Below are 55,863 nucleotides of genomic sequence, written 5' to 3' on the forward strand. Positions count from 1 at the left end.
GACCGGCCAAGGAGCCGGCGCCGGCCTGAGCCTCCTCAGCAGGACGGGCCGGCCGCCCGGCGGATGCCCGCGAGCAGGTCGGCCTGGGCCAGGCAGTCGTCCGGTGACAGGCCTCCCCCGCGCACCGCCGCGACGAACGCGTCGAGCGTGTTGGCGACCTGGTCGTCCGGCGGCAGCGTGTGCGTCCGGATGCCGTCCCGGGACTCGACGACGATCTGCGGGGCGTGGTCCGCGGGCGGGGTGAAGGCGCGGTCGACGAGGATGCGGCCGGTGCTGCCCGACAGCTCGTACCGGGACCGGTAGGCGTCCTCCATGCCGAAGGTCAGGTGCGCCCCGACCCCGTCGCGCGACCGCAGCAGCGCGGCACCGGCGGTGTCGACCCGGCGGCCGGGACGGCGTTCGAGGACGGCGCCCCGGACCTCCAGCGGCCCCGCCAGCAGGTGCACGGCCGCGCGGACCGGATAGACCCCGACGTCGAAGAGGCTGCCGCCGCCGAGTCCGGGCTGGTGGCGGATGTCGTCGTCGGGCAGCCGCGGAATCGTGAACGTCGCGTGCAGGGAGCGCAGTTCGCCGATCGCGCCGTCCGCCACCAGCCGGCGGACCACCTCGTGCCGGCCGTGGTGGACGAACATGACGTTCTCCATGAGCACCAGTGCCCGGGTGCGGGCCTGGTCGAGCAGCTCGCGGGTGCGGGCCGGATCCGTGGTGAGCGGCTTCTCGGCGAGCACGTGCTTGCCCGCCGCCAGCGCCGCCTCGACCCAGGGGGCGTGCAGCGCCGCGGGCAGCGGGACGTACACGGCCTGGACGGTGTCGTCCGCCAGCAACGTGTCGTACCCGACGACCGGCCGGCAGCCGAAGAGGCGGGCCGTCCCGGCCGCCTTGGCGGCGTCCCGGCTGGCGACCGCGGCGACCTCGATGAGCGGATGCGCCTGCATGGCGGGCAGCATGCGGCGCCGCGCGATCTCGGCGCAGCCCATGACTCCGACTCTCAGCACCTGGCGTTCTCCGTGGTTGGGGGCTGGTGTGACCAGGCCACCTTCGCGGCATGGCCTCGACGCCCGCTCGAAGGACGGCGGAAGCCGGTCCCGCCCGAGCGCCGCGTTGCCGAGAGTCGAGCGAACCACGAGCGCGGGCAGCGACTGTCGTAGGCGATCAGGCGTGGATACGGAGGTGGGACACGATGAGCGGGTCTCCGCGAGGTGGCTGGGCGGCGGACGGCTTCGCCGGGGTCGCCGAGGCGTTCGAGGCGAACTTCGCCGCGGGTGCGGAGGTGGGCGCCGGGGTGTGCGTCTATCACCGGGGCGAACCGGTGGTCGATCTGTGGGGCGGGTTCGCGGACGAGGACCGGGTGGATCCCTGGCGTCCCGACACGCTGGGAGTGCTCGCCTCGCCGACCAAGGCGCTGGTCGCCGTGTCGGCGTTGCGGCTGGTGGACCAGGGGCTGCTCGACCTCGACGCCCCGGTCGCCCGCTACTGGCCGGAGTTCGCGGCACACGGCAAGGCGGGGATCACCCTGCGGATGGTGCTCGCCCACCGCTCCGGTGTGGTGTGTCTGGACCACGCGCCGATCACCAACGAGGCCATGCGCACCCATCTGCCGATCGCCGAGGCGCTCGCCGACGCGCGGCCGGAGTGGGAGCCGGACACCGCGCACGGGTACCACGGGATCACCTTCGGCTACCTGGTCAGCGAGCTGCTGCGGCGGCAAACGGGGCGCACGGTCGGCCGGTACTTCGCCGAGGAGATCGCCGGTCCGCTGGGGCTCGACTGTCACATAGGGGTCCCGGACGACGGGGCCGTCCACCTGGCAACCATGTTCACGTCCAAGGCCGAGGCGCTCTTCGCCGGCGAGGACCGCGAGCTGGCCGCCTTCCTCGACCCGAGCACGCTGACCTACCGGGCGATGATGGGCAGCCTGGCCCTGGACGTGACGGCGCTCGACCCGGCCTGGGAGGACCCCTCCTACGGCGGCCGGGCGAGCGCGCGGTCGCTGGCCCGTTTCATGGCCGCGCTGATCGGCGAGGTCGACGGATCGCGCCTGCTGAGCCCGGGCCTGCTCGCCGAGATGACGCGCATGCACTCCAAGGGCCACTGCCTGGTGACGCAGACCGACTGCAACTGGGGCCTGGGCGTGCAGCTGCCCGACCACGCGGTCTTCCCGGCCTCGGCCGGGCTGACCACCGCCTTCGGCCTGAGCGCCGCCAACGGCTCGTACCTGTTCGCCGACCCCGAGCACGACCTGGCCTTCGGCTACATGCAGAACGCGGGCTCGCCGGTGATGGGCACGCTGGACGACCGGCCCCGCCGGCTCATCGAGGCCGTCTACCGGAGCATCGGGACGATGCGGTAGCCGCGGGGCCGGCGCCGCCCGCCGCCGGCAGCGGCCCGTCAGCCGTCGAGCCCCAGGGCGCTGACGGCGTACGAGGCCGCGGCCGGCCCCGGTTGCAGCACCACGTGGCCCGCGGCGGAGTTGGCGTCCCGCCAGAGCCGCTGCAAGGGGTGGTGCACGCTGTGTCCCGCGGTGCCCGAGGCCCGGAACAGCTGGTTGACCGCGCTGACCAGGAGATCTGCCGCGAGGGCGGAGTCCCGCTGGTTGCGGGCCCGCTCCAGGGGTGTGGTGCGCGCGCCCAGGTCGGCGACGCGGGCGGCCCGTTCCAGCAGCGAGCGGGCCGCGTCGATCGTGCCGGAGGTGCGGGCGAGGGTCTCCTCGTAGAACCCGCGGGACGGCCCGGGCTGCCTCGGGGACCAGGAGCGGATCTTCTGCGCGGCGTACGACGACCACAGGTCGAGCGCGCCCTCGGCGGCACCGAGGATGGGCAGGGCGAAGAAGAGCCCGTTCACCGCGGTCAGGGGGACGTGGTGGCAGCCGGGTGCGGAGGGGGCGGCGGCGCCTTCCAGGAGGGTGGTGAGCGGGAAGCTCAGGGCGGCGGGCACGAAGACGTCCTCGGCGATGAGCGTGTCGCTTCCGGTGGCCCGCATCCCGACGTCCGACCAGGTCCGCTCCAGCCGGTAGTCGGCGCGCGGCAGGGCGAACAGCCGCGGCTCGCACTGCGCACCGGACTTGGCGACGCCGCACACCAGCGCCCAGTCCGAGTGGGCGGCGGCGCTGATGTACTGCCACGTACCGGACAGCAGCCAGCCGTCCTGGTGCGCGTGGGCCCGGCCGACCGGGGAGACGCCGCCGACGATCAGGACGTCGGGGCCGTCCTGCCACACCCGCTTGCGGCCGTCCTCCGGCAGGTAGCCGGCCATCCTGGCCATGCTCGCCGCCAGGGACGCGCACCACGCCGTCGCCGGGCACTTCGCACCGATGACGGCGACGGCGGCGCCGAACTCCGCGAAGGTGCCCGCGGTACCGCCGTACTCCGGTGCCACGAAGTGGCGTCCGAATCCGGCCGATGTGATCGCACGCACCACGTCGGGACTCAGTTGCCATTCCTCTTCGGCTCGTCCGGCGTGACGGGCCGCGAGCGCCGCGATGTCATGCGCGGCCCGTTCCATCCCTGCTTTGGGTGAAATAAGTTCGGGCATCTTTGGCCTCCTGGGCTCGGCTTGAGCGCCGATGCTGCACCCGGCTGTTCGCAGCGAGCTAGAACTCCGCTTGAGCTGGCGGTGCCCGGCGGCTCCGGCACGCCGTTCAAGTGAGCCTCAAGGTGCCTTTCAGAGGCTGAACAACGGTGACGTCGAGGAGACGACTAAGCGGTCCGGCCGGGAACGGGGTGCGCCAAGACCTGCGCAGCTCGGCCGGTGCTCGAAGGCTCCTGCGAAACAGCCATGGAAATCTGTCCGCTGCCCCCACGCAGCGGCCGTCCCAGGGGGATCGAAATCATTCAGGACGTAGTGGCGCCGAGGCCGGTAGAGGCGCTCGATGAGCAGACGATGGAAATCAGCGTGCTGGGCCCGGTCGGCGTCCGGATCGGCGGCCGGTCCGTGGTTCCGACGGCCGGCAAGCCCAAGCAGGTGCTCACCTTGCTCGCGCTGCGGTGCGGGCGTGTGGTGCCGGTGTCGACGCTGATGCAGGAGATCTGGGGCGACAAGGTGCCGCGCAGCGGGACCACGACGCTCCAGACGTACATCCTGCAGCTGCGCAAGCTCATCGCCAGATCGCTCCCGGCCTCTTCCCCGCTCAGCGCGAAGGATCTGCTGGTCACCCACTTCAACGGCTACCAACTCGCGATCGCGCCCGGTGCCTTCGACCTGCGCGAGTTCGAACAGCTCACCGCCGAGGGCGACGCCATGCTCGCGGCCGGCGACGCGGAGACCTCCTCGCGCCTGCTCGGGCGCGCGCTCCAGCTGTGGAGCGGGCCGGCCCTGATGGACGTACCGGCCGGGCAGGTGCTGGAGATGGAGGCGATGGGGATGGAGGAGGCCCGGATGCGGGCCCAGGAGCTGCGCATCCTCGCCGACCTGCACCTGGGCAGGCACGCCATGCTCATTCCCGAGCTGCGGATGCTCGTCGCCCAGTCGCCGATGCACGAGAACTTCTGCGCCATGCTGATGATCGCGCTGCAGCGCTCGGGCGCGCCGTGGCGGGCCCTGCAGGTCTTCCGCACCCTCCGGCAGACCCTGATCGGCGAGCTGGGCGTCGAACCCTCCAACCGGCTGCAACGACTGCACCAGGCGGTGCTGTCGAACGTCCCGGAACTGCCGCTCGCCGCATACGACCTGGTCTGACCGTCCGGTCGCCACGGCCGGGAACCCTGTTACGTCTAGGAGGCTTTCGTGTCCCCAGCAGCCAATGAGCCCGTCCTGCAGGAAGTGGCCGACGGTGTCTTCGCCTACGTCCAGCCGGAGGGCGGCTGGTGTGTCAACAACGCGGGTGTCATCGCGTCCGGCGGTTCCGTCGCGCTGATCGACACCGCCGCGACCCGGGCGCGTGCCGAGCGCCTGCGCCGGGCGGTGCTCTCGGACGGCCGCCCGGCACCGTTCGCCCTGGTGAACACGCACTCACACGGTGACCACACCTTCGGGAACTCCCTTTTCCCGGAGGCCACCGTCATCGCCCACGTCAACGCCCGCGACGAGATGGACCGGGCCGGTCTGCACCTGACCGAGCTGTGGCCGGACGTGGCCTGGGGCGGGGTCGAGGTGCGGCTGCCCTCGGTCACCTACCGGGACCGGCTGACCCTGCACGTCGGCGGACTGACCGCGGAACTGATGCACTTCGGGCTCGCGCACACCGCCAACGACACCGTTGTCTGGATACCCGAGCGCAAGGTGCTCTTCACGGGCGACATCGTCATGTCCGGCTTCACTCCGTTCGTGCCGCTCGGCTCGGTCTCCGGCTCGCTGAAGGTGATCGAGCAGCTGCGCGGTCTGGGCGCCACGACCGTGGTGACGGGGCACGGCCCGGTGGGCGGGCCCGAACTCCTCGACGTCACCGAGGACTACCTGCGCTGGGTGCGGCAGCTGGCCGTGGACGGCATCGCCGCGGGCCGGGCACCGCTCACCGTGGCGCGCGAGGCCGACCTCGGCCGGTTCGCCGCCCTCGGTGAGCCGGAGCGGCTGGTGGCCAACCTGCACCGCGCCTACGCCGAGCAGCTCACCCCGGAGGCGGATCTCGACTTCGACGTCCTGCTCAAGGAGATGGGCGTGATCTTCGGCGAGATGGTGGACTACCACGGCGGGCCGCTGACCTGCTGCGCCTGAGCCGTACGCCCCAGGGGGCAGGCCCTCGCCCACCCGGCGAGGGCCTGCCCCCTGCCGGCCCGGCCGTCAGGTGCCGAGGCTGTCCCACAGCGCCGCCATGGACTCGCCCACGGTGAACCGGGGCCGCCAGTCCAGCGCGGAGCCGGCCAGGGCGATGTCGGCCCGGGTCCAGTCGCCGCCGTGGCTGTGCACCGCGCCACCGGTCTCCCGGACGGTGTCGGCGGGCAGGCCGGCGGCCCGCAGCAGCTCCCGCACCAGGGAGCGGACCGAGACGGCGGTTCCGCTGCCGATGTTCAGCAGGGGCGGCACCTCGGGCAGGACCGCGGCGCGCACGATCGCCTCCGCCGCGTCCCGTACGTCGACGTAGTCCCGGCGTGCGTCGGAGATCGTCAGCTCGATCCCGTCGGACGGGTCGGTCCCGCGCAGCCGGCGGGCGAGCGACCCCAGGAAGGTCTCGGCCGCGGGATGCGGTCCGAGGGTGTTGGCCAGCCGGACGACCACACCGTCGATGCCGTCGGGCCCCGTCGCGTCGAGCACCGTGCGGGAGGCGGCGAGCTTCACGCGCGCGTAGCGGCTCTCCGGCGCCGGGGGCAGCTTCTCGTGGATCGGGCTGCCCTCGGGCACCGGACCGTACTCGTGCAGCGTGCCGATGTGGACCAGGCGCGGACGGCCGGGCAGCCGGCGCAGCGCGCCGACGACGTGCTCGACGGGCCGGACGTTGAGCAGGTGCATCTCCTCGTCCGTGGCACCCCACCCGGTGACCGCGTTGACCACGGTACCGACGCCCTCGCGGGCGAGGACCGCGGCCAGCGCGGCACCGTCGGCGGCCGCCAGGTCGAGCGGCACGAACCGGTACGGCGCCACGTGCGGCGCCGGCCTGCGGGCGACCGCGACCACCTCGTGGCCCTGCTCCGCGAAGGCGGCGCAGACCTGCCGGCCCACCGAACCGGTGCCGCCGAGCACCGCGACCCGCCCGCGCACGGGCGTGCCGGTCACGCCCGCACCTGCCCCTCGACGCAGTCCTCGTACTTGGGCAGCAGCCCCCGCTCCAGCGCCTCCTGCAGGCTCATCGCGGCGCGGTCCCGGTCGGAGACGACGAACTCGACGTCCTCGGGCCAGGGAAGCGCGAGCGTGGGGTCGAACGGGTCTATCGCCTGCTCCAGCTCCGGCACGTAGCTGGTCGACATCAGGTACGACATCATCGTGTCGTCCTCCAGCGCCAGGAAGGTGTGGCCGACCCCGACGGGCAGGTACACCGCGCGGAAGGACTCGGCGTCCAGCTCGACGCAGTCCCACGCGCCGAACGTGGGCGAGCCGACGCGGATGTCCACGACGAAGTCGAGGGCCCGTCCGTGGGCGCAGTGGACGTATTTCGCCTGCCCGGGCGGGGCCGTGGTGAAGTGGATGCCGCGCAGCACGCCGCGGGACGAGCGGCTGATGTTGCTCTGGGCCACCTGGAATTCATGACCGACGTGGGACTGGAAGAGGGGCCCCTGCATCGGCGATACGAACACCCCACGCCGGTCGGGAAAGAGCTTCGGCGTGAATTCGTAACTTCCCGGAACGGCGAGTTCGCGCACATGCATGACGCAATCCTTGGCTGTTGGCCGAATGATGGTGGGAGACTGCGTGACGATGCTGCCAGAGAATCGTCGGCGCGCGGTAGCCGGAAAGACGGGCCGGTGACGGGGCTCAAGTCATCCGCAATTGGTTTTCGAGTGGCACCTCTCCGGTGTTCCACTCCAATTCCAGAAGGGATGGGCAGGTTAATTCTCCCGAACTGTGTCGGGCGAGAGGAAATTGATTCCATGCGTGTTCTGTTCTGCGCTTTCCCTGCGACGGCGCATGTGCACCCCCTAGTCCCGTTGGCCTGGGCGTTGCAGAACGCCGGGCACGAGGTGCGCGTCGCGATCCATCCCGGTGCGGCCCATCTGGTGACCGAGGCCGGTCTCGCCCCGGTACCGGTCGGGGCGGCGCTGACCGAGGTCATGGAGTGGAACGACAACTTCGAGAAGCTCGACTCGCTCACCGACTTCCTGTCGGTGGACGCCGCCCACGACGACGGCTGGGAGCGCAAGTGGGCCGGCATGACCAGGATGCTGGCCGGGTTCACGCCGATGCTCGACGACCTCGTGGACTTCTGCCGGAACTGGCAGCCCGACCTGGTGCTCTGGGACCCGTTCTGCGTGCCGGCCGCCGTCGCCGCCACGCTGACCGGCGCCGCGCAGGCGCGGTTCCTGTGGGGCCAGGACAACATCGGCTGGCTGAACGCCCGGTCGCGCGAGCGGCTGGCCCAGCGCAACGCCGGCCCGGAGGAGGACCCTGTCACCGCGCTGATGCGCCCCATGCTGGAGCGGTACGGCCTCGCCTACCGCGAGGAACTGCTGCTCGGCCAGTGGTCCGTCGACCCGGTGCCCGCGCCGCTCCGGCTGCCGGTCGATCTCTCGTACGAGCCGGTCCGGCGGGTCCCCTACAACGGCAACCGGACCCCTCCCGCCTGGGTGCACGAGCGGCCCGAGCGGCCCCGGGTGTGCCTGTCGCTCGGCATGGGAGGCCGTGGCCGGCAGCTGTTCCGGGAGTCCGGGCTCTCCTTCGCCGACATGGTCGCCGCCCTGTCCGAGCTGGACATCGAGCTGGTCGCCACGCTGCACGCCGAGCAATTGGCGACCGTGCAGGAGGTGCCGGAGAACGTCCGGCTGGTGGAGTACGTGCCGCTGAACTACCTGCTGCCCAGCTGCTCGGTGCTGATCCACCACGGCGGCGGCGGAACCTTCGCGGCGGCCGGGGCGCACCGGGTGCCGCAGCTGGTCACCCCGTTGTCGATGTGGGGCGAGGCCCGCACCGCGCGGTACGTCGCCGACAGCGGCGCCGGGCTCATGCTGGAGCCGGGCGAGCTGACCGCCGAGTCGCTGTGCGCGCAGGTGCAGCGGCTCGTCTCGGAGCCGTCGTTCCGTGCCGGTGCCGAGCAGCTGCACTCGCTGATCCGGTCCATGCCCGGCCCGGACGAGGTGGTGCGCAGGCTGGAGGCGCTGACGGCCCAGCACCGCCCTCAGCGTCGTGCGGTGACGTTGTAGATGCCGAGTTCGGGCCACATGTAGGGCGCGGGTGTGCTGCGCACGTCCAGCCCGCGCTCCCGCAGGATCCGTTCCACGGCCTCCCGCTCGTCGCCCACCTCGACCACCAGGGCGCCGATCCTGGGCCAGTCCTCCTCGGCGATGCCGTGGAGGACGTCCGGCTCCGCTCCCTCGACGTCGATCTTGACCAGGTCGACCGGGCCGGCCGGGACGGTCCGGCGGAGGACCCCGGACAGGGTCTCCACCTCGACGGCGAGGCGCGCGGTCGCGAAGAGCTCCGCCGCCTTGTCCGGTCCCACATGTCGCGCCATCAACTCGCGCTGGGGGCCGAGCTGCTCCGGACGGAGGGTGGAGTTCCCCGCGAGCCGCGGGAGGTGGGTGAATTCCGCGGCGGCGGCCGGCCGCGCGCCCAGGCAGGACTGCCGTACCACGACGTCCTCCGTGACACCGTGCAGCGCCAGGTTGCGCCGCAGCAGCCGGACGTTGCCGGGCACCGGCTCGAAGGCGATCACCCGGGCCCGCGGACGGCTGCGCTTGACCAGCAGGGTGAACAGCCCGATGCCCGCGCCGACGTCGACGACGACGGGCGTCCGCGGCAGGTGATCGAGGCGGTACGTGTCGTCCTCGAAGAGCTCCTGGTAGCCGAAGCGGGCGGTGGCCTCGTCCTCGGCGTGGCAGGAGAACCCCTCGGCCAGCTCGATCAGTCGGGTGCCGTCGTCGGGCATGCGGTCCCCTTTCCCGGGAGAGAGAGTTGCGGTGCGGCCAAGAGGAGGAGCCCGGCCGAGGCCGGGCTCCGTCCTGGACTACGTGTGCCGTGGCAGGGCCACCGCGGTGTACGCCGTGGTCGGCGTCGGCGGCAGCGGGAAGCGCGAGTTCGTCAGATACAGCCGGTCGCCGTAGGGCGCGACGGCGCTCGGCGAGTCGAAGCGCGGGTCGGTGATCCGGCGGACCAGGGAGCCCCTGGTGCCGTCCGGAGTCAGCCGGATCACCGCGAGGTCGGTCTGCGACGGCGCGTACAGCGTGCGGCCGTCGACGCAGATGCCGTTGGTGGTCGGGAACTTCGTGCCGTCCACGGCGACCCGGCGGGCGTCGCCGGTCCGCGGGTCGACCCGGAACAGGGTGCCGCCGTCGACGTACTGGTTGACGACCAGCAAAGCCCGCCCGTCCGGGGAGCCGGCGATGCCCGCCCCGGTGATCTGCCACTGGGCGTCGCTCTGCCGCCACTCCCCCGTCAGCGGCAGGGTGACGATCCCGTCCCGTCCGGGCAGCGTGCCGCCCGGCCCGAAGGGCACCCCGAACAGGGCGCCGTTGAGTCCGTCGGTGAACCAGGCGGCTTCCCGCGTGACCGTCGCTAGGTTCACGCAGGCGTTCGCGGCCCCCAGCCCCTCGTACGTCGTGAGCACCTCGCCGGTCCGGCCGTCCATGACGGTGATGGTCCGGCCCCAGCCGCCCCCGATGAACAGCCGTCCGCAGTGGTCCAGGGCGAGACCGATGGCGTTGTGCCCCGAACCGAGCCCCTCGTTGATGAACTCGCCCTCACCGGTGGACAGGTCGACCCGGTAGATCGCGGCGGTGAGCAGCGAACCGAAGTAGGCGAAGGGCAGCCTGCCGATCGCCAGGCCGTCCGGATGGAGCCCGTCGGGCAGCCGCAGGGTGGTCGGCCAGGGCTTCCGGCCCGATGGTTCGCCTGCCCAGGTCGGGGTCGCCGCGGCGCCGACCACCGCCGCGCCGCCCACCGCCGCCCCCAGGCCGAGGAATCCCCGACGGGTCAGCACCTTGTTCCGCATGCCGCTTCTCCTCCTCAGAATGGACCGCCGCAGGGCGGTGGCCGCACGATCGCAGGCCGGGCCGGAGAACCGCTTGAGCGGCCCTTTCGCGAGCTGAAGCGGTGCTCAAGCGGTGGTGTAGGCCGGATCTGGAGACTGCGGGTTCCTGCCACCAGCCGAGAGTGAGTGTCTGCATTGGACAGGACCGCCTTCCTCTTCCCCGGCCAGGGCGCACAGCGCGTGGGCATGGGGCTCGACCTGCTGCGGCGTTGGCCCGGGCTGACCGAGAGCTACTACCGCCGCGCCGACGAACTGCTCGGATTCGAACTGTCCCGGTTGTGCTGGGAGGGTCCGGCCGCACAGCTGCGGCAGATGCCCGTCACCCAGCCGGCCGTGGTGCTGACCAGTGTGGTGGCGCTCGAAGTGCTGCGCGCGCACGGTGTCGTACCGGACCTCGCGGCCGGGCACAGCCTGGGCGAGTTCAGCGCGCTGGTCTGCGCCGGCGTCCTCGACTGGACCGACGCGCTGCGGCTGGTCCGGCTGCGCGGCGAGCTGATGATGGCGGCGAACGCCCGGGTGCCGGGCAAGATGGCGGCGGTCGTCGGCCTGGACCTGGCGACGGTGGAGGAGCTGTGCCTCAAGGCCGCCGCCGTCTCCGGCGAGATCGTGGAGGTCGCCAACCACAACGACTTCACCCAGGTGGTCGTCTCCGGGCAGACGGCCGCGGTCGACGCGCTCACCGAACTGGTCGGGCAGGCCGGCGCCGACCGCGTCGTGGTGCTGCAGATCGGTGGCGCCGCGCACTGCACGCTCCTCGGCGGCGTCGAGGACGAGTTCGCCGCTGCCCTGGCGGACGTGGAGTTCCGTGATCCGGTGATCCCGGTCGTCTCCAGCTTCACCGCGGCACCGGTCAGGGACGGCGCCGAGGCGCGCACCTGCCTGCTCCGCCAGTTCACCGGCCGGGTCGACTGGACCGGTACGGCGCAGCGGCTGGCGGCCGAGGGTGCGGGGAACCTGGTCGAGGTGGGCCCCGGCAAGGTCCTGGGCGGCCTGTGCCGGCGCATCACACCGGGTGTGGTCACCCACCGGACCGACGACGAGCACCAGCTCACCCGGACCCTGGCCGCCCTCGCGGACCGGGCCCGCTGAAGCCGCCACCCCGTATCTGCCGAAGGGGCGTTTCCCGGCCGACGGCCGGGAAACGCCCCTTGTGCGCTCGGCACGTCCCGCGGTGGCGGATCAGTAGTTGCCGAGGCCGCCGCACACGTTCAGGGCCTGCGCGGTCACCGCGTCGCTGCCCGGGCCGACCAGGTAGGCCACCATCGCGGCCACCTCCTCCGGTACGACGTACCGGCCGATCGGCACCCGGGCGCTCACCCGCTCGTGGACCTCCTCGGCCGGGACGTTCCACAGCCCGGAGTAGACCTCGCGCACGCGCTCGGCCATCGGCGTCTCGACGAACCCGGGGCAGACCGCGTTCACGGTCACACCGGTCTTGGCCAGCTCCAGGCCGAGCGCCTTGCTGAACCCGACGACGCCGTGCTTGGCGGCCGAGTACGGGGCGCCGTTGACGACGCCCTGCTTGCCGCCGGTGGAGGCGATGTTGACGATGCGTCCCCAGCCCCGGTCCAGGATGCCGCCGTGGTTGAGGACCTCCTTGGTCATCATGAAGACGCTGTTGAGGTTGGTGTTGATCACGTCGAGCCAGAGCTCGTCGGGGACGTCCTTGGTGACGCCGCCGCCGGACCGGCCGGCGTTGTTCACCAGGATGTCCACCGGGCCGAACCGTTCGGTGGCGGCCCGGACGTAGGCGCGGACGTCCTCGCGGGAGGTGACGTCGCAGGCCCGGCCGTCGACGTCGAGCCCCTCGTCCTGGAGCGACTTCACGGTCTCGGCCACGACGTCCTCGCGCCGCGCGCACAGGTACACCCGGGCGCCGTCACGGGCCAGCCGGCGGGTGATCTCCAGGCCGATGCCGCTGGTGGCGCCGGTCACCAGGGCGACCAGAGGGGTGCGGGTCATGATTCCTCCTTGGTCGAGCGCTGTCCGACGCTCGAATAGACGGCTCGGACGAGCCGGTGGGCGCGGTCGTCGATGCTGCCCAGCTCGCGGGAGCCGGAGTTCTGCACGTAGGCGAAGGCGAGGTCGTGGCGCGGATCGGCGAAGGTGAACGTGCCGTTCGCGCCGTCGAAGCCGAACGCGGTGGTCAGGCCGGCCGAGGCCGGGAAGGTGGGGCTGTCGGGCAGCATGAACCCCAGTCCCCAGGCGGTGGACATCATGGTGATGCGGCAGGCGCCCTGCGCGTGCACCCGGCCGATCTCGGCCGACATCCGGGGACTGAGCAGCCGGAACCCGTCGACCTCGCCGAGGAGCGCGGCATACAGCCGGGCCAGGGACTGGGCGCTCGCCCAGCCGCCGTAGGACGGGTCCTCGGCCGTCAGGTCCGGTTCCGGTTCCAGGGCCATGCTGGCGACCGTCGACCGGTGGGTGAGCGAGTCGGGCTTGCCCAGTTCGGTCAGCATGGCGATGGCGTCGCCGGGATCACCGCCCGACATCACGTCCTCGGCCTTGGACTGGAGCATGGTGGCCAGGTGGACCGAGTCCGGGTCGGGCAGGCCGATGTGGCAGTCGAGGCCCAGCGGCGCGGCGATCTCCTCGGCGAAGAACGCGCCGACCGTGCGGCCGGTGCGCCTGCGGACCAGTTCGCTGACCAGGTAGCCGAAGGTCACGGCGTGGTACCCGTGCGCGGTGTCCGGCTCCCACTCCGGGCGGGCCTCGGCGAGCGCCTCGGCGATCGGGGTGTGCCGGCGCATGTGCTCGGCGGTGATCGGGGCGTGGTCCAGGCAGACCACGCCGGAGCGGTGGCTCAGCACCATCCGCAGCGTGATCCTCTCCTTGCCGTGCGCGGCGAACTCCGGCCAGTGGTCGGCGATCGGCCGGTCCAGCTCCAGCACCCCGCGGTCCACCAGGAGCAGCGCGGCGCTGGACACGAGTGCCTTGGTGGGTGAGGCGAGGACTCCCAGGGTCGAGGGCCGCCACGGGTCGGTCCGGCCGGGGTCGGCGAAGCCGCCCCACAGGTCCACCACCGGCCGGCCGCGGTGGTAGACGCACACCGCGGCGCCGATCTCCTCGCCGTCGGCGAAGTGCCGCCGGAAGACCCGGCCCACCTCGGCGAAGGCGCCGTCGCAGGAGCCGTCGTGGGGGATGCCGCCGGTCTCACTCATGACGCCACGACCCGGCGTGGTCGAGCGTGCTGCGGCTGTTGCGTCCCAGCGCGCTGCGGACGTACTCGCGCGCGTCGGCCAGTGTCTTGCCGGCGCCCAGCACCTCCGCGATGGCGGCCGGGTTGATCGCGACGGTGTGTTCGGCCGTCACCAGCACCTCGTCGCCCTCGCCGGCCAGCTCCCAGCGTCCGCTGTGGCCGAAGAGCAGCCGCGGCGGCACCAACTGCTTGTAGACGATGAGCTGGCCGGGCACGCACACCCGGATCGAGTGCGTGCTGTGCGTGGAGCCGTCCGCGGTGACCGTCTCCATCACCATGTCCTGGACACCGGGCACGTCCTCCTTCAGCGTCATCCGCCGCACGTGCGGGAGGCGCTGCGGCCACAGGTCCGAGCGGTGCAGGAAGTCGTAGACCTCGGCGGCCGGCCGCTTGAGCGCGACGGTGTCGGTGAACGAGAACACCACGTCGTCGATCGCGTGGCCCAGTTCGGCGATCCGGGTCAGCGCCTCCAGCTCCACCGCGCTGTTGCGGTCGAGCGCGGAGGCGATCCAGCTGACCGTCTCCTGGCTGTCGTCGGCGGCTGTGAACTCGTGGAGCAGCACGATCTCGGTGCCGCCGTCCGGCAGCGGCCGGAAGTGCCACTCGCCGCCCATGCTGCCGATGGGGGCGGCGCTCTCCTCCTGGTCGAAGCGGATCCACAGCGCGTCGGGGTCGAGTTCGCGCCGGGACACCCAGGACTTGACCTCGCCGTTCACCTGGGCCCACAGCCGGAACCGCTCGGTGCGCGGGCCGCGGCTCAGGTGCTGGGCGTAGATGCTGGGCCCGAAGATGGCGGGCCAGCGGGTGACGTCGGCGGCCAGCTCGTAGAGGGTACGGGCCGGCGCCATCGAGTACCTGACGTGCTCGGTGCGCCGCAGCTCGGGCTGCCCGTCCCTCGTGGCCGGCCTGCCGTGCCGGCCGCCGACGGGGATACTGCTCATGGTGGTTCCTCTCCTCCTGGTGCGCGACGACCGGCACGTGCGGCCACGGTCGGTGGCCGCGCCGGTCTGCTGCCGCTACCCGGTGGCGAGGCTCGCAGCGGGCGCTAGAGGACAGCTCAAGAGCCCGTGCCGGATCAGGCGAACGGCGGTGCCTCGGCCGTGGCGTTGAGCGCCGTCACCACGGTCTGCTCCTCGAAGTCGAAGTGGGACTCCAGGCGGCCGGCCAGTTCTTCCAGCTCGGCGCGCAGGCGTACCGGGTCGGACTCGCCGGGCACGAAGCCCTCGACGAGCGCCTGGATGGAGTCCTGGAGCTGGGCCACCACCTTGTGCTGCTCGCTCAGCTGGGCGAGTGCCGGGGCGAGCGCGGGGAACTGCGCGGCCAGCGAGGGGAAGACGGCCATGTCCTCGCCGGTGTGGTGCCGGCGCAGCGCGCCGCAGAAGCTGAGGCAGTGGGTGCGCATCTGCTGGGCGAGGTCCGGCGGAGTGGTCTCGATGGTCTCCGCGGTGCCGTCGATCACCCGGTCCGCCTGCTCGCGCAGCGTCCTCAGCTCGCCGCGCAGCCATTCGTGCACCTCGACGATCCAGTCCCCCATGCCCTTCACCCGCTCCTCACCGGGCCGGGGCTCGATGCGGTGCAGGACGACGACGGGGATCTCACGGGTGGTCTTGGCCTGGTAGTCGCCGTACCCGGGGGCCTCGGCCACCACCCGCTCGAAGAGCCGGTCGCGTTCGGCTCCCTGCGGGACGGCGGCGATGGCCCGGTAGGTCTCCTCGCCGGTCTCGACCGTCACGATGGGGTTCTTGCGGATGTTGTGGTACCAGGCGGGATGCCGGTCCGATCCGTTCGCTGATGCGACGACGACGCCCTTGCCGTCGATGACGAGGTAGCCGAGCGGGGTCTCCCGGGGCAGTCCGGTCCTGGCCCCGGTCGTGGTCAGCACGGTCAGCGACCAGCCCTCGAACATTCCGGTCATCTTGCCGTTGTTCGCGCGGAACTCGGCGATGATCCGCCGCTGGAAATCGTTGACGTCGAAGCCGGACCAGTTGTTCTCGGCCTGTTCCTTGCTCATGCACTTCCTTTCGGATTCCATCCGGAAAGGAGGGCGGCTGCACAGGAGGACAACACAAAAAAACCCGCATGCCTACGCAGTGGAGTGGGCGCAGTGAACCCCCGCTTCAGGGGTTGACGAAACTGCGAGAGACGGACGTGCCGGTCCCTGTGTTGGCTGAGTAGCCGCTACCTCCATACGTAGGCCCATACGGGGCTCACCAAGACTGTAACGCTGATCATCAGCGGGTCGCAAGGCCGGCCGCCGGGCACCGGGCACGGTCGGCCGGTCCTCAAGTCGCCCTCCGCCGTGGACCTTTGCGCGGGCAATCCGCGAGCGTACGGCGCGCGGTCAGCCCGCCACGCCGGACTTCTCCAGCGCCGCCCTGGCCTGCTCCAGCACGGCCAGCCGGCCGGCCAGGTCGGTGTCCACGGCCGAGATCATGATGCTGAGCGTGGTCACACCGGCCCCGGCGTAGGCCGCCATGCGTTCGGCGATCCGGTCGACCGGGCCGGCCAGCGACGTCCGGTCGATGAAGCCGGCGGGCACCGCCGCCGCCGCGCCCGCCCGGTCGCCCCGCCGCACCCGCAGGCTCACCTCGCGTGCCTCCTGCTCCCAGCCGAGCCGGGCGGCCAGCTTGCAGTAGAAGTTCCGCTCCGGGTCGCCGATCCCCATCAGATGGGCGTAGTGCGCGCGCAGCAGGTCGATACAGGCCGCGATGTCGTCGCCCACCGAGGTGGCCAGGCACGGGATCACCTCGAAGCCGGCCATGGTGGAGCCGCGCAGCGCCCGCCCGGCGGCGATCCGCTCGACCGACTCGGCGACGTGCTCGGGTGCGGCGAAGACGCCGATCCAGCCGTCGGCCAGCTCTCCGGCCAGCCGGAGATTGCGCGGCCCCACCGCACCGAGATAGACGGGGACCGAGGTGCCCGCCGGTTCGGTGATGACGTGCAGCGGAGCTCCGGTGGCGCCGGAGTACGGCAGCCGGTAGTGCTCTCCCGCGTAGACCACCGGCTCGCCGGAGAGCGCCCTGCGGACGATCTCCACGTACTCGCGGGTGCGTTCCAGCGGACGGTCGAAGGGCACCCCGTACCAGCCGTCGGAGACATCGGGGTTGGACACCCCGAGGCCGAGCCGGAACCGGCCGCCCGAGAGCGAGTTGAGGGTCGCCGCGGTGAGCGCGGCCAGCCCCGGTGTGCGGGCGGGGATCTGCATCACGCCCGAGGCCAGCCCGATCCGTTCGGTCCGGCCGGCGACCAGGCCGAGCACGCTGGCCGCGTCCGACCGGTAGCCCTCGGGGGCGAAGGCGACGTCGTAGCCGAGGCGTTCGGCGGTGACGGCCAGTTCCGACACGCCCTGGTAGGTCAGGTTCACGCCGAGCTTCACAGCGCCGGCTCCTTCCGGTTCAGATCAGCAGGTGGGCGCCGCCGTCGACGAGGACGACCTCGCCGGTGGTGTAGGCGGCGCGCTGCAGACCGGCCACGGCCTCGGCCACGTCCTCGGGCGTGCCGACCCGGCGCAGCGGTGTGGTGGCCTCGACCCGGGCCCGGATCTCGGTGAAGCCCTGGGTCCACGGGGTGTCGATCAGGCCCGGCGCGACCGCGTTGACGCGGATGTCGGGGCCGAGCGCCCCGGCGAGCAGCCGGGTCATGTGGTCCACCGCGGCCTTGCTCACCGCGTAGGGGATCGAGCTGCCGGCCGGACGGGTGCCGGCGACCGAGGAGATGTTGACGACGTGGCCGCCGCCGGGCGACCTGCGCAGCCACGGCACGGCCGCGACCGTCGTCTGCCAGGTGCCGACGACGTTCAGCCCGAGGATCCTGCGCCAGACGTCGCCGGTCACGGCGTCGAGGTCGGCGTGCGGGATCGGCTGCGTGACACCGGCGTTGTTGACCAGCAGGTCGAGCCGGCCGTACTCCGCGACGACCTGCTCCACGAGCTGCCGGGCCTCGGTCTCGTCGGACACGTCGGCGCGGACGAACCTGGCGTCGGGCAGCGACGCGGCCAGCTCCTGGCCCGCCTCGGCACTGCGTACCGCGTTCACGACGACCGCCATGCCTTCGGCGGCCATGCGGCGGGCTACGGCGGCGCCGATTCCGGACGACGATCCGGTGACGAGGGCGACCGGCTTGCCAGTCATGCGATTCCTTTCCGGGAAGACGAGGACAGCGGGGATCAGGCGGCGTCGAACAGGTGGTCGTGCGCCACCCGGCGGGAGCGGTTGCGCACGTCGCCGTCCTCGATCACGAGGACGTCGTGCACCAGGCAGCTCGGGCCGACCACCGGCTGCTTGACGCCGGGACGCGTGGTGAGGACCAGCGCGTAGAACGTCGCGTCGAAGGCGCCGTCCTCGCGCTCGGTCAGGTTGAGCATGCTGAACATGTGCCGTCGCTGCACCGGGTCGTCGGCGAAGCGGGTGTTGAACCGGCGCAGTTCCTCGACGATCCCGGCACGGCCGCGGGCCGGCGGGACGCCGGGCGTGTGCTGGAACTCCCCGTCGGGGGTGAAGGTCTGCGCGTACTCCTCGAACCGGTTGCTGTCCAGGAGCTGGACCTGCCTGCCGTAGAACTGGGAAACGGCCGTGTAGACGTCCGTGAAGCTCGCCGTGATGGGCATGCGGGTGAGGCCTCCGCTGATCTGTGGGATGGACCGGCCAGGGGCGCCCGGTCCCAGGTCAGCGAGTGTGCGCCCAGCGCCTTGAACGCGGCTTGAACCGGCGCTTCGTGAGCCGCCCGGCCCCGCGCGTTCCGGCGTACCTCCGGCACGGCTCGACCCCTGCTGAAGCGCCGGCCGCCACGCTGCGGCCGGAGGGAAGACCGGTGTCATCTGCTCTGGAGGCTCGTACATGAAGGCGCTCGTACTGTCCGGCGGGTCGGGGACCCGCCTGCGCCCCATCACCCACACATCGGCCAAACAGCTGGTGCCGGTGGCCAACAAACCCGTTCTCTTCTACGGCCTGGAGGCGATCGCCGACGCCGGCATCACCGAGGTCGGCCTGGTGGTGGGAGACACCGCCGACGAGATCCGCGAGGCGGTCGGCGACGGCTCCCGCTTCGGCCTGGAGGTGACCTACATACGCCAGGACGCGCCGCTGGGCCTCGCGCACGCGGTCCTCGTGGCGCGGGACTTCCTCGGCGACGACGACTTCGTGATGTACCTCGGCGACAACTTCATCGTCGGCGGCATCACCGGCCTGGTGGACGACTTCCGCGCGGAGCGGCCGGACGCGGGCATCCTGCTGACCCGGGTGCTCGACCCCCGGGCCTTCGGCGTGGCGGAGCTGGACGCCTCGGGCCGGGTGGTCTCGCTGGTGGAGAAGCCGGAGTTCCCCAAGAGCGACCTCGCCCTGGTGGGGGTCTACCTGTTCACCCCCGCCGTGCACGAGGCCGTGCGCGCCGTACGGCCCTCCGCGCGCGGTGAGCTGGAGATCACCCACGCCCTCCAGTGGCTCATCGACCAGGGCCGGGACGTACGGTCGACCACGATCTCCGGCTACTGGAAGGACACCGGCAACGTCGCCGACATGCTGGAGGTCAACCGGTCGGTCCTGGAGAGGATCGAGCCCCGCACGGCCGGGACGGTCGACGCCAGCAGCGAGATCATCGGCCGGGTCCGGATCGAGGAGGGCGCCCGGGTCAGCGGCAGCCGCGTCGTCGGCCCCGCGGTCATCGGCGCCGGTGCCGTGATCAGCGGCTCCTACGTCGGACCCTTCACCTCGATCTCCGAGGGCTGCCGCATCGAGGACAGCGAGGTGGAGTACTCCATCCTGCTGCGGGACTCGACGCTCACCGGTGTCCGCCGGGTCGAGGCCTCGCTCATCGGCCGCGACGTCGAGGTGACGCCGGCCCCGCGTACCCCGTCCGCCCACCGGCTCGTTCTCGGTGACCACAGCAAGGTGCAGATCTCGTCATGACGACCCGACTCCTGGTGACCGGCGGCGCCGGTTTCATCGGCTCCCACTACGTCCGGACGCTGCTGGGCCCCGAGGGGCCCGGCGACGTCCGGGTGACGGTGCTGGACCAGCTCACCTACGCGGGCAACCTCGCCAATCTGGAGGAGGTGAGCTCCCATCCCCGCTTCTCCTTCGTCCAGGGCGACATCTGCGACGCCGGCACGGTGGAGCGGCTGATGGGCGCGCACGACCAGGTCGTCCACTTCGCGGCCGAGTCCCACGTGGACCGCTCGATCGACGGCGGCGCGCAGTTCGTGCGCACCAATGTGCTGGGCACGCACACGCTGGTCGACGCCGCGCACCGGGCGGGCGTCGAGCGGTTCGTGCACATCTCCACCGACGAGGTCTACGGCTCGATCGACACCGGTTCCTGGCCCGAGACCGATCCGCTGCGGCCGAACTCGCCGTACTCCGCGTCGAAGGCCTCCAGCGACCTGGTCGCGCTCGCCTACCACCGCACGCACGGCCTGGACGTCCGGGTGACCCGCTGCTCCAACAACTACGGCCACCACCAGTTCCCCGAGAAGCTCATCCCGCTGTTCATCACGCACCTGATGCAGGGCAGGAAGGTGCCGCTGTACGGCGACGGCGGGAACGTGCGGGACTGGCTGCACATAGACGACCACGTCCAGGGCATCGAACTGGTGCGCACCCGCGGGCGGGCGGGCGAGGTGTACAACATCGGCGGCGGGGAGGAACTCTCCAACAACGACATCACCCGCATGCTCCTGGACGCCCTCGGGGCCGACTGGGACAGCAGCGTCGCATACGTCGAGGACCGCAAGGGGCACGACCGCCGGTACTCGGTCGACTGGACCAAGATCCGCACCGAGCTGGGGTACACCCCGCGCGTACGGTTCGCGGAGGGCCTGGCCGCGACGGTCCGCTGGTACCGCGAGCACCGCGCCTGGTGGGAGCCCCTGACGGCCCGGGTCTGACCGCCCGGGGCGGCGACCGGAGCGAGAACGCCCGGCCGGGAGATCCCGGCCGGGCGTTCTCGCGCGTCCGCGCCTCCGCGGGCCGCTAGGCGGCCTGCGGCACGGAAGCGTCCAGATCGGCGAAGGTGAGGAAGGTCAGCAGGCTCCTGGCCTCCACGTTGAGGTAGTTGCCGTAGCGGACGAACTCGGTCAGCTGACGGAGCGTCATCCAGGCGTAGCTCTCCGGGACGTCGGTCGGGAAGTCGTCACCGGCCTCGACGAGCATGTACCGGTTCTGCGCGTGGTAGAAACGGCCGCCCTCCTCGGAGTGCACCGACTCGAAGCGGATCCGCTCCGGGGGCGCGGTGAGCACCTCCTCCAGGAACCTCGGCCGGGCGCCGCCCAGCGGGTAGTTGGCCGGCTGGCAGTGGACCGTCGGCGCCAGCTCGATCAGGTCGCCGGCCCCCGTCTCGGTCCTGGCCTGCACCAGAAGGTGCATCACGCCGTTGACGGTCCTGGCCAGGAAGGCGATGACCCCCTCGCTGCGGGGCTGCAGCATCACCTGCGACCAGCTGCCCACCTCGCGGCTGCTGGCCCGGACGTCCACCCCGATCACGGTGAAGTGCTTGCCCTCGTCCTGGGCGATGGTCCCGTCGGTCCGCGACCAGCCGCGCACCTGCGCCAGCGGCAGGCGCTGCCGGACCAGCGAGGAACGGCACTTGGCGTCGGTGAACCAGCTCAGCAGCCGCGCCGTGTCGTGGAACGGCTCGGCGTCCGGCCGCCAGGCCCGGTCCAACGCCTGGCGGAAGGTGCCGTCCCCGTGGGCGGGGCCGGTCCGCCGGAACGGCGTCGCGCCGGAGAGCACGGTCCGGGTGTCCATGTTGACGAGGTTGTCGACCCCGAGCAGCTCGCCGATCTGCTCCGCGCTCAGCCAGCAGAAGTCGTCGAGCAGTTCGACGTCCTCGTCGGTCTCGATGACCATGTTGCGGTTGCGCTTGCCCAGGAACCAGGAGGCCTGCTCGGACTGGAGCGCGTCGTGCAGCACGCGCCCGCGGTGCGGGGCGATGAAGTGCTCCAGGTAGGGGACCGGCTTCCCGCCGTGCACCCGGGTGTAGTTGCTCTTCGTCGCCTGCACGGTCGGCGACAGCTGCACCAGGTTGACGTTGCCCGGTTCCATCTTGGCCTGCAGCAGGAAGTGCGGGACCCCGTGGAACCTCTTGACCAGGATCCCGAGGATCCCGTACTCGGGCTGGACGATGATCGGCTGCTGCCAGGCGTCCACCTCCCGCCCCGCGCCCCGGACGTCCAGACCCTCGACGGAGAAGAAGCGGCCGCTGCGGTGGACCAGGTTCCCGGTCGAGCGCTCGAACCGCCAGCCGTCGAGCCGGTCGAGGGGAACCCGGGACACCAGGTACTCGTGCGCCCGGCAGCGGTCGGCGAACCAGTTGCTGAAGTCTGCCGTGGTGGAAAACAAGTGGAGCTCCCAAGTGCTGATCCGAGCCGGACGGTGCCTAGCGGGCGCCCAGTCCCCGTACGAGCCGGTCGATCACCGACGCCGGGCTGGGCTGGTCCGCCATCTCCGCGCTGACCGCCCGGGCCGCCTCCGTGAATCCGGGCTCGTCGAGCAGGCGGCGCACCAGCTCCCGCACCGACGCCAGCTCGATGTCGGCGAAGGGCAGCGCGAGACCCGCCTTGCAGTCGACCACGCGCTGCGCCACCAGGGGGTTGTCGGCGCCCTCGGGCAGGATCAGCTGGGGCACGCCGTGGTGCAGCGCGGCGGCCGTCGTACCGGAGCCGCCGTGGTGCACGATCAGCGAGCAGGTGCCCAGGAAGGCCGACAGCGGCAGGTAGCCGGGCAGCCGTACGTTGTCGGGCAGCTCGCCCAGCGCCGAGACGTCCGTCGAGTGGTCGGCGAGGATCACCTCGGCGTCCAGTTCCCCGAGCGCCTGCATCAGCAGCCGGAGTTTGCTGCCGTCGTTCATCAGCGGGATGACGGTGCCGAGGGTCAGGCAGATCCTCGGCCGCTCGGGGCGGTGCAGCGCCCAGTCGGGCAGCAGGCCGCCGCCGTTGTACGGGATGTAGCGCATCGGCCACCACGGAGCGCCGCCCTCGCGGTCCTCGGCGTCCTCCGTCAGGCCGCCGAGGCTCGGCGGACGGGGGTCGATCCTGGCGACCAGCTCGGGCTCCCGGTCACCGATGCCCAAACGGTCGCGCAGCATGGCGATGAGCGGCGAGTGGTCGGGGATGACCCCGGTGCGGTGGTTCTGGGCACCGCTCGCCTTGACGCCCTCGTCCCGCATCGACCAGGAGACGCGGTTGCCGACCTCCAGGGCCGGCACCCCCAGGGCGGCGGCGGCCAGCATCCCCGCCGCGTGGTCGGACGGGTAGACCACGAGGTCCGCGCCGAACCGGCGGCCGGCCTCGACGGTGCCCTCGGTCATGGCCAGCGTGAACAGGTCGAAGGGACGCATCGCGCCGGCCAGCTCCCAATACCCGGGCGGCAGCCCGTCTCCCGCTTCCTCGCTCTTCGGTGCCTGCCCCTTCGAACCGAGCAGCAGGTCGGCCCCGACGTCACGGGTCGGGAAGACGTCCACCGTCGGCAGCCCCGACTCCGCGGCGGCCTTGGTCACGTAGGCGGTGGTCGCGAGCAGTACCTCGTGGCCGGCCGCCCGGGCGGCCCACGCCAAGGGGACGACGGGCAGCAGCAGCCCGTATCCGGGGGCGGCAGGGAAAAGAATTCTCATGGCCGGGATGCTGCCACAGAAAGGCCGCCCCGGGAGGGGCGACTTTCACCTGCACTCGCGCGTTTCAGATACGCACTGCCGGGATTCTAGCGGTCCGCGAGCAGGGCTCGACTATTCACGTGGAAATATCGCTGCGGGGGCGGGCCGGTGCCGGCCGACGCTCCGGACCCGGCGGAAGGAATGTACTGGTCATGGGCCTGAACCTCATTGAATTGGAAGAGGGATTCTCCTGCTATGCCAGCGGGGAGTTCGAAGCCCGATTCATCTACCAGGAGATATTCAAGGACAACAACTACGAGCAGCCCGGACTTCCGGATGCGCCGTTCACCATCGATGTCGGCGCGAACATCGGGCTGTTCTCGCTCTACATGAAGCAGAAGTACCCGGCGGCCCGGATCATCGCCTTCGAACCCGCGCCGGAGAACTACCAGGCGCTGCGGCAGAACCTGGAACTGCACCAGGCCGGCGATGTCACCGTCTACCCGTACGCCGTAGGCTCCGAGGCCCGCGAGGCCACCTTCACGTACTACCCGGCGATGCCCGGCAACTCCACCCTCCACCCGGAGGAGAAGGTCCTGCAGAAGCGCCTGATGGGCGAGCGCCTCGGCGAGCAGGCGGCCACCGACCTGTTCCAGGCCTCGACGATCACGGTCACCGTGGACCGGCTGTCCCGGTTCCTGGCGGAGCACCACCCGGACGTCACGACCATCGACCTGCTCAAGGTCGACGTCGAGGGCGCGGAGCTGGAGGTGCTGCGCGGGATCGACGACGCGGACTGGGCGAAGGTGCAGAACGTCCTGCTGGAGGTGAACAACACCGACGGCGCGCTCGACCGGGTCGAGACGCTGCTGCGGGAGAAGGGCTTCACGGTCACCAGCGAGCCCGTACCGCTGATGTGGGAGGAAATGGCGCTCTACTACGTCACCGCCCACCGCTGACCCCACCGCACGGCGCCCCCGGCCCCCTCGGGGCCGGACGGCGTCCTGGACCTGGTGCAGCACCGGAGAGGAGCAGCTCGTACCACGATCGCACCGGTCAGGACGCGGTGCGGCGCATGCCTTGCCCGGCCAGGGCGATCACACCGGAGACGGCGGCGGTCCCGGCGAGGCTGCCGATCATGACCATGCCCACGCCGATCGCGAAGAGGCCGGTCGAATCGTCCGACCAGTCGTACCAGGCCGCGGCCGTCAGCCCTGCCGTGGTGCCGAGGACCGCGCCCGCGGTGTGCCCCCGGGACACGGCCCAGTACACCGGCACCAGCAGCGTCAGCACCAGCCCGACCACCTGCCAGGCCTCGTACGGGCCGCTCGTCGAACCGTCCGGGTGCACGTCCCGCTGCTGGTCCCAGCCCAGCCAGAGGGCCCACGCCGCCACGGCGACCAGGGCCGGCACGAGGAACGGCAGGATCCGGAGGACGGATGTCGGGAATCTTCGGCTCATGCCCCCAGCCTCTCGACCCGCACCGGCACCGGCCAGAGCGGATGTACTCAGGTCCGCCCGAGTACCCCGGCGGGGGCGGGATCTAGGCTTCCAGACATGAAGGAAGCCCCGTTGAACTTCTGGTCGCTCTACAGCCACGGCTTCGCGCGCATCGCCGCGTGCACGGGCCACACCGTCATCGCCGACCCGCACGCCAACGCCGAGGCGGTCCTGCGCCAGGCCCGCGGCTGCGCGGACGAGGGCGTCGCCGTCGCCGTCTTCCCCGAGCTGGGCCTCACCGGCTACTCGATCGAGGACCTGCTGCTCCAGGACGCCCTCCTCGACCAGGTCGAGGCGGCCCTCGAAACCGTCGTCGCCGGGTCGGCCGAGCTGCTGCCGGTGCTGGTCGTCGGCGCTCCGCTGCGCCACCGCAACCGGATCTACAACTGCGCGGTGCTGGTGCACCGGGGCCGGGTCCTCGGCGTCGTACCGAAGTCGTACCCGCCGAACTACCGGGAGTTCTACGAGCGCCGGCAGATCGCCGACGGTCATGACGAGCGGGGCGGCACCATCCGGGTCGCCGGCGCCGAGGTGCCGTTCGGGGTGGACCTGCTGTTCGCCGCCGAGGACGTGCCCGGGCTGGTGCTGCACACGGAGATCTGCGAGGACATGTGGGTGCCGGTGCCGCCGAGCGCCGAGGCCGCCCTCGCCGGGGCGACCGTGCTGGTCAACCTCTCCGGCAGCCCGATCACCGTCGGCCGGGCCGAGGACCGCAAGCTGCTGTGCCGCTCGGCGTCCTCCCGCTGCCTCGCCGCCTACGTCTACGCGGCGGCCGGCCTGGGCGAGTCGACCACCGACCTGTCCTGGGACGGGCAGACCATGATCTACGAGAACGGGGTGCTGCTCGCCGAGTCCGACCGTTTCCCGCTCGGCGACCAGTACGCGGTCGCCGACGTCGACCTCGACCTGCTGCGGCAGGAGCGGCAGCGGATGGGCACCTTCGACGACAACCGCCGGGCCCACGCCGCCCGCACCGGGGGCTTCCGGACCGTCTCCTTCGAACTGGACCCGCCGCTCACCGACCTCGGACTGCGCCGGCGCGTCGAGCGGTTCCCGTTCGTGCCCGCCGACCCCGAGCGGCTCGCCCTGGACTGCTACGAGGCCTACAACATCCAGGTCGCCGGGCTCCAGCAGCGGCTGGCGGCGATCGGCGGGCCCAAGGTCGTCATCGGCGTGTCCGGCGGGCTCGACTCCACGCACGCGCTGATCGTCGCCGCCCGGGCGATGGACCGCGCCGGCCGGCCGCGCAGCGACATCCTCGCCTTCACCCTGCCCGGCTTCGCCACCAGCGACCACACCAAGGACAACGCCCACAAGCTGATGCGCGCGCTCGGCGTCACCGCCGCCGAGCTGGACATCACGCCGACCGCGCGGCTGATGCTGCAGGAGATCGGCCACCCGTTCGCCTCCGGCGAGCCGGTGTACGACGTCACCTTCGAGAACGTCCAGGCCGGCCTGCGCACCGACTACCTGTTCCGGCTGGCCAACCAGCGCGGCGGCATCGTCCTCGGCACCGGCGACCTCTCCGAGCTGGCGCTCGGCTGGTCCACGTACGGCGTCGGCGACCAGATGAGCCACTACAACGTCAACTCCGGGGTGCCGAAGACCCTGATCCAGCACCTGATCCGCTGGGTCGTCAGCAGCGGGCAGTTCGACGACGAGACCGGCAAGATCCTCGCCGCGATCCTGGACACCGAGATCAGCCCGGAGCTGGTGCCCGGCGAGGAGATGCAGTCCACCGAGTCGAAGATCGGCCCGTACGCGCTGCACGACTTCACCCTCTTCCAGGTGCTGCGCTACGGCTTCCGGCCCTCGAAGATCGCCTTCCTGGCCTGGCACGCCTGGCACGACCCGGACGCCGGCGCCTGGCCGACCGGCTTCCCGGAGGCCAAGCGGGTCGCGTACGACCTGGCCGAGATCCGGCACTGGCTGGAGGTCTTCTGCCGCCGCTTCTTCGCGTTCTCCCAGTTCAAGCGCTCGGCGATGCCGAACGGCCCGAAGGTCTCGGCCGGCGGCTCCCTCTCCCCGCGCGGCGACTGGCGCGCCCCGTCCGACGGCAACGCCAGGGCGTGGCTGAGCGACCTGGACCGCTTCGACTTCGGCAGCGCGGCCGCCGGGCGGTAACCGGGGCCACCGGCTCAGGTGTTCCAGGTCTCGTCGTACGGGTCGCGCGGGGCCTGGACCGGTCGGGTCGCGGTGACCTCCAGGTAGGGGATGGGGCCGTCGTTGACCGGGTCGCGGGTCAGGCGGGGGGTGTACGTGCCCGTGACCTCCAGCCAGGCGTCCGGGCGCAGGACCGGCGGCAGCTCGCCGGTCAGCGCGATCTTCACCGGCTGGGCGTCCGCCGCGCAGCAGTTGAGGGCCATGCGGACCAGGTAGGGGCGGCCCGTCCGGTCCAGGGCGAGGAAGCCGGTGACCCGGACCGGGCGGCCGTGCAGGGAGCGGCCGTGGCCGTAGGCCGCGCGGGAGGCGTACTCCACGACCGAGAGCGGCACCGGGTCGCCGGCGGGCAACGGGCCGTAGGCGTACGGCTTCTGCAGCGCCGTACCCGAGCGCAGGGCGCTGTACGAGCCGAGGGCCGGCGGGGCGATCAGGATCAGGGCGAGCAGCGGCAGCAGGAGCAGCCAGGACACGCGCGGCTCGGGGTGCGCGTGCCCCGGCCCGGACCGGCCGGCGCGGCGGCGCTCGTACCAGGCCGTCGCCACGGCCGCCGCGATCAGGACGGCGCCGGAGGCCAGCAGGAGGGGACGCAGGCCCGCCTTGACGTAGCGCAGGTACAGGTCGGTGGCGCCCGCGTGCAGCAGGGCGGCGCCGAGCAGGAACAGGACGGCCGCCTGGGCCTGGCGGTTCACAGCAGCACCGCCCCGGTCAGTACGGCGCCCGTGACGGCCAGCGCGAAGGTGGCGGGCGCGAACCGGAGCGCGAAGGCACGGCCGAAGGTGCCGGCCTGCATCGCGAACAGCTTGAGGTCGATCATCGGGCCCACCACCAGGAACACCAGCTTGGCCGTCGGGGAGAACTGGGTGAGGGAGGCCGCGACGAACGCGTCCGCCTCCGAGCAGATGGACAGCAGGACGGCCAGGACGGCGAGGGCGAGCACCGAGACCAGGGGCGTCCCGGCGGCCGCGCGCAGCCAGTCCGCCGGGACCACCGCCTTCAGCGTGGCCGCGGCCGTCGCACCGAGCACCAGGAAACCGCCGGCGTGCAGGACGTCGTGCCGGACCGCGTCCCAGAACGCCTCTCCCTTGCTCGCGCCCTCGTGCGCGCCGTGGGCCGGCGGGCGCAGCCAGTCCGTGCGGCCCAGCCGCTGCCACAGCCAGCCCATCGCGCAGGCCACCAGCAGGCTCGCCGCGAACCGGGCCAGGACCATCTCCGGGTGCCCGGGGAAGGCGACGGCGGTGGCAGTCAGCACCACCGGGTTGATCGCGGGCGCGGACAGCAGGAAGGCCAGGGCGGCGGCGGGGGTCACGCCCCGGCGCACCAGGGCGCCCGCCACCGGCACCGACGCGCACTCGCAGCCCGGCAGCACCGCGCCCGCGACCCCCGCCACCGGCACGGCCAGGGCGGGCCGGCGCGGCAGGGCGCGCGCGAAGAAGGACGCCGGGACGAACACCGCGATCGCCGCCGACAGCAGCACGCCGAGCACCAGGAAGGGCAGCGCCTGCACGGTCACCGCCACGAACACCGTCATCCAGCTCTGCATGGCCGGGGTGCCGAGCAGCCCGCGGATCGGGGACTGGGCGAGCACGGCCAGAACGAGCGTCAGCGTCAGCACCAGCGGGGAGCTGAGCCGCCGGCCCCGCGGTGGCACGGGACGGCCCAGGTCCGCGCCGGGCGGGGCGTCTTCGGTGATGGCCACGGGTGGTTACCTCCGGCTGCTGGACTGCCTCCCCTTCCGTACGCGAGCCGTCTCCCGGCCGTTCAGGACGTTGCTGGAACCACGCATCTCCTTGGGGCACTCTTTTCCCTTGTGGCGAGCGTTCCGTATCAAGGGGGCCCGGGGGCCCGGCCGGCGCACATGGTGGTGTGCGGTGACGACGGGCTCGCGCACCGGCTGGCCGCCGAGTTGCGCGGGGTCCACGGCGAACAGGTCACCCTCGTCGTACCGCCGAACGAACGCACCGCCCGGCCCCCCGTGGTCGGCCGGGCCCGGGCCGCGTCGGCGGCACTGTTCGACCGCGTGGTCACCGCCGCCGTGGGCGGCCGGACCGGACAGCCCGTCGGCGGCACGGGCACCCAACGCCTCGACGCGGACGGCGTGCTGGAGGCGGCGGAACTGACCGAGGCGGTGCTCGCCGAGGCCGGGGTGGCCCGAGCCGCCGCGCTGGCCCTCGTGTACGACGACGACGAGACCAACATCCGGGCCGCGCTGACCGCCCGCCGGCTCAACCCCCGGCTGCGGCTGGTCCTGCGCCTCTACAACCGGCGGCTGGGCCAGCACATCGAGGAACTCCTCGACCAGGCCGCCGCGTTGGCCGCCGGCGACGACGACGGCCCGGGCGCCGGCGCCGAGGCCTCCACGACCGTGTTGTCCGACGCCGACACCGCCGCGCCCGCGCTGGCCGCCACCGCCGTCGCCGGCACCAGCCGGGTCGTCCAGACCGAGGGGCTGCTGCTGCGGGCCGTCGAACGGCCGCTCACCGGGGACGACGGGCCCGGCACCGGTCCCGGACTGTGCACCCTCGCCCTGCTGTCGGGCGGCGACCCGGACGGCGGCGGCGAACACCAGCCGCGGCTGCTCCCCGACGACGAGGAGGTACGGCAGGCCGCCGGCCGCCAGGCCGTGGTGCTGGAACACGTCTCCGCCCCGGCCGGCACCGAGTCCGCCGCGCCCACCCGCCGGATGACCGGCGTCATGCCGCTCGCCTCGCTCTTCTCCCGCCGGCTGCGCTGGTCCCTGGCCGGCCTGGTCGGCTGCGTGGTCGGTCTGGCCGTCGCCCTGTGGCTGGTCACCGGCATCCACCCGCTGCGCGCCTTCTACGTCACCCTCCTCGACCTCTTCGCGATCGACGACCCGGCCCTCAAGGAGCCCCTCGGCCGCCAGCTCCTCCAACTCCTGTCCGCGCTCGTCGGGTTGCTGCTCCTCCCGCTCCTGCTGGCCGCCGCACTGGAGGCGTTCGGCACCTTCCGCACCGCCTCCGCCCTGCGCAGGCCCCCACGCGGCCTGAGCGGGCACGTGGTCCTGCTCGGCCTCGGCAAGATCGGCACCCGGGTGCTGACCCGGCTGCGGGAACTGAACATCCCCGTGGTGTGCGTCGAGTCCGACCCGGAGGCACGCGGCCTCGCGACCGCCCGCCGGCTACGGGTGCCGGTGGTCCTCGGGGACGTCACCCAGGAAGGCGTCCTGGAGGGCGCCCAGATCCACCGGGCCCAGGCCCTGCTCGCGGTGACCAGCTCCGACACCACCAACCTGGAGGCCGTGCTCTACGCCCGGACCGTACGCCCCGATCTCCGCGTGGTCCTCCGCCTCTACGACGACGACTTCGCCACCGCCGTCTACCGCACCCTGCGCACCGCCTACCCCCAGGCCCTGACCCGCAGCCGCAGCGTCACCCACCTGGCCGCCCCCGCCTTCGCCGGGGCGATGCTGGGCCGCCAGGTCCTGGGCGCCGTCGCCGTGGAACGCCGGGTGCTGCTGTTCGCCGCGATCGACGTGGACGGCCACCCCCGGCTGGAGGGCCGCACCGTCCGGGAGGCCTTCCACTCCGGCTCCTGGCGCGCCCTCGCCCTGCTGGGCCACACCGCCACCTCCGCCGACCACGTCCTGGCGAAGGGCGACCGGGTGGTGGTGGCGGCGACCCGGCGGGGGCTGGCGGAGCTGCGCTGACGCTACCCGGGCAGGTGCCGCTCGGCGAACTCCAGTTCCCGCCTCACCTGCTTGATCCGCTCGTCCACGACCAGGGAACCGTGTCCCGCGTCGTACCGGTACACCTCGTGGACCGCGCCGCGGGCCTCGAGTCTCTTGACGTAGTTGTCGATCTGGCGGATCGGGCAGCGGGGGTCGTTGACGCCGGCCGAGATGTAGACGGGGACCTTGACCCGGTCGACGTAGGTCAGCGGGGAGGACGCGGCGAAGCGGTCCGGGACCTCCTCGGGGGTGCCGCCCAGCAGGGTGCGGTCCATGGCCTTCAGGGCCTCCATCTCGTCGTGGTACGCGGTGACGTAGTCCGCGACCGGCACGACGGCGATGCCCAGCGTCCAGGCGTCCGGCTGGGTGCCGAGGCCGAGCAGGGTGAGGTAGCCGCCCCAGGAGGCGCCGGTGAGGACGAGGCGGTCGGGGTCGGCGAGCCCGGAGGAGACCGCCCAGTCGCGCACCGCGGCCACGTCCTCCAGCTCGATCAGGCCGACCCGGTGCTTCAGGGCGTCGGTCCAGTCGCGGCCGTAGCCCGTGGAGCCGCGGTAGTTGATCCGGACGACCGCGTACCCGTGGTCCACCCAGGCGGCCGGGCCGGCGGCGAAGGAGTCGCTGTCGTGCCAGGTCGGCCCGCCGTGCAGGTCGAACACGGTGGGCAGCGGGCCGGTGGCGCCCGCCGGCTTCTGGATCAGGGCGTGGATACGGCCGCCGGGGCCCTCCACCCACACGTCCTCCACCGGCACCGACGGCGGGCAGGCCATGCCCGGAGGGTCCAGCACCACTCCGCCGGCCGTGGACCGCACCGCCGGGGGCTCGGCGGCCGACGACCACAGGTACTCCACGCTGCCGTCGGGGCGGGCCGTCGCGCCGGAGACCGTGCCGGGCGGGGTGGGGATGCGGGTCAGCTCGCGGGTCTCCAGGTCGTACCGGAACAGCTCGCTGCGGGCCTCGAAGCCGTGGGCGATGAGCAGGGCGGAGCCGTCCGGGTACCACTCGGCGCCGACGTCGCCCGGCAGGTCCAGGGGCAGGTCCGTCTCCTCGCCCGTCGCCACGTCCCACACCAGTGGCTCCCAGCGGCCCCGGCGCTGGTGGCCGACGAGCAGCCGGGTGTCGCCGTCGACCGGGGCGAAGCCCAGCACCTCCAGGCCCAGCTCCTCGGTGCCGCCCTTGGTGTCGTCCAGCTCGGCGACCGTCGTGCCGTCCGGGCGCAGCACCCGCAGCGCGGCGTGCATGGCGTCGCCGTGCTCGGTGTGCTCGACGGCGATCAGGGAGCCGTCGTGCGAGAGGTCGCCGACGCCCGCCGACTCGCGGTGCCGGTAGATCTCCACCGGGTCCGCGCCCTCGCGCGCCAGGTGGATCGTCGTACCGTCCTCGTCCGTGGAGCGGCCGACGACCGCCGTGCGACCGTCGCGGGACAGGGCCAGGCCGGCCGGGTAGGACGGGTCGAGACCGGGCACGGCCGGCTCGTCCGGGCCGCCCGTGAAGGGCTGGCGGCGCCAGATGCCGAACTCGTCGCCGTCCTTGTCGTCGAACCACCAGATCCACGCGCCGTCCGGGGAGAGCACGCCGTCCGTCGTGCCGTTCGGCCGGTCCGTCGCCTGCCGCTGCCCATCCGTCGCTCTGTCCCAGGCGTACAGCTCGTACGTCCCGGTCGCGTTCGACACGAACAAGGAGCGGTCCGGCGCGTCCTCCGCCCAGTCGGGCAGGGAGACACGCGGCGCGCGGAACCGCTTCTCCCAGTCCGGCATGTCCGGTGTGTCCGGCGTCCTGCTCTCACTCATGGCCCCAGTCATGCGCCCATACTGCCTGGTCGCGCCGACAACGGGGGGACGGGTGTGCGCAGCCTGTGGATAACTCGCGTCACCGGGAAGTCGCTGCTGAACCTGCAGTGCTCTGCAAGGGCCGACCCGCGGCCGGGCCGCCGGGCCGGGCGCCGTACCGTGGAGGGCGTGTACCGGTTTCTGCTGACACCCCGCTGGTGGGGCATCAACGTCTTCGTGCTGCTCGCCATCCCCTTCTGCGTCTTCATGGGGTCGTGGCAGCTGAGCCGGTTCGAGGACCGGGTGCAGGACCACCGCGCCGTGACCGAGCAGGTCGCGGCCGGCCGGGACGAGCCCGCGCGCCCGCTGGACTCGATGCTGCCCGTCGACAAGAGCACGGCGGGCCGGCGGGTCACGGCGAGCGGGCGGTACGGCAAGCAGCTGCTGGTGCCCGGGCGCGAGCTGGACGGCAAGCGCGGGTTCTACGTCCTGACCCTGCTGCGCACCGACTCCGGGAAGGCGCTGCCGGTGGTGCGCGGGTGGCTGCCCGGTACGGCGGACGCGGCCGAGGCGCCCGCGCCGCCCGCCGGCGAGGTCACCGTCACCGGCGCGCTGCAGGCATCCGAGACGCCCGGGGACAACGGGGTCAGCGCGCAGGGCGGACTGCCGGCCGGGCAGACCGCGGCCATCAGCTCGGCCTCGCTGGTGAACCTCGTGCCGTACCGGCTGTACGACGCGTGGGTCACCCTGGACAAGGGGGACGCCGGGATGAAGGCCGTGCCCGCGAGTGCACCGAGTGGCAGCGGGCTGGATCTGAAGGCGTTCCAGAACCTGGGTTACACCGGGGAGTGGTTCGTGTTCGCCGGGTTCGTGGTGTTCATGTGGTTCCGGTTGCTGCGGCGGGAGATCGAGTTCCAGCGGGACGCTGCGCTGGGCCTGGTGCCGGAGGACCAGACACCGGTGCCCAGCGCCTGACGGCGGCTGCCCCCGCGCTCACGCGCCGGGCAGCACCCCGGTGAAGTAGACCGTCCCCGCGCACGCGCCCGGTACCACCGCGGTGGCCGACGGGGCGCCGCCCTGGGCCGTGTGGGTGACCGCGATGCTGCCGTCGGCGGGACCGTCCTCGGTGGCCAACTGGGTGGTGGTGCCCGCCGAGCCGCCGGTGTCGGTCGTACCGCCGGAGGCACTCGCTTCCTGGGTCGGCGTCGGGTCCGGCGACTCGCTCGGGTCGGGGCCGCCGGTGCTGGTGCCGCCGGTGGTGGGGCAGGTCTCCGAGGGCACGAAGGCGAACTTCTCCTCGTAGGCCGAGCCGGGCTGCAGGAGCAGGGAGGAGACCTCGAGGGACGGGTCGGGCAGGGAGGTCGCCGCGTCCCCGGCGACATGCCGGGCGCTGAAGATCTTGGCCGGGTCGGCGGCGCCCTGGGCGGTCGGCGTGACGACGCCCGGGCCGGTGAGGGTGCACGCGGTGCCGGAGATGTTGGTGACGCGGAAGGTGCCGTAGACGACGCCCGCGGTGTCGGGGGCGTTCACCGTGCCGGTGGCGGAGCCCAGTTGGGCCGCCGTGCACAGCGGGGTGCCCGAGGCCACCGTGGCGGAGGGGTCGGGGCCGCCGGCGGAGCCGCCGGCGTGGCCGCCCTTGTTGCTCTTGCCGTCGCTCTTGCCGGGTTCCTTGTCCGGCTTGACCGTCGTGGCGGCGCCGTCCTTCTTGCCGCCCTTGTCGCCGCCCTTGTCCTTGCCCTGGCCGGTGCCGCCCTGGGCCTGGGAGGTCTGGCCGGCCATGGCGGTGTTGGGGTCGGGCCCGCCGGACTGGGAGACGTGCACGAGGGCGGGGATCGCGGTGCCGATGAACAGGGCCGCCGCGGCCACGCCGACGACCGCCTGCCGTTTGCGGGCGCGGCGCGCGGGGACGGCGCGGCGCAGCTGGTCCAGGGTGCCGGTGCGCGGTCGGATGTCGTCGACCGCCGAGTGCAGCAGCCGGCGCAGGGCCAGTTCGTCGGTGTCGAGCCCGTCCAGGCTGTGGACTCCGTCGAGCCTTTCGGGGCCCTTGTCGTCGGGGCCGTGGTTCACAGTTCCGTTCCCAGCGTGCGATGGCGTGTGCTCTTGCCCGGTGCGCTCTGTCGGCTCGTGCCAGGCGTAGGGCTCGTGTCGTTCATGGGAGTGGCGCTCATGGGAGTGGCTGTCATGGGAGCCGCCCCCCTCGGCCTGGTCGCTCATGCCGATGCCTCCATGGCCACCCGCAGCGCGGCGATGCCCCGCGAGCCGTACGCCTTCACCGAGCCCAGCGATATGCCGAGGGTCTCGGCGACCTGGGCCTCGGTCATGTCGGCGAAGTAGCGCAGCACGAGCACCTCGCGCTGGCGGCGCTGCAGGCCCTTCATCGCCTTGATGAGGTCGCGGCGCTCCAGCTGGTCGTAGGCGCCCTCCTCCGCGCTCGCCATGTCGGGCATCGGCTTGGAGAGCAGCTTCAGGCCGAGGATGCGCCGGCGCAGCGTGGACCGGGAGAGGTTGACGACGGTCTGCCGCAGGTAGGCGAGGGTCTTCTCGGGGTCGCGGACGCGCTTGCGGGCCGAGTGGACGCGGATGAAGGCCTCCTGGACGACGTCCTCGCAGGAGGCGGTGTCGTCGAGCAGGAGTGCGGCGAGGCCGAGCAGCGAGCGGTAGTGCGCCCGGTAGGTCTCGGTGAGGTGGTCGACGGTCGTCCCGACGGCCTCGGTCGCCACGGCGCCCGCGGTCTCCTCGGCGCCGTCGCGCTGACTGGGTATGCGGGCGGGCCGCGCTGCGGGCATGGGCGCGATCACCGGCATGCCGCCGGGCGTGCGGGGCCGGAGCGCCGCGCGGGGCCGCAGGGCAGTACCGCCGCGGGCCGCAGTGAGTTCGAGTACCTCTGCCACGCCTGTTGGACACGTTTCCCCCCTCGGGGGTTGTACGTGCCGGGCGTCACATGTGCGACAACCGGCGGAGGCTCAAGTGCCGTCATGCGTCCCGCTCTTCCCTTATGTCCCATTTGAACGGGCGTCCCCACGCCCCGATCACGGCGTCCCCACGCCAGGATCATCACGTCCCCAGGCCCCTCAAGGGTGACCGCAAAGACGCTCCCCGCCTCCGTACGGTTGCGGAAGGCGGGGAGTGAAATCCTCTGTCGCCGAGGGGGGAGGGTTCAAGTGGATTGGACCATGCCCCTGGCCACACTTCTTACGTAGATCCTACAAACCGGGCTGAACGGGGGCGGACGTCTCCGCCGCGATCAGCTCCGCGATCTGCGCGCAGTTCAGAGCGGCCCCCTTGCGCAGGTTGTCACCGCACACGAACAGCTCCAGCGCGGTCGGGTCGTCCAGCGCCCGCCGTACCCGGCCCACCCAGGTCGGATCGGTGCCCACCACGTCGGCGGGGGTGGGGAACTCGCCGGCGGCCGGGTCGTCGCACAGGACCACGCCCGGCGCGGTGGCAAGGATCTCGCGGGCTCCGTCGACGCCGACCTCCCGCTGGAAGCGGGCGTGGACGGTCAGCGAGTGCGTGGTGATCACCGGCACCCGGACACAGGTCACGGCGACCGGCAGCCTCGGCAGACCGAGGATCTTCCGGGACTCGTCGCGGACCTTCATCTCCTCCGACGACCAGCCGTCCTCGCGCAGCGAACCGGCCCACGGTACGACGTTCAGCGCGACCGGCTCCGGGAACGGCCCGGTGTCCTCCCCGACGGCCCGCCGTACGTCCCCGGGCTTGGTACCCAGCTCGGTCCCGGCCACCAGGGACAGCTGGGCCCGCAGCGTCTCCACGCCGGCCCGCCCGGCCCCGCTCACCGCCTGGTACGACGACACCACCAGCTCGCGCAGCCCGAACTCGGCGTGCAGCGCGCCCAGGGCGACGATCATCGTCAGGGTGGTGCAGTTGGGGCTCGCGACGATCCCGCGCGGGCGGGACCGTACCGTGTGCGGATTGACCTCGGGCACGACGAGCGGCACGTCCGGGTCCATCCGGAAGGCGCCGGAGTTGTCGACGACGACCGCGCCGCGCGCGGCGGCGACGGGCGCCCACTCGGCGGCGACCTCGTCGGGCACGTCGAACAGCGCGATGTCGACCCCGGCGAAGGCGTCCTCCGTCAGGGCCGTCACCTCGACCTCCGCCCCGCGCACGGTCAGCTTGCGGCCGGCCGAGCGCGGGGAGGCGATCAGGCGGATCTCGCCCCAGATGTCCGCCCGCTGGGACAGGATCTGGAGCATGACCGTGCCGACGGCCCCGGTCGCTCCCACGACCGCGAGCGTCGGCCTGCCGGTCATCGGCCCGTACCCCGGCTCATCGGCCGGTGCCCCCGTAGACGACGGCCTCGTCGCTGTCGGAGTCCAGCCCGAAGGCGGTGTGCACGGCGCGGACGGCCTCCGGGACGTCGTCGGCGCGGGTGACCACCGAGATGCGGATCTCGGAGGTCGAGATCAGCTCGATGTTCACACCGGCGTCGCTGAGCGCCTCGAAGAACGCGGCGGTGACGCCCGGGTTGGTCTTCATGCCGGCGCCGACCAGGGAGATCTTGCCGATCTGGTCGTCGTAGCGCAGCGAGTCGAAGCCGATGCCGGAGCGGTTCTTCTCCAGCGCGTCGATGGCCTTGCGGCCCTCGGTCTTCGGCAGCGTGAAGGAGATGTCCGTCAGGCCGGTGGAGGCGGCGGACACGTTCTGCACGACCATGTCGATGTTGATCTCGGCATCGGCGATGGTCCGGAAGATCGCGGCGGCCTCACCCGGCTTGTCCGGCACACCGACGACCGTGATCTTGGCCTCGGAGGTGTCGTGCGCGACACCGGAGATGATGGCCTGCTCCACCTTCTTGTCCCCAATCGGCTCACTGCTGACCCACGTGCCCTGCAGTCCGCTGAAGGACGACCGGACGTGGATCGGGATGTTGTAGCGGCGGGCGTACTCCACACAGCGGTGGAGCAGCACCTTGGAACCGGAGGCCGCGAGCTCCAGCATGTCCTCGAAGGAGATCCAGTCGATCTTCTTCGCCTTCTTCACCACGCGCGGGTCGGCGGTGAACACGCCGTCGACATCGGTGTAGATCTCGCAGACCTCGGCGTCCAGCGCGGCGGCCAGCGCGACGGCGGTCGTGTCGGACCCGCCGCGCCCCAGCGTGGTGATGTCCTTCTTGTCCTGCGAGACGCCCTGGAAACCGGCGACGATGGCGATGTTGCCCTCGTCCAGCGCCGTCCTGATCCGGCCCGGCGTGACGTCGATGATCCGGGCTTTGTTGTGGACCGAGTCGGTGATGACGCCTGCCTGGCTGCCGGTGAAGGACTGGGCCTCGTGGCCCAGGTTTTTGATCGCCATCGCCAGCAGGGCCATGGAGATCCGCTCTCCGGCGGTCAGCAGCATGTCGAATTCCCGCCCGGCAGGCATGGGAGAAACCTGCTCGGCGAGATCGATCAGCTCGTCCGTCGTGTCGCCCATCGCGGAAACGACGACGACAACCTGGTTGCCGTTCTTCTTCGCTTCCACGATCCGCTTGGCGACGCGCTTGATGCCTTCGGCATCGGCTACGGAGGAGCCTCCGTACTTCTGCACGACAAGGCCCACGTGCGCTCCTCGCTCGGTTCGTTTGTGTCGGCTCAGTCTAACGAGCGTCCGAATTCCACCACCCTGCTCCCGCATGGTGAGACATCCGGACGCTCGCCACCGGCACCTGCCCAGCGGGCGGCCGGACACTCGGAAAGTGCCCGGGGTCACAACCGCCGCGGGACGGGCGGCCTACGTCCCCGGCCGGATCCCGAGCGGCCCGCCGATCTCCTGGGCCATCACCCGGCCCGCCTCGAACTCCAGGGTCTCGTCGCCTATGTCCGCCTGGTCGGTGTCGAGGCCGTCCAGCTCCTCCAGGGGCTGGTTGAGGCGGACGTGGATGAGGACGGACTGGAGGGCGCGCAGCACCGCGGAGGCCGTCGGACCCCAGTTGGAGAAGTACGAGAACTGCCACCACCACAGGGCCTCGGTGGTGCGGCCCGCCCGGTAGTGGACCATGCCGTGCCGCAGGTCGGTGATGATGTCGGCGAGGTCGTCGGAGATCCGGGCCGGCACCGGCGCCTTGCGGGGCTCGTACGGGTCGAAGACCTCGGAGTAGACGTCGATCGGGTCGAGGAGCCGGGCGAAGTTCTCGCGCAGCTCGTCCACGTCCGGCTCGGGGCCCGGATCGGGCTCGTAGCGCTCCTCGGGGACGATGTCCTCGTGGGCGCCCAGCCGGCCGCCGGCCAGCAGGAGCTGGGAGACCTCAAGGAGGAGGAAGGGGACGGCCGATTCGGGTTCGTCGCCCCTCGCCACCTCCGTGACGGCCACCAGGAAGCTCTCGACCTGGTCCGCGATCTGGACGACGAAGTCGTCCGGGTTCTGTGTCGAGGCGTGCAGCGTGGCGTCAGACATCTAGGAGTCGTCTCCCCTCGAAGGCGCGGCCGAGGGTCACCTCGTCCGCGTATTCCAGGTCGCCACCCACCGGGAGGCCGCTGGCCAGGCGGGTGACCTTCAGGCCCATGGGCTTGATCATGCGGGCGAGGTACGTCGCCGTGGCCTCGCCTTCCAGGTTGGGGTCCGTGGCCAGGATCAGTTCCGTGACCGTCCCGTCGGCCAACCGTGCGAGAAGTTCTCGTATACGCAGGTCGTCGGGTCCCACGCCCTCGATCGGGCTGATGGCGCCGCCGAGGACGTGGTAACGGCCGCGGAACTCACGGGTGCGCTCGATCGCGACGACGTCCTTGGGTTCCTCCACCACGCAGACGACGGAGAGGTCGCGGCGCGGGTCGCGGCAGATGCCGCACAGCTCCTCCTGCGCCACGTTGCCGCACGTGGCGCAGAAGCGGACCTTCGCCTTCACCTCCAGGAGTGCCTGCGCGAGCCGCTTCACGTCCGTCGGCTCGGCCTGCAGGATGTGGAAGGCGATCCGCTGCGCGCTCTTGGGACCGACGCCGGGCAGCCGCCCCAGCTCGTCGATGAGGTCCTGGACCACGCCTTCGTACAACGGACTGCCCTTCCTGGAGACCTTCGGTACGTACGGTAGTTGGCTCCCGCCTCCGCTTGGAAGGCGGAGGCCTCAGAACGGCAGGCCCGGGATGCCGCTGCCGCCGCCCAGACCCTGGGCGAGCGGGCCCAGCTTCTGCTGCTGGAGCGCCTGCGCGTTCTCGCTGGCCGCCTGTACGGCCGCCACGATCAGGTCGGCGAGGGTCTCGGCCGTCTCTTCGGGAGATGCAGCCTCCGGGTCCACCGCCTTCGGGTCGATCTTCAGGGCGCGCAGCTCACCGGCGCCGGTGACGGTGGCCTGCACCAGCCCGCCGCCCGCCTGCCCGTCGACCTCCGTGTTCGCCAGTTCCTCCTGGGCCCGCTGCAGATCCTGCTGCATCTTCTGGGCCTGCTGGAGCAACTGCTGCATATTGGCCTGGCCACCACCGGGAAACACGATCAGCTCCTCTGCGTCTTCTCCTTGAGCACGAGCCTACGTGGTCCACGCCCCCATCGCCCCGCCACTCTTTCGAGTGAGAAGTTCGGCAGTCGTATACCTGATCAAGGCCCTCTTCCGGGCGGAAAAGCTGGGAAAGCTCCCTCCCCGCCACCCATTGGGCGGTAGGAAGGGGGCCGCGCGCCGACATGGAATGTCACGCAAAGTGACCGGTGGTGAGCAGCGATCAGTGATCAGTAGGGAGTGCCGGGTGGGTCAGCCGGAGATGCAGCCCGAGGGTCCGCCTCAGGACGGGCGGGGCGAGGGTGCGGCCGGGCTGCGGCCGGGCGATCTGACCGGGCGGGCCTTCCCGCTCGGGGACTGGGGCGAGCCCGCCGAACGGCTCGACGAGCTGTACCGGTGGGTGGAGCGGCGGGCACTGGAGACGACGGCCTGGTACCTGCGGGACCGGGTCTGGAAGCGGCGGGGGGCCCGCGTGCTGCGGATCGGGGCCGCGGCCGGTGCGGTGGCCGGGGCCGCGCTGCCCCTGCTGGAGCTGACCGGGGTGGCCGGCGGGGTGGCACCCTGGGGCTGTCTGGCGCTGCTGCTCACGGCCGCCTGCTTCGGCTTCGACCGGTTCTTCGGGGTCACGTCCGGCTGGATAAGGGACGTCGCCACCGCGCAGGCGGTGCAGCGGCGGCTGCAGGCGTTCCAGTTCGACTGGGCCTCGGAGAGCGTGCGGGAGGTGCTGGGACCGGCGGAGGGCACCGCGAGCGAGGCGGCCGAGCGGTGCCTGTCGGTGCTGCGGCGCTTCTCGGAGGACATCACGGAGCTGGTGCGCACGGAGACCACCGACTGGATGGTGGAGTTCCGCACGGGGGCGGCACCGCTGGGCATCCAGACGGCGGTGGCGGCGGTGCCGCGACAGGAGGCCGGGGGCGGCGGGGGCCGGTTTCCCCTGCCGCCGGCGAACGGCAGCCGCCCGAACATGCCCCGGCAACGGCCGCCGGAGCCCCGCTAGTCCCCGGGCTGCTCCCTAGGACCTGTCGTAGGTCAGGCTCTCCCCGCCGCTCCGCTTCTCCCGCTTGAGCCGCCCGTCGGGCAGCAGGGTGACCTCGGTGGCCTCGCCCGGGGTGCAGGAGGAGGCGGGTTCACCGCTGGTGACGGTGGACGGCCCGATCTCCAACGGCCCGTTGCCACCGGGCTGTTCGGCCAGCTCCGCCGCGAAGACGCAGTGGTACGACCCCCCGCCCTCGGTCGGCCCGTCCGCGACCAGTGTCAGCACGGTGTCGCCCACCTCGCCCTGCTTGATGGTCAGTTCCCGGGTGTTGGAGCCGGCCGCATTGTCGATGGTGGTCCGCCAGGTGCCCAGATAGGCCTCCGGTACCGCCCCGGCGGCGGAGGCGGACGGCGACGGCGTCGGGTCCGTCGGCGTGGCCGAGCCGGAGCCGTCCGGCGATGCGGAGCCCGCGGTGGGCGTCGGACCGACCCTGCCGTCGCCCTTGTCGTCCGTCCCGCCGCCGTTCTTCATCAGCGCGTACACCGAGCCGCCCGCGCCCAGCGCGACGACCAGCGCGATCACGACGAGCAGCGCGGTGGACCGCCCGTTGCGCCGCTCCGGCTCCGCCGGGACCCCGGCGGCCGCCGGCCCGTACGGCGGGGTGGCACCGAGCCCGCCGCCCGATCCCGCGTAGGGGTTGTACGACGGCTGGGCCCCGCCCCAGCTCCCGGGCTGGGCCGGATACCCGTAGGCGGCGGCGGCCTGCGCGTGCTGGGGATGCGGCTGCGGAACCCCGTACGCCGCCCCGAACGCGGGAGGCGCCGGCGGCAGACCGGGCGGCGGGGTCCCGGGCGAGACCACGGTCGGCAGATGGTTGACGGGGGCGGCCGGCCCGCCGTCGGACACGGGGGCGTGCTCGGGCGAGGCACCGGCACCACCGGCGCCGGGCGCCGCCTGCGGCACCGGCGGCGCGGGCGGCGCGGGCGGCAGCCCCTCGCCCTGAGAGGCCGCCGCGCCCCGCTCCGGGTTCTCCACCTCCAGCAGCTGCACCGCGTGCCGCCCGAGCTGCGCGACCAGCGAACCGGGCAGCCAGGGATCCCGGGACCGGCCCCCGACCACGGTGTCCTCCACCCCGGTCCGCTCGAGGATCGCGTCCAGCGAGGGCCGGCTCCCCGGCTCCTTGCGCAGGCAGTCCCGTACCAGGTCGGCGATCCCCTCCGGGACGCCCGTCAGGTCCGGCTCCTCCTGGGCGATGCGGAACATCAGGGCGTGCACCCCGCTGTTGGCGCCGCCGAAGGGCAGCGCCCCGGTCGCCGCGTACGCCAGCACGGAGCCGAGGCAGAACACGTCGCAGGCCGGGGTGATCCGGTCCCCGCGCACCTGCTCGGGCGCCATGAACCCGGGCGAGCCGACGAGCGCCCCGGTGCGGGTGAGCCCCTCGCCGCCGGCGGTCGCCGTCTCCCGTGCCCGCGCTATGCCGAAATCGATCACGCGCGGGCCGTCGATGGTCACCAGCACGTTCGACGGCTTGAGGTCCCGGTGCACGATCCCGGCCGCGTGGATGTCCTTCAGCGCGTGCGCGAGCCCCGCCGCCAGGATCCGTACCGACCGCTCGGGCAGTGCGCCGTGGTCGTGCCCGACGACCTGCTGCAGGCTCGGTCCGGCCACATAGCCGGTCGCCAGCCACGGCACGGCCGCCTCGGTGTCCGCGTCCAGCACGGGCGCGGTCCAGTACCCGCCGACCCGGCGCGCGGCCTGCACCTCCTGCCGGAACCGCGCGCGGAACTCCTCCTGCGCGGCCAGCTCCTCCCGGACGAGCTTGACGGCGACCGTCCGCCCCCGGTCCGACCGGGCCAGGTACACGTGCCCCATGCCGCCCGCGCCGAGCCGTGCCAGCAGCCGGTACGCCCCGATCTGCGGCGGATCCCCCGGTCCCAGCTTCTCCATCCCCGCGCCGCCTTCCCCCCATAGGTCTGCAACGACCGAGAATAGTGCGGCGGTACGACAGCGGGCGCGGAGCTGTGTCTACGGTTCCGTAACAGGCTTGCCCGGTTCGTCCACGGGCCTGCCGAGGTCGTCCAGGACGGCGGACAGCCGTTCCAGCAGGCGGACCGCCTCGGCGAGGTCCCGCTCCCCCATCGCCTCGGCCAGCCGGTCGGCGAAGGCCGCGTGCCCGGGGCCGATCCGCGCCACGGCCGCGCGCCCCTCCCGTGTGGGCGCGAGGAGCTTGGCCCGCCGATGGGCCGGGTTGGGCCGGTACTCGGCGAGTCCCCGCTCCACCAGCAGGTCGGCGACCCGCTGCACGCTCTGCCGGGTGATGCCCATGGCCCGGGCGATCCCGGCCACCGGCAGCGGCTCGCCCAGCACGGCCCCGAGCACCTGCCACCAGGCGGCGGTGAGCCCGGCCGGCCGGGCCAGGTCCTCGGAGACGGACAGGAACTGGCCGTTCAGCCGGAAGACCCCGAGCGCGCTGCGGCCGAGCAGCTCCTGCCGCTCCCGGCTCACGGCGCGGTGGCCCGGTGCAGGACGGCGTACGCCGCCGCGTCGGAGTCGTGGAACAGCCGGTACCAGGCGTCCAGGACCTCCCCCTCGTACACCCCGAGGCGGCGGAAGACCTCGCGGGCGAAGGCGACCGGTTCGGTGGGCCCGGCGGTGATCAGGTCGCCGTCGGTGACCGCGTCGGCGTCGGTGTAGCGGGCGCCGCCCGCGTAGCCGGTGGCCGCCAGGTAGAAGGGGGCGGCGCTGGTGTGGGCGCGGTCGTCGAGCAGCCCTTCGCGGGCGAGTCCGGCGGTGGCCCCGCAGATCGCGGCGACGGGGACGCCCGCGTCGAGGAAGGCGCGGGCGGTGCGGGCGAAGGGGGCGAGGTCGTCCGAGGTGTCCCACAGGTCGGCACCCGGCAGGATCAGCAGGGCGCTGTCCTCGGGGCGCAGTTCGCCGAGCGCGAGGTCCGGCCGGACGCGGAGTCCGCCGATGCTGACGACCGGCTCGCGGGCCGGTCCGACGGTCAGGACCCGGTATCCGGCCCGGGCGAGCCAGGCGGTCGTGTGCCCCGTCTCCCAGTCGGCGAGGGAGTCGTAGACGGCGAGGTGTAAGGGCTTGCGGCTCATGGCGGCCTCCTCGGCCGTTGGATGACAGCACGCTGACACCTGGACAGCATACTGTCAAAAGCGGGTCCCCGCATGCGGCGCCCTACCCGGACCATCCGCGACCGCCCGTCGACAACCTGTCGCGGATTCCCGTCCTCCACGGAACAGGACGCCGATAGGCCTTCCGCATCGCGGACATTTACCCTCACCGGCATGACCCCTCAGCCCAGCCCCGAAGCCGGCGCCGCGGTGAAGGCCGCGGACCGTGCGCACGTCTTCCACTCCTGGTCCGCCCAGGACCTGATCGACCCCCTCGCCGTCGCCGGCGCGGAGGGGTCGCACTTCTGGGACTACGACGGCACGCGGTATCTCGACTTCACCAGCGGACTCGTCTTCACCAACATCGGCTACCAGCACCCCAAGGTCGTCGCCGCGATCCAGGAGCAGGCCGCGAAGCTGACCACCTTCGCGCCCGCGTTCGCCGTCGAGGCCCGCTCGGAGGCGGCCCGGCTGATCGCCGAGCGGACCCCCGGCGACCTGGACAAGATCTTCTTCACCAACGGCGGAGCGGACGCCGTCGAGCACGCGGTGCGCATGGCCCGGCTGCACACGGGCCGCCCGAAGGTGCTCTCGGCGTACCGCTCGTACCACGGCGGCACCCAGCAGGCCGTCAACATCACCGGCGACCCGCGCCGCTGGGCCTCCGACAGCGCCGCCGCCGGTGTCGTCCACTTCTGGGCGCCGTTCCTCTACCGCTCCCGCTTCTACGCCGAGACCGAGGAGCAGGAGTGCGCCCGGGCGCTGGAGCACCTGGAGACGACGATCGCCTTCGAGGGCCCCGGGACGATCGCCGCGATCATCCTGGAGACCATCCCGGGCACTGCGGGGATCATGGTCCCGCCGCCCGGCTACCTGGCCGGCGTGCGCGAGCTGTGCGACAAGTACGGCATCGTCTTCATCCTGGACGAGGTCATGGCCGGCTTCGGCCGCACCGGCGAGTGGTTCGCGGCCGACCTGTTCGGTGTCACCCCCGACCTGATGACCTTCGCCAAGGGCGTGAACTCGGGTTATGTCCCGCTCGGCGGTGTGGCCATCTCGCAGAAGATCGCGGAGACCTTCGGCAAGCGCCCCTACCCCGGTGGGCTCACCTACTCCGGGCACCCGCTGGCCTGCGCCGCCGCCGTCGCCACGATCAACGTGATGGCGGAGGAGGGCGTGGTCGAGAACGCCAAGCTGCTCGGCGAGACCGTCGTCGGCCCCGGCCTCGCCGCACTGGCCGAACGCCACCCCAGCGTCGGCGAGGTGCGCGGCGTCGGCATGTTCTGGGCGCTGGAGCTGGTGCGGAACCGGGAGACCCGCGAGCCGCTGGTGCCGTACAACGCGGCCGGCGAGGCGAACGCCCCCATGGCCGCGTTCACCGCAGCCGCCAAGCGGAACGGCCTGTGGCCCTTCGTGAACATGAACCGCACCCACGTGGTCCCGCCGTGCAACGCCTCCGAGGCCGAGCTGAAGGCGGGCCTGGCCGCGCTCGACGCCGCGCTGAGCGCCGCCGACGAACACACCGTGTGACCGAACCACGGCTGCCGCCGGGCCGGTCCGAACGCGTAAGGTGACGTGCTCGTAAGCAAGAGGGACGCGCGAAATCGCGCGTCCGTACGAGTACCGCACCCGGACGTGTGAGGAGAGGTTCGGACCATGCCCGGCAACGGCGCCGTGACGCGCAGCACCCTGCGCCAGCAGATCGCGGACGCGCTCCGTGACGAGGTGCTGGCCGGGCGGCTGCGCCCGGGCCGGGCGTTCACGGTCAAGGAGATAGCCGACCAGTACGGCGTCTCCGCCACCCCCGTCCGCGAAGCGCTGGTCGACCTGTCCGCTCAGGGCATCCTGGAGGCCGACCAGCACCGCGGCTTCCGGGTGCCCGAGTACTCGCTCACCGACTACCGGAACATGATCGAGGCCCGCAGCCTGGTCACCGACGGCATGTTCCAGGCCCTCACCACCGGCCACCCCGCCTTCCGCACCCCGCCCGAGGACCCGCGCACGGCCGCGGCACTGGCCACCGTGCGCCGCCGCGGCGAGGAGGCCCAGCGCGCCGCGACCGCCGGCGACGTCACCGTCCTCATCGGCTACGACCTGCGGTTCTGGCGCGAGCTGAGCGCCCTGTTCGGCAATCCCTACCTCGGCGACTTCCTGCACCGCCTGCGCGTGCAGTCCTGGGTGTGCGCGGTGCAGCACCTGCTCCGCCTGCCCGACCTGCGCGGCCGGCTCTGGGCCGGGCACCCCGAACTGGTCGACGCGCTGGCCCGGCGCGAGGCCGAGGCCGCGCACGCGATCGTCGCCGCCGCCAACGCCCATTCACTGGCGCTGCTGGAACACCTGACCAACGGGTAAGTGACCGATACGGTCCCTCCGAGCCGTCCGAGGGGAGCCGCCCCGGGGCCGTACCGACTACCCTTCCCTGACCACCTGCTGCCGTGCGTGATCACGCGCCTGCCGATGCGAGGAGCCCTCTTTGGCCTGTGACCTGTGGCTGGTACCGCTCGTGGACGTGTTGTGCCACACCCCGGACAACCCCTTCGCCGAGGAACTCGCGCAGTACAACAAGGCACTGGCCGAGGCCGGTCTGCCGCCGGTGCCGGTGTACCAGTACATGCCGGGCCTGTCCGGCGACGTCGCCCCGGTCGCCGGTTTCGACTACGACGCCCTGCACTTCCTGCGCCGGGCGTACCTGCTCCAGGTCTGCGGGCTGCCGGTGACGCCCGTGGACGAACTGGGCGGCGACTACGAGCAGTTGCTGGAGATGTTCGAGTCGACGGCCCAGCAGTCGCACCTGGTCTGGCACTACGACCACGCGGGCGCCTACGTCCCCGTGGACTTCCCGCACCCGCTGTCCAACGACGAACTCCTCGCGGGGGGCGGCCCCCTGGGTTCCGCCCAGACGCTGCTGCGCGAACTGCAGTACGTCGCCCCGTCCATCGGCATCGACCCGGCCAACCCCCCGGCGCCGCCCGCCGCACCGACGGCCCCCACGGAGCTGGAGGAACCGGCCGTCCCGGCTCCGTACGACCCCAGCCCCTTCGCCCGCGAACGCCACGTCTGGCTGGGCCTGCACGCGGCGGCGACCCGCTCCCTGGCCCAGGGATCGATGATCGTGTTCAGCTGAGCACCGCGCGGAGCGGCGGCGGCTCAGTCCGTCTGCGGCCAGGCCCAGCCGAGCTGCAGGAACAGGCCCAGCCGGTCGCTCACCGCGCGGATCTCGGTGATCTTGCCGTCGGCCAGGGTGAAGATCCAGATCGCCTCGACCTCGAAGGAGCGGCCGGTCGGATCGGGCATCCGTGGGTGGGCCGCGCTGTGGACGCCCCGCTGGGTCACGCGGGCCACCACCCGGTCGCCCTCGCCGATCAGTTCGTCCACCTGGACGGTGAGCGGGGCGAGCGCCTCCGCCTGCTGCCGCAGCCCCTCGAACGCGGCCCCCGGCTCGTCCGCCTCGCCATGGATGATCTTGTTGTGGTCCACGACGTCGGCCGCCATGAAGCGGGGCAGATCCGCCAGCCGGTTCTCGCTGACCGCTTCGAAGAAGCCCTGGACTACCTTCTTGCTGCCGTCCACGCCGTCCGTTCCGTTCATTGCTCCCCCTGCACGAACCGATCTTGTGCGGGGCACTGTAAACGACAGCGCCCGCCGCTCACGCCCCGGGGGGACGGAACGGCGAGCGCTGCCGCGACGCGGTTTACAGGAACGAGTTGATCTCGATCGTCTCGTCGCGGCCCGGGCCCACGCCGATCGCGGAGATCGGGGCGCCGGACATCTCCTCCAGCGCCTTGACGTAGTTCTGGGCGTTCTTCGGCAGGTCGGAGAAGGACTTCGCCTTGGTGATGTCCTCCGACCAGCCGGGCAGGGTCTCGTAGACCGGCTTGGCGTGGTGGAAGTCGGTCTGGGAGTACGGCAGCTCCTCGACCCGCTTGCCGTCGATCTCGTAGGCCACGCAGACCGGGATCTGCTCCCAGCCGGTGAGGACGTCCAGCTTGGTGAGGAAGAAGTCGGTCAGGCCGTTGACGCGGGTCGCGTAGCGGGCGATGACCGCGTCGAACCAGCCGCAGCGGCGGTCACGGCCGGTCGTGACGCCCCGCTCGCCGCCGATGCGGCGCAGCGCCTCGCCGTCCTCGTCGAACAGCTCGGTCGGGAACGGACCCGCGCCGACCCGGGTCGTGTAGGCCTTGAGGATGCCGATGACCCGGCTGATCTTCGTGGGGCCCACACCGGCGCCGGTGCAGGCACCGCCCGCGGTCGGGTTGCTGGACGTCACGAACGGGTACGTGCCGTGGTCGATGTCCAGCAGGGTGCCCTGGCCGCCCTCGAAGAGCACGACCTTGTCGTCCTCCAGGGCCTGGTTCAGGACCAGCACCGTGTCGGCGACGTACGGCTTGATCTGCTCGGCGTAGCCCAGCAGCTCCTCGACCACCTGCTCGGCGGCGATGGCGCGCCGGTTGTAGAGCTTGGTCAGAATCTGGTTCTTGACGTCGAGAGCGGCCTCCACCTTCTGCTGGAGGATCGACTCGTCGTAGAGGTCCTGGACCCGGATGCCCACGCGGTTGATCTTGTCCGCGTAGGTCGGGCCGATGCCGCGGCCGGTCGTGCCGATCTTGCGCTTGCCGAGGAAGCGTTCCGTCACCTTGTCGACGGTCACGTTGTACGGCGTGATGATGTGCGCGTTACCACTGATCAGGAGCTTGGACGTGTCGACGCCACGCTCGTTCAGACCGCTCAGCTCGGAGAGCAGGACCGACGGGTCGACGACGACGCCGTTGCCGATGACCGGGACACAAGAAGGCGAGAGGATCCCGGAAGGGAGAAGGTGGAGGGCGTACTTCTGGTCACCCACGACTACCGTGTGGCCGGCGTTGTTGCCGCCCTGGTAGCGCACCACATAGTCGACGGAACCACCGAGCAGGTCCGTCGCCTTTCCCTTGCCTTCGTCACCCCACTGAGCACCGAGCAGCACAAGTGCGGGCACGCGCGTACACCCCTTCCGGGCGGGGCATGTCCAAGGTCGGGGGCGTGGGCGTAAGGTTCACCGCCGCGCACCACCGCGACCGTCGTCGGTCGCACAACCGTCGGACCGGATGCCCCGGAATAGACGAAGCCCCTGGCGCAATAGCGCAAGGGGCTCTTGCACAAAGATGCTACCCGAGGAAGCGAGGCAGGACCGAGGTGGCGACTTTCGCGACGTCCGATCAGCTGCTGGTGATCATCGATCCGGCCGCACGGCAGACGGACGGAGAGTCCGTACGCATCGCGAAAGACGTGCTCAGCGCGGGTGCGGCGACCAAGGTGTGTCTCCCGGAGGGGCCGGAGGAGTTCGCCCGGGCACTGGGCCGAAGGGGGTCCCGGCGGCCGGTCCTGATCGGCGACGACCGGGCATTGGTGCGGGCCGTGACGCTGCTGCACCGGCAGCGGGAGCTGGCCGGATGCGCGCTGGCGCTGGTGCCCGTGGGTTACACCGCGCTCGCCGAGTCGCTCGGGGTGCCCGGCGGGGCGGTGGCGGCGGCGCGGGCGGTCCTGGACGGCGCCGAGCGGCGGCTGGACCTGCTGGTCGACGACAGCGACGGGGTGGTGCTGGGCGCGCTGGGCATCCCGCCGGCGCCGGTCCGGGAGCCGGCGGCCGCGGTGCCGGTCCCCTCGGGCCGGCCCTGGTACCGCTCCCTGGCCCGCACCCTGGGCGCCCGCCCCGCCCGGCTGCCCGCCGCCCCTTCCCCCGGTGTGACCCGGCTGCGGGTGGAGGTGGACGGGGAGCCGGTGGTGGACCTGGACCAGCCGGTGGAGGCGGTGTCGGTGACCCCGGGCCCCGGCGGGGTGGCCTCGGTGGAGGTACGGCCCCTGTCGGTGGGCGCGTCGGCGACCCCGCTGCTGGCCTCCGGCCGCACGGTGACGGTCACGGGCGCGGACTTCCGCTACCGGGCCGACGCGACGGTCTCCGGGCCGGTACGGCGGCGGACCTGGCGGGTGATGGAGGAGGCCTGGGCGCTCACCCTGCCCGCCGGCCAGGACTCCCGGCCGGCCCCCGAGGACCCGCCCTGACGGCCCCTAAAGGTCTGGTGACACATATTTAACCGTGCCGACCCCTTCCCGAGTCACTGTCCCGTCCACCATCCTGCTCCATCAGGACCCACCGACAGGACAGGGAAGGGGCCACCCGATGGCTGTGGACGAGGGTGTCGCGCCGGTGACGGGCGCGGGCGGCGGCGAAGCGGTTCACCGACTGAAACCCAACGCCGTGGGGCTGCTCGGGGTGGTGTTCATGGCCGTCGCCACCGCCGCGCCGATCACCGCGATGACCGGCAACGTGCCCTTCATGGTGTCGTCCGGCAACGGCGTCGGGGCGCCCGCGAGTTATCTCGTGGCAATGGTCGTCCTGGCAATCTTTTCCGTCGGTTTCACCTCGATGGCGAAGCACATCACGTCGACCGGCGCCTTCTACGGCTTCATCTCCTACGGCCTGGGACGGACCGTCGGGCTGGCCTCCGGGCTGCTCGCCACCTTCGCCTACGTGGTATTCGAACCCGCGCTGATCGGGATCTTCTCCACCTTCGCCACCACCACACTGACGGACCAGACCGGGCTGCACGTGCCATGGTGGGCCTTCGCCGTGCTGATGCTCGCCGTCAACGCCACCGGCACCTGGTTCGGAGTGAGCGTCGCCGAAAAACTGCTGGTGGTGCTGCTGGCGACCGAGGTGACCGTGCTGGCGGCCATGGCGGTGTCCGTCGCCCTGCACGGCGGCGGACCGCACGGGTTCACCTTCGCGCCGGTCGACCCCGTCAACGCCTTCAAGGGCACGTCGGCCGGGCTCGGGCTCTTCTTCGCCTTCTGGTCCTGGGTCGGCTTCGAGTCGACGGCGATGTACGGCGAGGAGTCCCGCGACCCCAAGAAGATCATCCCCAAGGCCACGATGATCAGCGTGCTCGGCGTCGGGGTCTTCTACGTCCTCGTCTCCTGGATGGCCATCACCGGCAACGGCGAGGCCGAGGCCGTACGGGCCGCCTCCTCCGCCAACCCGCTCACCCTGTTCTTCGCCCCCACCGAGCGCTACGTCGGCCACTGGGCGGTCGACGTCATGCAGTGGCTGATGATCACCGGCTCGCTGGCCTGCGGCATGGCCTTCCACAACTGCGCCGCCCGCTACCTGTACGCCCTGGGCCGGGAGGGCGTCCTGCCCTCGCTGCGCGACACCATCGGCCGCACCCACGCCCGGCACGGCTCCCCGCACCTCGCCGGTCTGGTGCAGACCGCCGTCAGCGCGGTGCTGATCGGCGCGTTCTGGGCCGCGGGCAAGGACCCGTACACCGGCACCTACGTCCTGCTCGCCATCCTCGGCACCATGGCGATCCTCGTCGTCCAGGCCGTGTGCTCCTTCGCGGTGCTGGTCTACTTCCGCTCCCGCCACCCCGAGAGCCGGCACTGGTTCCGCACCTTCACCGCACCCCTGCTGGGCGGGGTCGCGATGCTCGCGGTCGTCGTACTGCTGGTGTCCAACATGGGCGTGGCGGCCGGGCCGGAGTCCGGCTCACTGGTGCTGAAGGCGACCCCGTGGCTGGTGGCCCTGGTCGCGGCGCTGGGCCTGGGCTACGCCCGGTACCTCAAGCACCGGGCCCCCGAGCGGTACGCGCTGCTCGGGCGGACGGTGCTGGAGGAGACCAGGGAGCGGTGAGCGGGGCCGGGGGACCGGGGCTGCTCAGCGCACCTCGACGGTCAGCCCCCGCAGGCCCCGGATCACGAAGTTCGGCTTCCGCTCCGGCTCGGCCGCCAGGGTCAGGGCCGGGGCCTGCCGGAGCAGGGCCGTCATGGAGGCGGCCAGTTCCATACGGGCCAGGGGCGCGCCGATGCAGTAGTGGATGCCCGCGCTGAAGGAGATGTGCGGGTTGTCGCCGCGGGTGAGGTCCAGGCGGCCGGGGTCGCTGAAGACCGCCGGGTCGTGGTTGGCGGAGCCGAAGAGCAGGGCGACCTCCGCGCCCCGCGGGATCGTCGTGCCGTCGATCTCGATGTCGTCCAGGACCCAGCGTTCGAAGAGCTGGAGCGGGGTGTCGTAGCGCATCAGCTCCTCGATCGCGGACGGGACCAGGGAGTGGTCGGCGCGCAGGGCGGCCAGCTGGGCCGGGTTGCGGAAGAGCGCCCACCAGCCGTTCACCGTGGCGTTGACCGTGGCCTCGTGGCCCGCGTTGAGCAGCAGGACGGCCGTGGAGATCATCTCCTGCTCGGTGAGGCGGTCACCCTCGTCGTGGGCCGCGATCAGGCCGGAGATCAGGTCCTCGCCGGGGTCCTTGCGGCGGGCCGCGATCAGCTCCCGCAGGTAGTCCGAGAACTCCACCGACGCCCGGACCGCCTTCGCCGCCGTCTCCCCCGACGGGTTCAGCTCGTACATCCCGCAGATGTCCGCCGACCACGGCCGCAGGAGCGCCCGGTCCGCCTCGGGGACGCCGAGCATCTCGGCGATCACCGCGACGGGCAGCGGTTCGGCCACGTCCGCCAGCAGGTCGCCGCCGCCGTCCCGGACCAGGCCGGCCACCAGCTCGCCGGCCAGCCCGTCGACGTACGGCTTCAGCCGCTCCACCGTGCGCGGGGTGAACGCCTTGGACACCAGGCGCCGGATCCGGGTGTGGTCCGGCGGCTCCAGGTCGAGCATCCCGTGGTCGTTGAGGGTGTGGAAGGGCTCGTGCTCCGGCGGGGGCGGGGTCCGGCCGAACTCCTCGTGGGTGAACCGGTGCCGGTAGGCGCGGCCGAGCCGGCGGTCCCGCAGCAGCGCCGAGACGTCCGCGTGGTGCGGGACCAGCCACTGGTCGGTCGGTTCGTACCGGATCACCCGGCCGCGGGCCCGCAGTTCGGCGTAGGCCGGGTACGGGTCGGCGACGAACGCCGGGTTCCAGGGGTCGAAGGCGAGGTCCGCAGCAGCTGCCATGGACGGACGCTAGCCCGGCTCACCCCGGTGTGACCAGCCTCGCCTCGTAGGCGAACACCGCCGCCTGGGTGCGGTCGCGCAGGCCCAGCTTCACCAGGATGCGGCTCACATGGGTCTTGATCGTCGACTCCGCCACCACCAGGCGCCCGGCGATCTCCGCGTTCGACAGACCCTGCGCGATCAGGACCAGCACCTCCGTCTCGCGTTCCGTCAGTTCCCCGTACGCCGCCTGGGCCGCCGGCATGAGGCGGGGCGTGTCCGCCAGCCGGGAGAACTCCGTGATCAGCCGTTTGGTGACCGAGGGGGCCAGGAGCGCCTCACCGGCCGCCACCACCCGCACCCCGTCGGCCAGCTGGCGCGCCGAGGCGTCCTTGAGCAGGAAGCCGGAGGCCCCCGCCCGCAGCGCCTGGTACACGTACTCGTCCAGGTCGAACGTGGTCAGCACCAGCACCTTCGCCGTCTCGTCGGCGGCGACGATCTCCCGGGTCGCCTCGATGCCGTTCAGCTCCGGCATGCGGATGTCCATCAGGACGACGTCCGGGGACAGTTCGCGGACCCGCTCGACCGCCTCCCGGCCGTTGACCGCCTCGCCGACGACCTCGATGCCCGGCATCGCGTTCAGCAGCACCGAGAAACCCTCGCGGACCATCATCTGGTCGTCCGCGATCAGTACGCGGATCGTCATGCCTCGCCCTCGATCGCAGGGACCGCCGCCGGCACCGGCAGGAACACCGTCACCTCATAGCCGCCCTCGGCCGTGGGGGCCGCCGTCATCTCGCCGTTCAGCATCGAGACGCGCTCGCGCATGCCCGTGATCCCGTGCCCGGCTCCGGGAGAGGGCTTCACCAGGTGCGGGGCGGGCGGCGGGCCGTTGACTATGCGCAGGCCCAGGCCGCCCAGGACATAGCCGATCTCGACCCGGGCGGTGGCACCCGGGGCGTGGCGCAGGGTGTTGCTCAGCGCCTCCTGCACGATCCGGTACGCCGACAGCTCCACGCCCTGCGGCAGTTCGCGCACCGCGCCGGTCACCGCCTTGTCCACCGCCAGGCCGGCCTCGCGCACATTGGCCAGCAGGCCGTCCAGGTCGGCCAGGGTGGGCTGCGGGGCGTCCGGCGCCTCGTAGTCCTCCGCGCGGACCACGCCGAGGACCCGGCGCAGCTCGGTCAGGGCCGCCACCGCGTTCTCCCGGATGGTGGTGAACGCCTTCTCCAGCTCCGGCGGCGGGTTCTCCACCCGGTAGGGCGCGGCCTCCGCCTGGATGGCGACCACCGACATGTGGTGGGCGACCACGTCGTGCAGTTCACGGGCGATCGTGGTGCGCTCCTCCAGCAGGGTGCGCCGCGAACGCTCGTGCTCGGTCACCGTCTGCTGGGCGGTCACCTCCTGCTCGGCCTGCCGGCGTATGTGCCGGACCGTGACGACCAGCAGGAGCAGCGCGGACAGGACCAGCATGGGCGCGGTGTCGGTCTCGTAGTGCCCGTAGCCGAAGGCGGCCTCCGCCCAGAAGCCGTACAGCGCGGTCAGCAGCCACATCCAGGCCGCCGTGCGCGGGCGGGTGCGGATCGCGACGATCGTGAGCACCAGCAGATGGGAGACGAGGCTGCCCGGCAGCCAGGGCCAGCTGCCCCAGCTGCTGCCGAGGACGGCGGTGGCCGCCGTCGCCGCGAACGACAGCCAGAACGCGCCGACCGGACGCACCAGGGTCAGCAGCACCGGGACCAGGGCGAGCAGCCCGCACAGCACCGTCCCGCCGCCGGCGTCCGAGCCCGCCACGCCCGCGAGCATCGCCACGACGGCGCCGGCCACCACCACGGCGTGCGGGGTCCAGGCCGCGTAGCCCTTCATCCGCTCGGAGAGATGGCGGGTCAGGGGGCCGTCCACCGCCATGCGGGGCAGCGGCCGGTAGGCGAAGGCGTGGTGGAACAGGTCCTGGCGCAGCCCGCGCAGGGCGTCCGCGGCCAGCCGGAACTCGGGGCTGCGGGGCCGGCCGGCCGGGCCCGGCGGTGTCGTCTGCGTGTGCGTCGTCTCGGTCACGGTGAGAACGGTAGGCGCACGCGGGGACCGCGGTCGTCCCCTTGGAGGGGGGCCTCGGGGATCCCTCTCAGGTACTACGGGCCCGGTCAGCGGCCGCCGGGCCGGACCACGCCCGACTCGTAGGCGAACACCGCCGCCTGGGTGCGGTCGCGCAGACCCAGCTTGACCAGGATGCGGCCCACGTGGGTCTTCACGGTCTGCTCGGCCACGACCAGCCGCTCGGCGATCTCCGCGTTCGACAGGCCCTGGGCGATCAGCGCCAGCACCTCCGTCTCCCGCTCGGTGAGGTCGCCGACGCGCCGCTTGAGCGGGCCGCGGCCGCCGCCGCTGCCGTTGCCGTCCAGACGGGAGAACTCGGCGAGGAGCCGGCGGGTGATGCCGGGGGCCAGGAGGGCGTCACCCGCGGCCACCACCCGCACCGCCTCGGCCAGCTTGTCCGCGGAGGCGTCCTTGAGCAGGAAGCCGGAGGCCCCCGCCCGCAGCGCGTCGTACACGTACTCGTCCAGGTCGAAGGTGGTCAGCACCAGCACCCTGACGGCGGGGTGGTCCTCGGTGATCCGGCGGGTCGCCTCGATGCCGCCCAGTTCCGGCATCCGGACGTCCATCAGCACCACGTCCGGTGCCAGTTCGGCGGTCCGGGCGATCGCGTCCCGGCCGTGCACCGCCTGCCCGACCACCTCGATGTCGGGCTGGGTGTCGAGCAGCACGGTGAAGCCCTGCCGCACCATCTCCTGGTCGTCGGCGATGAGGACCCGGATGCTGCCGGTACCGCTCGTCATGGGCTCTGGTCTCCTGTCGGGGGCTGGTCGGGCGGGGTCGGGGCGCTGTCCCCGGGGAGGAAGGCCGTGACGCTGAAGCCGCCGCCCGAGGTGCTCTGCGCGTGGACGTGGCCGCCGAGCATCGCCGCCCGCTCCCGCATACCGAGCAGCCCGTGCCCG

Annotated in this window: 53 protein-coding genes (1 of these 53 only partly in view); 17 read left to right on the plus strand and 36 right to left on the minus strand. The window is 72.3% G+C overall.

Annotation, left to right across the window (positions count from 1 at the left end; genetic code table 11):
- Positions 1-35 precede the first annotated feature (35 nt).
- A complete protein-coding gene (locus ACIP4Y_RS27060; RefSeq protein ID WP_401398431.1) occupies positions 36-992 on the minus strand; it encodes a Gfo/Idh/MocA family protein in 957 nt (318 codons plus the stop codon).
- Between the two features lie 188 nt (positions 993-1,180).
- Here ACIP4Y_RS27060 and ACIP4Y_RS27065 point away from each other — a divergent pair, with 188 nt between their 5' ends.
- Entirely contained in the window at positions 1,181-2,350 is a 1,170-nt protein-coding gene (locus tag ACIP4Y_RS27065; RefSeq protein WP_401398169.1) for a serine hydrolase domain-containing protein, read from the plus strand.
- Positions 2,351-2,388: 38 nt separating this feature from the next.
- On the opposite strand, the gene ACIP4Y_RS27070 is transcribed toward ACIP4Y_RS27065, so the two are convergent.
- Positions 2,389-3,417: an acyl-CoA dehydrogenase family protein gene (locus ACIP4Y_RS27070; protein ID WP_401398171.1), complete on the minus strand. Its 1,029-nt coding sequence runs from the start codon at positions 3,415-3,417 to the stop codon at positions 2,389-2,391.
- A 462-nt stretch (positions 3,418-3,879) separates the two neighbouring features.
- On the opposite strand from ACIP4Y_RS27070, the gene ACIP4Y_RS27075 reads away from it, so the two are divergent.
- Positions 3,880-4,674, plus strand: coding sequence for an AfsR/SARP family transcriptional regulator (locus tag ACIP4Y_RS27075; RefSeq protein ID WP_358647244.1), 795 nt, complete (start codon positions 3,880-3,882; stop codon positions 4,672-4,674).
- A gap of 48 nt (positions 4,675-4,722) precedes the next feature.
- The gene (locus ACIP4Y_RS27080) at positions 4,723-5,649 is read left to right on the plus strand and encodes an MBL fold metallo-hydrolase (RefSeq protein ID WP_401398173.1); all 927 of its coding nucleotides are present in this window, start codon (positions 4,723-4,725) and stop codon (positions 5,647-5,649) included.
- Between the two features lie 66 nt (positions 5,650-5,715).
- Here ACIP4Y_RS27080 and ACIP4Y_RS27085 read toward each other — a convergent pair whose 3' ends face one another.
- Both ACIP4Y_RS27085 and ACIP4Y_RS27090 read right to left on the minus strand, forming a co-directional pair.
- Entirely contained in the window at positions 5,716-6,645 is a 930-nt protein-coding gene (locus tag ACIP4Y_RS27085) for an NAD-dependent epimerase/dehydratase family protein (RefSeq protein WP_401398175.1), read from the minus strand.
- Positions 6,642-7,235: a dTDP-4-dehydrorhamnose 3,5-epimerase family protein gene (locus ACIP4Y_RS27090; protein ID WP_358647250.1), complete on the minus strand. Its 594-nt coding sequence runs from the start codon at positions 7,233-7,235 to the stop codon at positions 6,642-6,644. Before ACIP4Y_RS27090 ends, ACIP4Y_RS27085 begins: the two co-directional genes overlap by 4 nt.
- A gap of 279 nt (positions 7,236-7,514) precedes the next feature.
- On the opposite strand from ACIP4Y_RS27090, the gene ACIP4Y_RS27095 reads away from it, so the two are divergent.
- Positions 7,515-8,723 (plus strand): nucleotide disphospho-sugar-binding domain-containing protein, encoded by a 1,209-nt coding sequence (locus ACIP4Y_RS27095; RefSeq protein ID WP_401398177.1) that lies wholly within the window; start codon positions 7,515-7,517, stop codon positions 8,721-8,723.
- Here ACIP4Y_RS27095 and ACIP4Y_RS27100 read toward each other — a convergent pair.
- Both ACIP4Y_RS27100 and ACIP4Y_RS27105 read right to left on the minus strand, forming a co-directional pair.
- The gene (locus ACIP4Y_RS27100; RefSeq protein ID WP_401398179.1) at positions 8,699-9,448 is read right to left on the minus strand and encodes an FkbM family methyltransferase; all 750 of its coding nucleotides are present in this window, start codon (positions 9,446-9,448) and stop codon (positions 8,699-8,701) included. The genes ACIP4Y_RS27095 and ACIP4Y_RS27100 overlap by 25 nt on opposite strands.
- A gap of 78 nt (positions 9,449-9,526) precedes the next feature.
- A complete protein-coding gene (locus tag ACIP4Y_RS27105) occupies positions 9,527-10,510 on the minus strand; it encodes an SMP-30/gluconolactonase/LRE family protein (RefSeq protein ID WP_401398181.1) in 984 nt (327 codons plus the stop codon).
- Between the two features lie 174 nt (positions 10,511-10,684).
- Here ACIP4Y_RS27105 and fabD point away from each other — a divergent pair, with 174 nt between their 5' ends.
- Positions 10,685-11,638, plus strand: a complete 954-nt coding sequence (gene fabD, locus ACIP4Y_RS27110) for an ACP S-malonyltransferase (RefSeq protein WP_401398183.1) — start codon at positions 10,685-10,687, stop codon at positions 11,636-11,638.
- Between the two features lie 90 nt (positions 11,639-11,728).
- On the opposite strand, the gene ACIP4Y_RS27115 is transcribed toward fabD, so the two are convergent.
- From ACIP4Y_RS27115 to ACIP4Y_RS27145, 7 genes are all read right to left on the minus strand, one after another.
- Positions 11,729-12,514, minus strand: coding sequence for an SDR family NAD(P)-dependent oxidoreductase (locus ACIP4Y_RS27115; RefSeq protein ID WP_401398433.1), 786 nt, complete (start codon positions 12,512-12,514; stop codon positions 11,729-11,731).
- A complete protein-coding gene (locus ACIP4Y_RS27120; RefSeq protein ID WP_358639775.1) occupies positions 12,508-13,713 on the minus strand; it encodes a serine hydrolase domain-containing protein in 1,206 nt (401 codons plus the stop codon). Before ACIP4Y_RS27120 ends, ACIP4Y_RS27115 begins: the two co-directional genes overlap by 7 nt.
- The gene (locus tag ACIP4Y_RS27125) at positions 13,706-14,692 is read right to left on the minus strand and encodes an aromatase/cyclase (protein WP_401398185.1); all 987 of its coding nucleotides are present in this window, start codon (positions 14,690-14,692) and stop codon (positions 13,706-13,708) included. Before ACIP4Y_RS27125 ends, ACIP4Y_RS27120 begins: the two co-directional genes overlap by 8 nt.
- Before the next feature lie 134 nt (positions 14,693-14,826).
- Positions 14,827-15,762, minus strand: a complete 936-nt coding sequence (locus ACIP4Y_RS27130) for a nitroreductase/quinone reductase family protein (protein WP_401398186.1) — start codon at positions 15,760-15,762, stop codon at positions 14,827-14,829.
- Between the two features lie 330 nt (positions 15,763-16,092).
- Positions 16,093-17,127, minus strand: a complete 1,035-nt coding sequence (locus ACIP4Y_RS27135; RefSeq protein ID WP_401398188.1) for an LLM class flavin-dependent oxidoreductase — start codon at positions 17,125-17,127, stop codon at positions 16,093-16,095.
- Between the two features lie 19 nt (positions 17,128-17,146).
- Positions 17,147-17,881 (minus strand): SDR family NAD(P)-dependent oxidoreductase, encoded by a 735-nt coding sequence (locus tag ACIP4Y_RS27140; protein WP_401398190.1) that lies wholly within the window; start codon positions 17,879-17,881, stop codon positions 17,147-17,149.
- Between the two features lie 35 nt (positions 17,882-17,916).
- Positions 17,917-18,357 (minus strand): nuclear transport factor 2 family protein, encoded by a 441-nt coding sequence (locus tag ACIP4Y_RS27145; protein ID WP_401398192.1) that lies wholly within the window; start codon positions 18,355-18,357, stop codon positions 17,917-17,919.
- Positions 18,358-18,586: 229 nt separating this feature from the next.
- Here ACIP4Y_RS27145 and ACIP4Y_RS27150 point away from each other — a divergent pair, with 229 nt between their 5' ends.
- Both ACIP4Y_RS27150 and rfbB read left to right on the plus strand, forming a co-directional pair.
- A complete protein-coding gene (locus ACIP4Y_RS27150; protein ID WP_358639763.1) occupies positions 18,587-19,654 on the plus strand; it encodes a glucose-1-phosphate thymidylyltransferase in 1,068 nt (355 codons plus the stop codon).
- Complete coding sequence (gene rfbB / locus ACIP4Y_RS27155; RefSeq protein WP_401398194.1) at positions 19,651-20,631, plus strand: dTDP-glucose 4,6-dehydratase; 981 nt, start codon at positions 19,651-19,653, stop codon at positions 20,629-20,631. The genes ACIP4Y_RS27150 and rfbB overlap by 4 nt, the downstream gene beginning before the upstream one ends.
- An 85-nt stretch (positions 20,632-20,716) precedes the next feature.
- Here rfbB and ACIP4Y_RS27160 read toward each other — a convergent pair whose 3' ends face one another.
- The gene (locus ACIP4Y_RS27160; protein WP_401398196.1) at positions 20,717-22,084 is read right to left on the minus strand and encodes an NDP-hexose 2,3-dehydratase family protein; all 1,368 of its coding nucleotides are present in this window, start codon (positions 22,082-22,084) and stop codon (positions 20,717-20,719) included.
- A 37-nt stretch (positions 22,085-22,121) separates the two neighbouring features.
- Positions 22,122-23,354, minus strand: coding sequence for a nucleotide disphospho-sugar-binding domain-containing protein (locus tag ACIP4Y_RS27165; protein WP_401398198.1), 1,233 nt, complete (start codon positions 23,352-23,354; stop codon positions 22,122-22,124).
- Between the two features lie 191 nt (positions 23,355-23,545).
- Here ACIP4Y_RS27165 and ACIP4Y_RS27170 point away from each other — a divergent pair, with 191 nt between their 5' ends.
- Positions 23,546-24,292 carry an FkbM family methyltransferase gene (locus tag ACIP4Y_RS27170; protein WP_401398200.1) on the plus strand — a complete coding sequence of 249 codons (747 nt, stop codon included), beginning with the start codon at positions 23,546-23,548 and terminating at the stop codon, positions 24,290-24,292.
- Between the two features lie 97 nt (positions 24,293-24,389).
- On the opposite strand, the gene ACIP4Y_RS27175 is transcribed toward ACIP4Y_RS27170, so the two are convergent.
- The gene (locus ACIP4Y_RS27175) at positions 24,390-24,794 is read right to left on the minus strand and encodes a hypothetical protein (RefSeq protein WP_401398202.1); all 405 of its coding nucleotides are present in this window, start codon (positions 24,792-24,794) and stop codon (positions 24,390-24,392) included.
- A 96-nt stretch (positions 24,795-24,890) separates the two neighbouring features.
- Here ACIP4Y_RS27175 and ACIP4Y_RS27180 point away from each other — a divergent pair, with 96 nt between their 5' ends.
- On the plus strand, positions 24,891-26,957 hold the full coding sequence (locus tag ACIP4Y_RS27180; protein ID WP_401398204.1) for an NAD(+) synthase: 2,067 nt from the start codon (positions 24,891-24,893) through the stop codon (positions 26,955-26,957).
- Positions 26,958-26,971: 14 nt separating this feature from the next.
- Here ACIP4Y_RS27180 and ACIP4Y_RS27185 read toward each other — a convergent pair whose 3' ends face one another.
- Together ACIP4Y_RS27185 and ACIP4Y_RS27190 are read right to left on the minus strand one after the other, a co-directional pair.
- Positions 26,972-27,685 (minus strand): TIGR03943 family putative permease subunit, encoded by a 714-nt coding sequence (locus tag ACIP4Y_RS27185; RefSeq protein WP_401398206.1) that lies wholly within the window; start codon positions 27,683-27,685, stop codon positions 26,972-26,974.
- Positions 27,682-28,692 (minus strand): permease, encoded by a 1,011-nt coding sequence (locus ACIP4Y_RS27190; protein ID WP_401398208.1) that lies wholly within the window; start codon positions 28,690-28,692, stop codon positions 27,682-27,684. The genes ACIP4Y_RS27185 and ACIP4Y_RS27190 overlap by 4 nt, the downstream gene beginning before the upstream one ends.
- A 159-nt stretch (positions 28,693-28,851) precedes the next feature.
- Between ACIP4Y_RS27190 and ACIP4Y_RS27195 the strand changes: the two genes are divergently transcribed.
- On the plus strand, positions 28,852-30,660 hold the full coding sequence (locus tag ACIP4Y_RS27195) for a potassium channel family protein (RefSeq protein WP_401398435.1): 1,809 nt from the start codon (positions 28,852-28,854) through the stop codon (positions 30,658-30,660).
- A gap of 2 nt (positions 30,661-30,662) precedes the next feature.
- Here ACIP4Y_RS27195 and ACIP4Y_RS27200 read toward each other — a convergent pair whose 3' ends face one another.
- Positions 30,663-32,468, minus strand: a complete 1,806-nt coding sequence (locus tag ACIP4Y_RS27200) for a prolyl oligopeptidase family serine peptidase (protein WP_401398210.1) — start codon at positions 32,466-32,468, stop codon at positions 30,663-30,665.
- A 168-nt stretch (positions 32,469-32,636) separates the two neighbouring features.
- On the opposite strand from ACIP4Y_RS27200, the gene ACIP4Y_RS27205 reads away from it, so the two are divergent.
- A complete protein-coding gene (locus ACIP4Y_RS27205) occupies positions 32,637-33,422 on the plus strand; it encodes an SURF1 family protein (RefSeq protein WP_358639743.1) in 786 nt (261 codons plus the stop codon).
- Between the two features lie 18 nt (positions 33,423-33,440).
- On the opposite strand, the gene ACIP4Y_RS27210 is transcribed toward ACIP4Y_RS27205, so the two are convergent.
- From ACIP4Y_RS27210 to ACIP4Y_RS27240, 7 genes are all read right to left on the minus strand, one after another.
- Positions 33,441-34,514 carry a hypothetical protein gene (locus ACIP4Y_RS27210; RefSeq protein ID WP_401398212.1) on the minus strand — a complete coding sequence of 358 codons (1,074 nt, stop codon included), beginning with the start codon at positions 34,512-34,514 and terminating at the stop codon, positions 33,441-33,443.
- 143 nt (positions 34,515-34,657) lie between these two features.
- Positions 34,658-35,338: a SigE family RNA polymerase sigma factor gene (locus ACIP4Y_RS27215; protein WP_401398214.1), complete on the minus strand. Its 681-nt coding sequence runs from the start codon at positions 35,336-35,338 to the stop codon at positions 34,658-34,660.
- A 312-nt stretch (positions 35,339-35,650) separates the two neighbouring features.
- Positions 35,651-36,724 (minus strand): aspartate-semialdehyde dehydrogenase, encoded by a 1,074-nt coding sequence (locus ACIP4Y_RS27220; protein WP_401398216.1) that lies wholly within the window; start codon positions 36,722-36,724, stop codon positions 35,651-35,653.
- Positions 36,725-36,740: 16 nt separating this feature from the next.
- Entirely contained in the window at positions 36,741-38,012 is a 1,272-nt protein-coding gene (locus tag ACIP4Y_RS27225; RefSeq protein ID WP_030342449.1) for an aspartate kinase, read from the minus strand.
- Between the two features lie 171 nt (positions 38,013-38,183).
- A complete protein-coding gene (locus ACIP4Y_RS27230; protein WP_358639737.1) occupies positions 38,184-38,846 on the minus strand; it encodes a DUF5063 domain-containing protein in 663 nt (220 codons plus the stop codon).
- The gene (recR, locus tag ACIP4Y_RS27235; RefSeq protein ID WP_401398219.1) at positions 38,839-39,438 is read right to left on the minus strand and encodes a recombination mediator RecR; all 600 of its coding nucleotides are present in this window, start codon (positions 39,436-39,438) and stop codon (positions 38,839-38,841) included. Before recR ends, ACIP4Y_RS27230 begins: the two co-directional genes overlap by 8 nt.
- Positions 39,439-39,510: 72 nt before the next feature.
- Entirely contained in the window at positions 39,511-39,873 is a 363-nt protein-coding gene (locus tag ACIP4Y_RS27240; protein ID WP_401398221.1) for a YbaB/EbfC family nucleoid-associated protein, read from the minus strand.
- Between the two features lie 250 nt (positions 39,874-40,123).
- Between ACIP4Y_RS27240 and ACIP4Y_RS27245 the strand changes: the two genes are divergently transcribed.
- The gene (locus tag ACIP4Y_RS27245; protein WP_401398223.1) at positions 40,124-40,873 is read left to right on the plus strand and encodes an SLATT domain-containing protein; all 750 of its coding nucleotides are present in this window, start codon (positions 40,124-40,126) and stop codon (positions 40,871-40,873) included.
- A gap of 15 nt (positions 40,874-40,888) precedes the next feature.
- Here ACIP4Y_RS27245 and ACIP4Y_RS27250 read toward each other — a convergent pair whose 3' ends face one another.
- The 3 genes from ACIP4Y_RS27250 to ACIP4Y_RS27260 form a co-directional block, all read right to left on the minus strand.
- Positions 40,889-42,799 carry a serine/threonine-protein kinase gene (locus ACIP4Y_RS27250; RefSeq protein ID WP_401398225.1) on the minus strand — a complete coding sequence of 637 codons (1,911 nt, stop codon included), beginning with the start codon at positions 42,797-42,799 and terminating at the stop codon, positions 40,889-40,891.
- Positions 42,800-42,877: 78 nt separating this feature from the next.
- The gene (locus tag ACIP4Y_RS27255) at positions 42,878-43,357 is read right to left on the minus strand and encodes a MarR family winged helix-turn-helix transcriptional regulator (protein ID WP_401398227.1); all 480 of its coding nucleotides are present in this window, start codon (positions 43,355-43,357) and stop codon (positions 42,878-42,880) included.
- Positions 43,354-43,959 carry a DJ-1/PfpI family protein gene (locus ACIP4Y_RS27260; RefSeq protein WP_401398229.1) on the minus strand — a complete coding sequence of 202 codons (606 nt, stop codon included), beginning with the start codon at positions 43,957-43,959 and terminating at the stop codon, positions 43,354-43,356. Before ACIP4Y_RS27260 ends, ACIP4Y_RS27255 begins: the two co-directional genes overlap by 4 nt.
- Positions 43,960-44,151: 192 nt before the next feature.
- Between ACIP4Y_RS27260 and ACIP4Y_RS27265 the strand changes: the two genes are divergently transcribed.
- The 3 genes from ACIP4Y_RS27265 to ACIP4Y_RS27275 all read left to right on the plus strand — a co-directional run bounded on the left by ACIP4Y_RS27265 (position 44,152) and on the right by ACIP4Y_RS27275 (position 47,101).
- Positions 44,152-45,507: an aspartate aminotransferase family protein gene (locus tag ACIP4Y_RS27265; RefSeq protein ID WP_401398231.1), complete on the plus strand. Its 1,356-nt coding sequence runs from the start codon at positions 44,152-44,154 to the stop codon at positions 45,505-45,507.
- A 126-nt stretch (positions 45,508-45,633) separates the two neighbouring features.
- A complete protein-coding gene (locus ACIP4Y_RS27270) occupies positions 45,634-46,329 on the plus strand; it encodes a GntR family transcriptional regulator (protein ID WP_358639721.1) in 696 nt (231 codons plus the stop codon).
- Positions 46,330-46,450: 121 nt separating this feature from the next.
- Positions 46,451-47,101 (plus strand): hypothetical protein, encoded by a 651-nt coding sequence (locus tag ACIP4Y_RS27275; protein ID WP_401398233.1) that lies wholly within the window; start codon positions 46,451-46,453, stop codon positions 47,099-47,101.
- A gap of 23 nt (positions 47,102-47,124) precedes the next feature.
- On the opposite strand, the gene ACIP4Y_RS27280 is transcribed toward ACIP4Y_RS27275, so the two are convergent.
- Both ACIP4Y_RS27280 and ACIP4Y_RS27285 read right to left on the minus strand, forming a co-directional pair.
- Entirely contained in the window at positions 47,125-47,565 is a 441-nt protein-coding gene (locus tag ACIP4Y_RS27280; RefSeq protein WP_401398235.1) for an ester cyclase, read from the minus strand.
- A gap of 103 nt (positions 47,566-47,668) precedes the next feature.
- Entirely contained in the window at positions 47,669-48,952 is a 1,284-nt protein-coding gene (locus ACIP4Y_RS27285; protein WP_208033427.1) for an adenylosuccinate synthase, read from the minus strand.
- Positions 48,953-49,149: 197 nt separating this feature from the next.
- On the opposite strand from ACIP4Y_RS27285, the gene ACIP4Y_RS27290 reads away from it, so the two are divergent.
- Together ACIP4Y_RS27290 and ACIP4Y_RS27295 are read left to right on the plus strand one after the other, a co-directional pair.
- Positions 49,150-50,016 (plus strand): diacylglycerol kinase, encoded by an 867-nt coding sequence (locus tag ACIP4Y_RS27290; RefSeq protein ID WP_401398237.1) that lies wholly within the window; start codon positions 49,150-49,152, stop codon positions 50,014-50,016.
- 118 nt (positions 50,017-50,134) lie between these two features.
- Entirely contained in the window at positions 50,135-51,646 is a 1,512-nt protein-coding gene (locus tag ACIP4Y_RS27295) for an APC family permease (RefSeq protein WP_401398239.1), read from the plus strand.
- Positions 51,647-51,670: 24 nt separating this feature from the next.
- Here the strand turns inward: ACIP4Y_RS27295 and ACIP4Y_RS27300 are convergent, their stop codons facing one another.
- The 5 genes from ACIP4Y_RS27300 to ACIP4Y_RS27320 all read right to left on the minus strand — a co-directional run.
- The gene (locus ACIP4Y_RS27300) at positions 51,671-52,891 is read right to left on the minus strand and encodes a cytochrome P450 (RefSeq protein WP_401398240.1); all 1,221 of its coding nucleotides are present in this window, start codon (positions 52,889-52,891) and stop codon (positions 51,671-51,673) included.
- A gap of 19 nt (positions 52,892-52,910) precedes the next feature.
- A complete protein-coding gene (locus tag ACIP4Y_RS27305) occupies positions 52,911-53,576 on the minus strand; it encodes a response regulator (protein WP_401398242.1) in 666 nt (221 codons plus the stop codon).
- Positions 53,573-54,925: a sensor histidine kinase gene (locus ACIP4Y_RS27310; RefSeq protein WP_401398244.1), complete on the minus strand. Its 1,353-nt coding sequence runs from the start codon at positions 54,923-54,925 to the stop codon at positions 53,573-53,575. Before ACIP4Y_RS27310 ends, ACIP4Y_RS27305 begins: the two co-directional genes overlap by 4 nt.
- An 86-nt stretch (positions 54,926-55,011) precedes the next feature.
- Positions 55,012-55,704, minus strand: coding sequence for a response regulator (locus tag ACIP4Y_RS27315; RefSeq protein ID WP_401398246.1), 693 nt, complete (start codon positions 55,702-55,704; stop codon positions 55,012-55,014).
- Positions 55,701-55,863, minus strand: partial view of a sensor histidine kinase gene (locus tag ACIP4Y_RS27320; protein WP_401398248.1) — the 3' portion only. 1,226 nt of this gene lie beyond the right edge of the window; the window shows 163 of its 1,389 coding nt (coding positions 1,227-1,389); its start codon lies off the right edge, out of view; its stop codon occupies positions 55,701-55,703. The genes ACIP4Y_RS27315 and ACIP4Y_RS27320 overlap by 4 nt, the downstream gene beginning before the upstream one ends.

The sequence above is a fragment of the Streptomyces sp. NPDC088810 genome, assembly GCF_044750305.1.
Taxonomy (GTDB): Bacteria; Actinomycetota; Actinomycetes; order Streptomycetales; family Streptomycetaceae; genus Streptomyces.

Excerpts from the sequence above, each read along its gene's own strand:
- ACIP4Y_RS27065 (WP_401398169.1), top strand. The coding sequence starts at position 1,181 with ATGAGCGGGTCTCCGCGAGGTGGCTGGGCGGCGGACGGCTTCGCCGGG.
- ACIP4Y_RS27075 (WP_358647244.1), top strand. The coding sequence starts at position 3,880 with ATGGAAATCAGCGTGCTGGGCCCGGTCGGCGTCCGGATCGGCGGCCGG.
- ACIP4Y_RS27090 (WP_358647250.1), bottom strand. The coding sequence starts at position 7,235 with ATGCATGTGCGCGAACTCGCCGTTCCGGGAAGTTACGAATTCACGCCG.
- ACIP4Y_RS27100 (WP_401398179.1), bottom strand. The coding sequence starts at position 9,448 with ATGCCCGACGACGGCACCCGACTGATCGAGCTGGCCGAGGGGTTCTCC.
- ACIP4Y_RS27105 (WP_401398181.1), bottom strand. The coding sequence starts at position 10,510 with ATGCGGAACAAGGTGCTGACCCGTCGGGGATTCCTCGGCCTGGGGGCG.
- ACIP4Y_RS27120 (WP_358639775.1), bottom strand. The coding sequence starts at position 13,713 with ATGAGTGAGACCGGCGGCATCCCCCACGACGGCTCCTGCGACGGCGCC.
- ACIP4Y_RS27125 (WP_401398185.1), bottom strand. The coding sequence starts at position 14,692 with ATGAGCAGTATCCCCGTCGGCGGCCGGCACGGCAGGCCGGCCACGAGG.
- ACIP4Y_RS27130 (WP_401398186.1), bottom strand. The coding sequence starts at position 15,762 with ATGAGCAAGGAACAGGCCGAGAACAACTGGTCCGGCTTCGACGTCAAC.
- ACIP4Y_RS27140 (WP_401398190.1), bottom strand. The coding sequence starts at position 17,881 with ATGACTGGCAAGCCGGTCGCCCTCGTCACCGGATCGTCGTCCGGAATC.
- ACIP4Y_RS27145 (WP_401398192.1), bottom strand. The coding sequence starts at position 18,357 with ATGCCCATCACGGCGAGCTTCACGGACGTCTACACGGCCGTTTCCCAG.
- ACIP4Y_RS27150 (WP_358639763.1), top strand. The coding sequence starts at position 18,587 with ATGAAGGCGCTCGTACTGTCCGGCGGGTCGGGGACCCGCCTGCGCCCC.
- rfbB (WP_401398194.1), top strand. The coding sequence starts at position 19,651 with ATGACGACCCGACTCCTGGTGACCGGCGGCGCCGGTTTCATCGGCTCC.
- ACIP4Y_RS27165 (WP_401398198.1), bottom strand. The coding sequence starts at position 23,354 with ATGAGAATTCTTTTCCCTGCCGCCCCCGGATACGGGCTGCTGCTGCCC.
- ACIP4Y_RS27170 (WP_401398200.1), top strand. The coding sequence starts at position 23,546 with ATGGGCCTGAACCTCATTGAATTGGAAGAGGGATTCTCCTGCTATGCC.
- ACIP4Y_RS27175 (WP_401398202.1), bottom strand. The coding sequence starts at position 24,794 with ATGAGCCGAAGATTCCCGACATCCGTCCTCCGGATCCTGCCGTTCCTC.
- ACIP4Y_RS27180 (WP_401398204.1), top strand. The coding sequence starts at position 24,891 with ATGAAGGAAGCCCCGTTGAACTTCTGGTCGCTCTACAGCCACGGCTTC.
- ACIP4Y_RS27195 (WP_401398435.1), top strand. The coding sequence starts at position 28,852 with ATGGTGGTGTGCGGTGACGACGGGCTCGCGCACCGGCTGGCCGCCGAG.
- ACIP4Y_RS27200 (WP_401398210.1), bottom strand. The coding sequence starts at position 32,468 with ATGAGTGAGAGCAGGACGCCGGACACACCGGACATGCCGGACTGGGAG.
- ACIP4Y_RS27220 (WP_401398216.1), bottom strand. The coding sequence starts at position 36,724 with ATGACCGGCAGGCCGACGCTCGCGGTCGTGGGAGCGACCGGGGCCGTC.
- ACIP4Y_RS27230 (WP_358639737.1), bottom strand. The coding sequence starts at position 38,846 with ATGTCTGACGCCACGCTGCACGCCTCGACACAGAACCCGGACGACTTC.
- ACIP4Y_RS27250 (WP_401398225.1), bottom strand. The coding sequence starts at position 42,799 with ATGGAGAAGCTGGGACCGGGGGATCCGCCGCAGATCGGGGCGTACCGG.
- ACIP4Y_RS27260 (WP_401398229.1), bottom strand. The coding sequence starts at position 43,959 with ATGAGCCGCAAGCCCTTACACCTCGCCGTCTACGACTCCCTCGCCGAC.
- ACIP4Y_RS27265 (WP_401398231.1), top strand. The coding sequence starts at position 44,152 with ATGACCCCTCAGCCCAGCCCCGAAGCCGGCGCCGCGGTGAAGGCCGCG.
- ACIP4Y_RS27270 (WP_358639721.1), top strand. The coding sequence starts at position 45,634 with ATGCCCGGCAACGGCGCCGTGACGCGCAGCACCCTGCGCCAGCAGATC.
- ACIP4Y_RS27280 (WP_401398235.1), bottom strand. The coding sequence starts at position 47,565 with ATGAACGGAACGGACGGCGTGGACGGCAGCAAGAAGGTAGTCCAGGGC.
- ACIP4Y_RS27295 (WP_401398239.1), top strand. The coding sequence starts at position 50,135 with ATGGCTGTGGACGAGGGTGTCGCGCCGGTGACGGGCGCGGGCGGCGGC.
- ACIP4Y_RS27300 (WP_401398240.1), bottom strand. The coding sequence starts at position 52,891 with ATGGCAGCTGCTGCGGACCTCGCCTTCGACCCCTGGAACCCGGCGTTC.
- ACIP4Y_RS27305 (WP_401398242.1), bottom strand. The coding sequence starts at position 53,576 with ATGACGATCCGCGTACTGATCGCGGACGACCAGATGATGGTCCGCGAG.
- ACIP4Y_RS27315 (WP_401398246.1), bottom strand. The coding sequence starts at position 55,704 with ATGACGAGCGGTACCGGCAGCATCCGGGTCCTCATCGCCGACGACCAG.